This window comes from Mesorhizobium silamurunense (assembly GCF_014843905.1).
GTDB classification, from domain to species: domain Bacteria; phylum Pseudomonadota; class Alphaproteobacteria; order Rhizobiales; family Rhizobiaceae; genus Mesorhizobium; species Mesorhizobium silamurunense.
This window is the reverse complement of the sequence record NZ_LPVS01000098.1, coordinates 1-56,608: the sequence shown is the minus strand read 5'-3', so window position 1 is coordinate 56,608 and position 56,608 is coordinate 1. Positions and strand designations below refer to the sequence as shown.

52 protein-coding genes, 1 pseudogene and 2 riboswitches (1 of these 55 cut by a window edge) are annotated in these 56,608 nt (G+C 64.1%); of the genes and pseudogenes, 15 read left to right on the top strand and 38 right to left on the bottom strand.

Annotated features, from left to right (window positions below):
• The 19 genes from AU465_RS29245 to AU465_RS29155 all read right to left on the bottom strand — a co-directional run.
• On the bottom strand, positions 1 to 397 hold the start of the coding sequence (locus AU465_RS29245) for an ABC transporter substrate-binding protein (RefSeq protein WP_192255835.1). It extends 596 nt beyond the left edge of the window; the window shows 397 of its 993 coding nt (coding positions 1–397); the start codon lies at positions 395 to 397; its stop codon lies off the left edge, out of view.
• Positions 398 to 561: 164 nt separating this feature from the next.
• Positions 562 to 816, bottom strand: a complete 255-nt coding sequence (locus AU465_RS37240; protein ID WP_312891329.1) for a beta/gamma crystallin-related protein — start codon at positions 814 to 816, stop codon at positions 562 to 564.
• A 202-nt stretch (positions 817 to 1,018) separates the two neighbouring features.
• Positions 1,019 to 1,867 (bottom strand): DUF1194 domain-containing protein, encoded by an 849-nt coding sequence (locus AU465_RS29235; protein ID WP_192255831.1) that lies wholly within the window; start codon positions 1,865 to 1,867, stop codon positions 1,019 to 1,021.
• A gap of 87 nt (positions 1,868 to 1,954) precedes the next feature.
• On the bottom strand, positions 1,955 to 4,516 hold the full coding sequence (locus AU465_RS29230; protein WP_192255823.1) for a GcvT family protein: 2,562 nt from the start codon (positions 4,514 to 4,516) through the stop codon (positions 1,955 to 1,957).
• 156 nt (positions 4,517 to 4,672) lie between these two features.
• Positions 4,673 to 5,431, bottom strand: coding sequence for a hydroxymethylpyrimidine/phosphomethylpyrimidine kinase (locus AU465_RS29225; RefSeq protein WP_192255821.1), 759 nt, complete (start codon positions 5,429 to 5,431; stop codon positions 4,673 to 4,675).
• Positions 5,422 to 6,027 (bottom strand): thiamine phosphate synthase, encoded by a 606-nt coding sequence (locus tag AU465_RS29220; RefSeq protein ID WP_192255818.1) that lies wholly within the window; start codon positions 6,025 to 6,027, stop codon positions 5,422 to 5,424. The genes AU465_RS29225 and AU465_RS29220 overlap by 10 nt, the downstream gene beginning before the upstream one ends.
• Positions 6,024 to 6,797 (bottom strand): thiazole synthase, encoded by a 774-nt coding sequence (locus AU465_RS29215; RefSeq protein ID WP_192255816.1) that lies wholly within the window; start codon positions 6,795 to 6,797, stop codon positions 6,024 to 6,026. Before AU465_RS29215 ends, AU465_RS29220 begins: the two co-directional genes overlap by 4 nt.
• 1 nt (position 6,798) lies before the next feature.
• A complete protein-coding gene (gene thiS, locus AU465_RS29210; protein ID WP_127861929.1) occupies positions 6,799 to 6,996 on the bottom strand; it encodes a sulfur carrier protein ThiS in 198 nt (65 codons plus the stop codon).
• Positions 6,993 to 7,967, bottom strand: a complete 975-nt coding sequence (gene thiO / locus AU465_RS29205; protein WP_192255815.1) for a glycine oxidase ThiO — start codon at positions 7,965 to 7,967, stop codon at positions 6,993 to 6,995. Before thiO ends, thiS begins: the two co-directional genes overlap by 4 nt.
• Complete coding sequence (gene thiC / locus AU465_RS29200; protein WP_192255812.1) at positions 7,964 to 9,787, bottom strand: phosphomethylpyrimidine synthase ThiC; 1,824 nt, start codon at positions 9,785 to 9,787, stop codon at positions 7,964 to 7,966. Before thiC ends, thiO begins: the two co-directional genes overlap by 4 nt.
• Before the next feature lie 104 nt (positions 9,788 to 9,891).
• Positions 9,892 to 10,007: riboswitch (TPP riboswitch) on the bottom strand.
• A gap of 84 nt (positions 10,008 to 10,091) precedes the next feature.
• Complete coding sequence (locus AU465_RS29195) at positions 10,092 to 10,847, bottom strand: FkbM family methyltransferase (protein ID WP_192255810.1); 756 nt, start codon at positions 10,845 to 10,847, stop codon at positions 10,092 to 10,094.
• On the bottom strand, positions 10,844 to 12,079 hold the full coding sequence (locus AU465_RS29190) for a hypothetical protein (RefSeq protein ID WP_192255808.1): 1,236 nt from the start codon (positions 12,077 to 12,079) through the stop codon (positions 10,844 to 10,846). The genes AU465_RS29195 and AU465_RS29190 overlap by 4 nt, the downstream gene beginning before the upstream one ends.
• Before the next feature lie 8 nt (positions 12,080 to 12,087).
• On the bottom strand, positions 12,088 to 13,557 hold the full coding sequence (locus AU465_RS29185; protein WP_210325302.1) for an aspartate aminotransferase family protein: 1,470 nt from the start codon (positions 13,555 to 13,557) through the stop codon (positions 12,088 to 12,090).
• Between the two features lie 23 nt (positions 13,558 to 13,580).
• Positions 13,581 to 14,588 (bottom strand): NAD-dependent epimerase/dehydratase family protein, encoded by a 1,008-nt coding sequence (locus tag AU465_RS29180; protein ID WP_192255806.1) that lies wholly within the window; start codon positions 14,586 to 14,588, stop codon positions 13,581 to 13,583.
• Positions 14,585 to 15,034, bottom strand: coding sequence for an EamA family transporter (locus tag AU465_RS29175; RefSeq protein ID WP_192255804.1), 450 nt, complete (start codon positions 15,032 to 15,034; stop codon positions 14,585 to 14,587). The genes AU465_RS29180 and AU465_RS29175 overlap by 4 nt, the downstream gene beginning before the upstream one ends.
• Positions 15,035 to 15,157: 123 nt before the next feature.
• Positions 15,158 to 16,519 carry an FAD-binding oxidoreductase gene (locus AU465_RS29170; protein WP_210325301.1) on the bottom strand — a complete coding sequence of 454 codons (1,362 nt, stop codon included), beginning with the start codon at positions 16,517 to 16,519 and terminating at the stop codon, positions 15,158 to 15,160.
• A complete protein-coding gene (locus AU465_RS29165) occupies positions 16,513 to 17,952 on the bottom strand; it encodes a UbiA family prenyltransferase (protein WP_192255802.1) in 1,440 nt (479 codons plus the stop codon). Before AU465_RS29165 ends, AU465_RS29170 begins: the two co-directional genes overlap by 7 nt.
• A gap of 205 nt (positions 17,953 to 18,157) precedes the next feature.
• The gene (locus tag AU465_RS29160) at positions 18,158 to 18,421 is read right to left on the bottom strand and encodes a hypothetical protein (RefSeq protein ID WP_126088656.1); all 264 of its coding nucleotides are present in this window, start codon (positions 18,419 to 18,421) and stop codon (positions 18,158 to 18,160) included.
• A gap of 253 nt (positions 18,422 to 18,674) precedes the next feature.
• Positions 18,675 to 21,164, bottom strand: coding sequence for a mechanosensitive ion channel family protein (locus AU465_RS29155; RefSeq protein WP_192255800.1), 2,490 nt, complete (start codon positions 21,162 to 21,164; stop codon positions 18,675 to 18,677).
• 207 nt (positions 21,165 to 21,371) lie between these two features.
• Between AU465_RS29155 and AU465_RS29150 the strand changes: the two genes are divergently transcribed.
• The 5 genes from AU465_RS29150 (at position 21,372) to AU465_RS29130 (ending at position 28,124) form a co-directional block, all read left to right on the top strand.
• Positions 21,372 to 22,631: a sarcosine oxidase subunit beta gene (locus tag AU465_RS29150; RefSeq protein WP_192255798.1), complete on the top strand. Its 1,260-nt coding sequence runs from the start codon at positions 21,372 to 21,374 to the stop codon at positions 22,629 to 22,631.
• Between the two features lie 13 nt (positions 22,632 to 22,644).
• Positions 22,645 to 22,938: a sarcosine oxidase subunit delta gene (locus tag AU465_RS29145; RefSeq protein ID WP_192255796.1), complete on the top strand. Its 294-nt coding sequence runs from the start codon at positions 22,645 to 22,647 to the stop codon at positions 22,936 to 22,938.
• Positions 22,935 to 25,928 carry a sarcosine oxidase subunit alpha gene (locus AU465_RS29140; RefSeq protein WP_192255794.1) on the top strand — a complete coding sequence of 998 codons (2,994 nt, stop codon included), beginning with the start codon at positions 22,935 to 22,937 and terminating at the stop codon, positions 25,926 to 25,928. Before AU465_RS29145 ends, AU465_RS29140 begins: the two co-directional genes overlap by 4 nt.
• Complete coding sequence (gene soxG, locus AU465_RS29135) at positions 25,921 to 26,508, top strand: sarcosine oxidase subunit gamma family protein (RefSeq protein ID WP_192255792.1); 588 nt, start codon at positions 25,921 to 25,923, stop codon at positions 26,506 to 26,508. The genes AU465_RS29140 and soxG overlap by 8 nt, the downstream gene beginning before the upstream one ends.
• 173 nt (positions 26,509 to 26,681) lie before the next feature.
• Entirely contained in the window at positions 26,682 to 28,124 is a 1,443-nt protein-coding gene (locus AU465_RS29130) for an MFS transporter (protein ID WP_192255790.1), read from the top strand.
• 31 nt (positions 28,125 to 28,155) lie between these two features.
• On the opposite strand, the gene AU465_RS29125 is transcribed toward AU465_RS29130, so the two are convergent.
• Positions 28,156 to 28,860, bottom strand: coding sequence for a nitroreductase (locus AU465_RS29125; RefSeq protein WP_192255788.1), 705 nt, complete (start codon positions 28,858 to 28,860; stop codon positions 28,156 to 28,158).
• Between the two features lie 245 nt (positions 28,861 to 29,105).
• Between AU465_RS29125 and AU465_RS29120 the strand changes: the two genes are divergently transcribed.
• The 4 genes from AU465_RS29120 (at position 29,106) to AU465_RS29105 (ending at position 35,876) form a co-directional block, all read left to right on the top strand.
• Positions 29,106 to 29,693, top strand: a complete 588-nt coding sequence (locus AU465_RS29120) for a helix-turn-helix domain-containing protein (protein ID WP_192255786.1) — start codon at positions 29,106 to 29,108, stop codon at positions 29,691 to 29,693.
• 104 nt (positions 29,694 to 29,797) lie between these two features.
• Complete coding sequence (locus tag AU465_RS29115; protein WP_192255784.1) at positions 29,798 to 32,251, top strand: GcvT family protein; 2,454 nt, start codon at positions 29,798 to 29,800, stop codon at positions 32,249 to 32,251.
• The gene (locus AU465_RS29110) at positions 32,251 to 33,432 is read left to right on the top strand and encodes a pyridoxal phosphate-dependent aminotransferase (RefSeq protein ID WP_192255782.1); all 1,182 of its coding nucleotides are present in this window, start codon (positions 32,251 to 32,253) and stop codon (positions 33,430 to 33,432) included. The genes AU465_RS29115 and AU465_RS29110 overlap by 1 nt, the downstream gene beginning before the upstream one ends.
• On the top strand, positions 33,429 to 35,876 hold the full coding sequence (locus AU465_RS29105) for a GcvT family protein (protein ID WP_192255780.1): 2,448 nt from the start codon (positions 33,429 to 33,431) through the stop codon (positions 35,874 to 35,876). Before AU465_RS29110 ends, AU465_RS29105 begins: the two co-directional genes overlap by 4 nt.
• A 46-nt stretch (positions 35,877 to 35,922) precedes the next feature.
• On the opposite strand, the gene AU465_RS29100 is transcribed toward AU465_RS29105, so the two are convergent.
• From AU465_RS29100 to AU465_RS29070, 7 genes are all read right to left on the bottom strand, one after another.
• Entirely contained in the window at positions 35,923 to 36,510 is a 588-nt protein-coding gene (locus AU465_RS29100) for an NAD(P)H-dependent oxidoreductase (RefSeq protein WP_192255778.1), read from the bottom strand.
• Positions 36,510 to 37,091, bottom strand: coding sequence for an NAD(P)H-dependent oxidoreductase (locus AU465_RS29095; protein ID WP_192255776.1), 582 nt, complete (start codon positions 37,089 to 37,091; stop codon positions 36,510 to 36,512). Before AU465_RS29095 ends, AU465_RS29100 begins: the two co-directional genes overlap by 1 nt.
• Positions 37,092 to 37,379: 288 nt before the next feature.
• On the bottom strand, positions 37,380 to 38,780 hold the full coding sequence (locus AU465_RS29090) for an FAD-binding oxidoreductase (protein WP_376774915.1): 1,401 nt from the start codon (positions 38,778 to 38,780) through the stop codon (positions 37,380 to 37,382).
• Positions 38,777 to 40,069 carry a cytosine deaminase gene (locus tag AU465_RS29085; protein ID WP_192255774.1) on the bottom strand — a complete coding sequence of 431 codons (1,293 nt, stop codon included), beginning with the start codon at positions 40,067 to 40,069 and terminating at the stop codon, positions 38,777 to 38,779. Before AU465_RS29085 ends, AU465_RS29090 begins: the two co-directional genes overlap by 4 nt.
• A 33-nt stretch (positions 40,070 to 40,102) precedes the next feature.
• Positions 40,103 to 40,954 carry an ABC transporter permease gene (locus AU465_RS29080; RefSeq protein ID WP_192255772.1) on the bottom strand — a complete coding sequence of 284 codons (852 nt, stop codon included), beginning with the start codon at positions 40,952 to 40,954 and terminating at the stop codon, positions 40,103 to 40,105.
• Complete coding sequence (locus AU465_RS29075; protein ID WP_192255770.1) at positions 40,941 to 41,759, bottom strand: ABC transporter ATP-binding protein; 819 nt, start codon at positions 41,757 to 41,759, stop codon at positions 40,941 to 40,943. The genes AU465_RS29080 and AU465_RS29075 overlap by 14 nt, the downstream gene beginning before the upstream one ends.
• Before the next feature lie 16 nt (positions 41,760 to 41,775).
• A complete protein-coding gene (locus AU465_RS29070; RefSeq protein ID WP_192255874.1) occupies positions 41,776 to 42,780 on the bottom strand; it encodes an ABC transporter substrate-binding protein in 1,005 nt (334 codons plus the stop codon).
• Between the two features lie 253 nt (positions 42,781 to 43,033).
• Between AU465_RS29070 and AU465_RS29065 the strand changes: the two genes are divergently transcribed.
• Both AU465_RS29065 and AU465_RS29060 read left to right on the top strand, forming a co-directional pair.
• The gene (locus AU465_RS29065; RefSeq protein ID WP_192255768.1) at positions 43,034 to 43,417 is read left to right on the top strand and encodes a RidA family protein; all 384 of its coding nucleotides are present in this window, start codon (positions 43,034 to 43,036) and stop codon (positions 43,415 to 43,417) included.
• Between the two features lie 103 nt (positions 43,418 to 43,520).
• Entirely contained in the window at positions 43,521 to 44,282 is a 762-nt protein-coding gene (locus tag AU465_RS29060) for a creatininase family protein (RefSeq protein ID WP_192255873.1), read from the top strand.
• On the opposite strand, the gene AU465_RS29055 is transcribed toward AU465_RS29060, so the two are convergent.
• Both AU465_RS29055 and cobD read right to left on the bottom strand, forming a co-directional pair.
• Positions 44,279 to 44,788 (bottom strand): tyrosine phosphatase family protein, encoded by a 510-nt coding sequence (locus AU465_RS29055; RefSeq protein ID WP_192255766.1) that lies wholly within the window; start codon positions 44,786 to 44,788, stop codon positions 44,279 to 44,281. The genes AU465_RS29060 and AU465_RS29055 overlap by 4 nt on opposite strands.
• Complete coding sequence (cobD, locus tag AU465_RS29050; RefSeq protein ID WP_192255764.1) at positions 44,785 to 45,840, bottom strand: threonine-phosphate decarboxylase CobD; 1,056 nt, start codon at positions 45,838 to 45,840, stop codon at positions 44,785 to 44,787. Before cobD ends, AU465_RS29055 begins: the two co-directional genes overlap by 4 nt.
• Here cobD and cbiB point away from each other — a divergent pair.
• A complete protein-coding gene (gene cbiB, locus AU465_RS29045) occupies positions 45,839 to 46,828 on the top strand; it encodes an adenosylcobinamide-phosphate synthase CbiB (RefSeq protein ID WP_192255762.1) in 990 nt (329 codons plus the stop codon). The genes cobD and cbiB overlap by 2 nt on opposite strands.
• 15 nt (positions 46,829 to 46,843) lie before the next feature.
• Here the strand turns inward: cbiB and AU465_RS29040 are convergent, their stop codons facing one another.
• From AU465_RS29040 to AU465_RS29010, 7 genes and pseudogenes are all read right to left on the bottom strand, one after another.
• Entirely contained in the window at positions 46,844 to 47,158 is a 315-nt protein-coding gene (locus tag AU465_RS29040; RefSeq protein ID WP_192255760.1) for a hypothetical protein, read from the bottom strand.
• Positions 47,159 to 47,181: 23 nt separating this feature from the next.
• The gene (gene cobO / locus AU465_RS29035; RefSeq protein ID WP_192255758.1) at positions 47,182 to 47,811 is read right to left on the bottom strand and encodes a cob(I)yrinic acid a,c-diamide adenosyltransferase; all 630 of its coding nucleotides are present in this window, start codon (positions 47,809 to 47,811) and stop codon (positions 47,182 to 47,184) included.
• 1 nt (position 47,812) lies between these two features.
• Entirely contained in the window at positions 47,813 to 48,334 is a 522-nt protein-coding gene (gene cobU / locus AU465_RS29030; protein WP_192255756.1) for a bifunctional adenosylcobinamide kinase/adenosylcobinamide-phosphate guanylyltransferase, read from the bottom strand.
• Positions 48,327 to 49,124: a CbtA family protein gene (locus AU465_RS29025; protein ID WP_192255754.1), complete on the bottom strand. Its 798-nt coding sequence runs from the start codon at positions 49,122 to 49,124 to the stop codon at positions 48,327 to 48,329. The genes cobU and AU465_RS29025 overlap by 8 nt, the downstream gene beginning before the upstream one ends.
• A gap of 15 nt (positions 49,125 to 49,139) precedes the next feature.
• On the bottom strand, positions 49,140 to 49,319 hold the full coding sequence (locus tag AU465_RS29020; protein ID WP_192255752.1) for a CbtB domain-containing protein: 180 nt from the start codon (positions 49,317 to 49,319) through the stop codon (positions 49,140 to 49,142).
• Positions 49,320 to 49,356: 37 nt separating this feature from the next.
• A riboswitch (cobalamin riboswitch) is annotated at positions 49,357 to 49,554 on the bottom strand.
• Between the two features lie 71 nt (positions 49,555 to 49,625).
• Positions 49,626 to 50,312 (bottom strand): gamma-glutamylcyclotransferase, encoded by a 687-nt coding sequence (locus AU465_RS29015; protein WP_192255751.1) that lies wholly within the window; start codon positions 50,310 to 50,312, stop codon positions 49,626 to 49,628.
• A gap of 101 nt (positions 50,313 to 50,413) precedes the next feature.
• Positions 50,414 to 51,600 (bottom strand): annotated as a pseudogene (locus tag AU465_RS29010) (MFS transporter).
• 223 nt (positions 51,601 to 51,823) lie between these two features.
• Between AU465_RS29010 and AU465_RS29005 the strand changes: the two are divergent.
• The gene (locus AU465_RS29005) at positions 51,824 to 52,825 is read left to right on the top strand and encodes a heparan-alpha-glucosaminide N-acetyltransferase (RefSeq protein WP_192255871.1); all 1,002 of its coding nucleotides are present in this window, start codon (positions 51,824 to 51,826) and stop codon (positions 52,823 to 52,825) included.
• Positions 52,822 to 53,298, top strand: a complete 477-nt coding sequence (locus AU465_RS29000; RefSeq protein WP_192255750.1) for a methyltransferase family protein — start codon at positions 52,822 to 52,824, stop codon at positions 53,296 to 53,298. The genes AU465_RS29005 and AU465_RS29000 overlap by 4 nt, the downstream gene beginning before the upstream one ends.
• Before the next feature lie 129 nt (positions 53,299 to 53,427).
• On the opposite strand, the gene AU465_RS28995 is transcribed toward AU465_RS29000, so the two are convergent.
• Positions 53,428 to 53,814 (bottom strand): MerR family transcriptional regulator, encoded by a 387-nt coding sequence (locus tag AU465_RS28995; RefSeq protein ID WP_041003844.1) that lies wholly within the window; start codon positions 53,812 to 53,814, stop codon positions 53,428 to 53,430.
• Between the two features lie 145 nt (positions 53,815 to 53,959).
• Positions 53,960 to 55,378 (bottom strand): magnesium transporter, encoded by a 1,419-nt coding sequence (gene mgtE / locus AU465_RS28990; protein ID WP_192255749.1) that lies wholly within the window; start codon positions 55,376 to 55,378, stop codon positions 53,960 to 53,962.
• Positions 55,379 to 55,719: 341 nt separating this feature from the next.
• Between mgtE and AU465_RS28985 the strand changes: the two genes are divergently transcribed.
• Entirely contained in the window at positions 55,720 to 56,391 is a 672-nt protein-coding gene (locus AU465_RS28985) for a LuxR C-terminal-related transcriptional regulator (RefSeq protein WP_246506521.1), read from the top strand.
• Positions 56,392 to 56,608: the final 217 nt, after the last annotated feature.

The following is a 56,608-nucleotide window of genomic DNA, read 5'->3' as shown; positions in this document are numbered from 1 at the left end:
CCGGCGCGGAGGACGCGACGTTCTTGCCCTTGAGGTCGGCGACCGTCTTGATGTCGTTGCGCACGACGATGCCGTCGGCGCCGTAGGATTTATCGAGCTGGAAGATCTGCTTGGTGGCGACGCCGCTGGCGTTCCACACCATCCAGGTCTCGACCGTGGTCGCCGCGCATTGCAGGTCGCCGCTGGCGATCGCCAGCGGACGGCTCGCCTGCGGAACCTTCTTCAGTGTGACGTCCAGCCCATGTTTCTCGAAAAGCCCGGCCTGCTTGGCAAGCGTCAGCGGCGCGAAGCCGGTCCAGCCGCTGATGCCGATGGTGAGGGACGTTACGGCCATGGCTGGCGCCGACAATCCGACGGCGGCCGAAAGAGCTGCCGCAAAAATGCTGGTCCTGTTCATTGAGGTTCCCCTTTATGTGGTGAGAAGAAATTGTCTCACAGAGCCCCAAAGGCTTGTCAATGAAGCAGGACCGGTCATGGACGATGGTCCAATCCGCGCTCGGGAACCCGTTGAGAGCTTGCACACTCAACCGGTCGCGGCCATTCGCGGGACGGCGTCGGTGTTCAATACTGGTCGCAATAGCACTGGGCCGATGAGATGCGGTCGTTCCAGCCGGAACCTCCAAAATCGCGGACCCGGCGGTCGAGCTCGATCGAACGGCCGCGCATCCCTGCGTGCTCATAAGCGACCAGCGTACAGCCCCGGCGCACAAGCACCGAGGAGACGCGGTCGTTCCAGAACCCGCCCCGGAAATTCACGGCGTCGTCAGGACCCATTTCAAGCGAACGTCCGCGGAAGTTTGCATGCTCGAATAGCACGCAGGCTGCCTCGCCGTAGAACTGGGCGCTGGCGCTGCCGGCAAATATTGTCGACGCAAGTGCCGTCAGGATGACCAAACGATCATGTGATGTTCCTCATTTGATCGCGTTGCGCGATGGCGCCGGCCCCATCACATTTTGCCATCGTGCCGCACGAGGAAGCAAGTCCACGGCCGCCGCTCTGGTCGACTATCGCCGGTAGTTAGTGGCTGTCCAGCATCCAGCCGCGGTTGCGCCACATCTTCTCGCCGGCCAGGCAATCGGCGGCCGGCCTGTCGTCGGCGAGCACGACCGGCGGGTGGCCCGCCTCTTCCGCCGCCCGTTGCGGCGAGGCAGGACCGGCAAGCTCGAGCACCAGCTTGCGGCGGATCGCTTCCGGGAATTGCGTCCAGTCGTTGACCGGGATCATGAAGGCGCCCGGCCCGCCGATGACGCAGTCGCTGTAGTAGCGGTCGAGATTGTCGACGTCGAAGGCGCCGCTGAACCCGCCGCGCGTCATCAGCGGCAGCCCGTTGATGGTGATGCCCTGCCTCACCACCTCGTCGCGCGTGATATCGACCGGCGCGCCCTGATTGTTGGGTCCGTCGCCCGAAACGTCGATGACACGCTTGGTGCCCTGAAAGCCGCTTTCGGCGAAAAGGTCGCTGCCGAAGGCCAGTGCGCCGGAGATGGAGGTGCGTCGCGCGCTGTCCGGCGGACGCGCGTTCATCTGCGCGACGACCCGTTCGGCATCGGCGCGATTGGCGATCACCGTCCACGGCACGACGACCCGCTGCCATTTGGTGCCGGCCCACTCGACATAGGTAACCGCGATCTTGCCATACACGCCGTCGGCGATGGCCTTGAGCACATTGTCATGCGTCAGAGCCGCCGCATAGCCATGGCGCTGGATCTCGAGCTCGGCCGGCGACATGGAGAGCGAAACATCGACCGCCAGCACCAGCTCGACATCGACCGGCTCTATCGCCGTCGATCGCGCGGTCAGGCCGAGGAGCAGCGCCAGCGCAGCGGCGCCCGAAAGCCAATGCCCTGTTCGACGAGAAGCGGACATGACGCAACGGTAAGCGATAATCCGGCATGAACAAAGTAAAAAGGCCCGGCGTCGACCGGGCCTTTGCCAATCCAGACAAACGCGCGCTTAGCTGCGCGGCTTGAGGTTGTCCGGATCGTAGAGCGGCTTGTAGCCGACGCCGGCGACTTCAACCGGATAGGTCTCGCCGAAATACTCCACTTGCAGCTTGCGGCCTTCCTGGCAGTAGGCCCAGGGGAGATAGGCAAGCGCGATGTTCTTGCCGATGGTCGGGCCGTAGGCGACCGAAGTGGTGAAGGAGCGGCGGCCGAGCTCGTCGACCAGCGTCTCTCCAGTCGCGGGATCCTGCACCGGCATGATGCCGACCGGGTAGCGCGCGACCCCCTTGGAATCGGTGTTCCCGGTCATCACCAGCGTGCAGAGCATCGCAGACTGATGCTCGCGGGCGCGATATTCCAAATGCTTGGCCTTGCCGCAGAAGTCGTTCTCCTTGACCTTCGGACGGGCAAGATCGGCCTCGAGCAGATTGTACTCGGTCAAGAGATCGGCATTCTGCAGCCGCAGGCTCTTCTCCATCCGGCGCGTGTTGGCATAGGTCTCGACGCCGAACGGCATGACGCCGGTGGAGCGCAGTGCGTCCCAGACGGCAAGCCCGTCCTCGTAGCGCATATGCAGTTCCCAGCCCTGCTCGCCGACATAGGAGATGCGGAAGGCCGTGACGTCCTTGCCGCCGATCCGGATCGGCTTGATCGCGGCGAAGGGGAAATTCTCTTGCGTCAGCCCATCCGGATTCTCGACCACCTTCTGCAGTGTGGTGCGCGCATTCGGCCCCCAGATGCCGATAGTGGCGTATTTCTCGGTCACGTCGGTGATGGTGACATCGAAACCTTTGTCCTGCGCGGTGCGTTGCATGTAGCGGAAGTCGCGCGGCCCGGCGTCGGCGCCGTCGATCACCCGGCAGCGGTCGGCCATGCGGATCACCGTGAAGTCCGCCCGCACCATGCCCTCCTCGTCGAGGAAGTGGGTGTAGATGCCCTTGCCGATATTGTTGTCGCCGCCGATCTTGGCCGCGCAGAGCCACTCCAGCAACGCGACATGGTCCGGGCCTTCGACGTCGTACATCGAGAAATGCGAGAGGTTGACGATGCCGCAATCCTCGCTCATCGCCAGGTGCTCGGCATTGGAGACGCGCCAGAAATGGCGGTTGTCCCACTCGTTTTCGCGCACCGGCACGCGGTTGCCGTATTTTTCGAGCAGGTGCTCGTTGGCGGCGTAGCCGTGGGCGCGCTCCCAGCCGCCCAGCTCCATGAAGTAGCCGCCGAGTTCCTTCTCGCGCTCCCAGAACGGCGAGCGCCGGATGTTGCGGCCCTTGGAGAAGGGCTCGCGCGGATGCACCGCCGGATTGTAGACCTTCATCGCTGTCTCGGTGCAGCGATCCCAGATGAACTGTTCCTTCGTCTGGTGCGGGTAGAAGCGCGAATAGTCGATGGCGTGGTGGTCGATCGACGTGCGGCCGTCGGTCATCCAGTCGGCGATCAGCTTGCCCATGCCGGGGCCGTCCTTGACCCAGATGGCGACGGCGTACCACAGCCCCCTCACCTTCTGGCTCTCGCCCATGGATGGGCCGCCATCGGTGGTGACCTGCAGCAGGCCGTTGAACGAATGCCCCTCATTGTAGCCGAGCTCGCCGAGGATCGGCGTCAGCTCCATGGCGCGCTCCAGCGGCGCCATGATCTGTTCCATGTCGAGGTCGCGCTGCGAGGGCGAGAGCCGCGCCTGGTCCTTCTCGAGCAGGTCGCGCGGATGGCAAAGGCGCGGATTGGTTTCTTCGTAGTAGCCCCACTCGATCTGCCCGCCCTCGGCGGTCTTGGGGTCGCCGGTGTCGCGCATATAGGCGGAGTTGCCCTGGTCGCGCAGCAGCGGCCAGCCGATCTCCTTGCCGGTGCCGGCGAACTCGTTATAGGGGCCGAAGAAGGTCAGCGGATGGTCGATCGGCATGACCGGCAGGTCCTCGCCGACCAGTGCCGCGGTTAAACGGCCCCATATGCCGGTGCAGACGACCACATAGTCGGCCTCGACCGTGCCGCGCTCGGTTACCACGCCCTTGATGCGGCCATTCTCGACGATCAACTCCCTGGCCGACGTATTCGCGAAAGCCTGGAGCTTGCCGGAGGCAACACCCTGGTCGACCAGCTTGCCGGCCACTGTCTGCGAGCGCGGGATGACGAGGCCGGCGTCGGGGTCCCAAAGGCCGCCCTGCACCAGATGCTCCTCGATCAGCGGGAACTTCTCCTTGATCTCGGCCGGCTCGATCAGGCGGGCACGTGTGCCGAAGGCTTTTGCCGAAGCGATCTTGCGCTTGATCTCGTCCATTCGCCCATCGTCGCCGACACGCGCGACTTCGAGGCCGCCGATGCGGGCGTAATGGCCCATCTTCTCGTAGAAATCGATGGAATAGAGCGTGGTCCAGCACGAGAGGAAATCGTGGCTGGTCGTGTAGCAGAAATCGGAAGCATGCGCCGTCGAGCCGATATCGGTCGGGATGCCCGACTTGTCGATGCCGACGATGTCGTCCCAACCGCGCTCGATCAGATGATGGGCGACCGACGCGCCGACGATACCGCCAAGACCGACGATGACGACCTTCGCCTTTTTCGGAAACTCTGCCATGGCCCGCGACTCCAAATTGGTAAAGCGGGCGGACTATAGGGCGGAGCGGTAGGGAGATTGAAGCCTGTTTGCGACATTGCGAAAGAGCCGAGCGACCCTGACGAATGAACGCGCTTCCCAAGCGCCACCAATCAGGAATTCCTTTGTGCGCCGGAGTCAGGCTGAAGCCTCCATGAGCTTCTCGAAGACACGCTGCTTGGCTTCGTGCACACTGTCCTCAAGCGACTTCGCCTCGGCCAGATGCGCGGCGATGGCGCTGGCCAGCATACAGCCCGTCCCGCGCATCGACGCGGTAAGGCGAGGCATTTCGAAGCGAACTGGTTCCCGGTCGGAACTCAACAGGATGTCTGTTGATCTTGCCCCCGCCGCATGACCGCCCTTCAGCACCAGCGCCCGCGACCCGGCCGCAAGCAATCGCCTTCCCTGCCGCAGCATGTCTTCATCGTTCACGGCCAATTCCGAACCGGTCAGCACCGCCAGTTCAACAAGGTTCGGCGTGACCAGGCGGCAAAGCGGCATGAGATCACGCTTCATGACGTCGACGGCATTCGGTTCCACCAGCGGCCTGCCTGACGAGGAAGCCAGCACCGGATCGAGGATCGCCGGTATCTGCGGATTTTCGCTCAGCACGGCGGCAACGGCGGCGATGGTCGGCACCGTTGCGAGCATGCCGATCTTGATGGCAGCTACCTCGTTGGCCTGCAACGCTGCTCGCATCTGATCGGCGACCAGGCCAGGTTGCAGATGAAGGATGCCCTTTACGGCGCCATGCGTCTGCACCGTCACCGCGGTAACGGCAAGACAGGTCCGCAGGCCAATCGAAGAGACCGTCTCGATATCGCGTGCAATCCCGGCACCACCGCTGGAATCCGATCCGCCGACGACAAGCACATGCAGGTCCCGGTTCAGCGCCATTGATCCGTCTTTTCGATCCATTCTCTGGTGCGCGCTTCGGGATCGGAATTCAGCGTTATGTCCGTGACCACCGCCGCGCTGTCGGCGCCAGCTCCGAAAACGCCATCGAGCCGCTCGGGGTTGAGGCCGCCGATAGCGACCAGCGGGAGAGGCGCGACCCGTTCCTTCCACGCACGGATCCGTTCCAGCCCCTGCGGCGCCCATTTCATTTTCTTCAGGATGGTGGGGTAGACCGGGCCGAGCGCGACGTAGTGCGGCTTCGCCGCAACGGCCGTTTCCAGTTCGGCATCATCATGCGTGCTCAGTCCGAGCCTGACGCCGGCCGCCTGTATTGCCGGAAGGTCAGCAGTTTGCAGATCCTCCTGGCCGAGATGGACGAAATCGCAGCGCTCCTCGATCGCCAGCCGCCAATGATCGTTGATGATGAGTTGGCATTGGTGTCGGGCGCACAAGGCCCTTGCCTTGCGGATCTCCACGCGCAGCTCGCCCTCGTCCATGTCCTTGATGCGCAGTTGCACGAGCCTGACACCAAGCGGCACCAGCCGCTCGATCCAGGCAGCGCTGTCGACGATCAGGTAGAAGGGATCGAGCTTCATGAAAAAACCGCCCTGCCGATTGTCGGCGTCGACGGTACGGCGACATCGCGCGGCTCGAGCAATCCCGAGCCGAAGGCTTCGCGGCCGGCGTCGACCGCCTTGCTGAAAGCGCGCGCCATGCCGACCGGATCGGCCGCCTTGGCGACCGCCGTGTTCAGCAACACGGCGTCGAAGCCGAGTTCCATGACGGTTGCCGCATGCGATGGCCGCCCGAGCCCCGCATCGACGATCAGCGGCACGTCGGGGAAATGCCCGCGCATCGAGCGCAGCGCCATGATGTTGACCGGTCCGAGGGCCGAGCCGATCGGCGCGCACCACGGCATGAGGACCTTGCAGCCTGCGCCCAGCAGCCGCTCGGCGACGACGAGATCGTCGGTGGTATAGGGGAACACCGTGAAACCGTCTTCGCACAGGATGCGGGCGGCTTTGACCAGGCTGAACACGTCCGGCTGGAGCGTGTCATGGTTGCCGATCACCTCTAGCTTGATCCAGGACGTGCCAAAAACCTCGCGCGCCATCTTCGCGGTCGTGACGGCTTCCTTCACGGAGTGACAGCCGGCGGTGTTGGGCAGGATCCTCACGCCGAGCGAGTTGACCAGCGACCAGAATTTTTCGCCGCCCCTGCCGCCAGCCATTTCACGACGCAGCGAAACCGTCACCACCGAGGCGCCCGACGCCCTGACCGCATCGGCCAGGATGGCCGGCGAAGGATACTGGGCGGTGCCGAGCAGCAGGCGCGAAGGCAGTACCGCTTCGAGAAGGTCGAACATGCTAGCCTCCCTGCATGGGCGAAAGGATTTCGATCCGATCGCCGTCGCTCAATCGAAATTCCGCCCGGTTGGCTTTGTGTACGACGTCGCTGTTGACGGCCGTCGCCAGCCAATCGCCTTCATAGTCAAGCTCGGCAAGCAGCACCGCCAGCGTTGCGGCGGCACTGTCGAGCGCTTCTCCGTTGACGATCAGTTTCATGCGCAAGCTCCCACGCGTTTGTCGGGATTTAACAGGATGTCAGCCGCCTGCCGCGCCATGGCGGGGGCAAGCAGAAAGCCATGGCGATAGAGCCCATTGATCGCGACGCCGTTGCCGAGCCTTTCGACGCTTGGCAAATTGTCGGCAAAGGCCGGACGGACACCGGTGCTCATTTCCACGATCGCCGCCTCACCGAAGGCCGGATGGAGCGCGCAGGCGGCGCTGGCCAGTTCCATCATGGAACGGACGGTGACCGGGCCGGCATCCTGGCTCTCGATCATCGTTGCGCCGGCCATGAAATGATGGTCGGCGCGCGGCACGATGTAGAGCGGAAAGCGCGGATGCAGCAGCCGGACGGGACGAGACAGCGATATATCCGGCGTACGCAGGATCAGCATTTCGCCGCGAACGCCGCGCAGCGCCGCATCGTCCGCCGCGATCCCCCGGCAGTCGACCCTGTATTTGAAGCCTGGAAGGCCTTGGCCGTCGGTTGCGAAATGGAAGTCGACGCCCATCGCGACCAGCTTGTCATGAAGCGCCGCCATTGCCCGGCGCGGGTCGAGATGCGCTTCGTCGGGGAAGAACAGCCCGCGCTTGAAACGGCCGGCGAGGTCGGGCTCCACCCTTGCGATGTCCTCCTCGCCCAACCAGCGATGGCCCGAGGTGCGGCTGGCGAAGCGGTCGAGCTCGCCCGCATCACGCGGCGGCGCGACGACGAGCGTTCCCGCCCGCGTCGCTTGGCCGGGCAAAGCAGCGTCCCACCAGTCGGCGGCGCCGCGTCCGAGATCCAGCACCGCCTGCTCGGCGCTCTCGCGCTCGCACCATGGCGCCAGCATGCCGCCTGCGGCCCATGACGCATTGCCGCCCAGGTGAGACCGGACCTCGACGACAGTGACCAACGCGCCGCGGTCCGCAAGTTCGAACGCCGCGGTGAGGCCGGCCACGCCGGCCCCCTTGACCAGCACCCTCATGACGACTCGACCGTGCCGAATGCGGCATCGCTGACAGGCATATAGAGATCGCCGCCGGCGCGGTATTTCTCCGCCATCGCCGCCATCCCCTCCTTCTGCGCTTCGGCGCGGATGTCGTGGGATATGCGCATGGAGCAGAATTTCGGTCCGCACATAGAGCAGAAATGCGCCACCTTGTGCGCTTCCTTGGGCAAGGTTTCGTCGTGGAACGAGCGCGCCGTTTCGGGATCGAGCGACAGGTTGAACTGATCTTCCCAGCGGAACTCGAACCGCGCCCGGGAAAGCGCGTCGTCGCGGACCTTCGCTGCGGGATGCCCCTTGGCAAGGTCGGCGGCATGAGCGGCTATTCTGTAAGTTATCACGCCGGTCTTGACGTCGTTGCGGTCCGGCAGGCCGAGATGTTCCTTCGGCGTCACATAACAGAGCATGGCCGTGCCGAACCAGCCGATCATGGCGGCGCCGATGCCGGACGTGATGTGGTCGTAGCCCGGCGCTATGTCCGTCGTCAGCGGCCCGAGCGTGTAGAACGGCGCCTCGCCGCAGACAGCGAGCTGCTTGTCCATGTTCTGCTTGATCTTGTGCATCGGCACGTGTCCGGGACCTTCGATCATCACCTGGCAGTCCTTTGCCCAAGCGATCTTGGTCAGCTCGCCAAGCGTTTCCAACTCGGCGAATTGCGCTTTGTCGTTGGCATCCGCGATCGAGCCGGGCCGAAGGCCGTCGCCGAGCGAGAAGGAGACGTCATAGGCACGACAGATGTCGCAGATTTCCTCGAAATGCTCATAGAGGAAGCTTTCGCGGTGATGGTGCAGGCACCATTTGGCCATGATCGAGCCACCGCGCGAGACGATACCCGTGACCCGATCGACGGTCAGCGGGATGTAATGCAGCCGCACGCCGGCGTGGATGGTGAAATAGTCGACGCCCTGCTCGGCCTGTTCGATCAGCGTGTCGCGATAGACCTCCCAGCTCAGGTCTTCGGCGATGCCGCCCACCTTCTCCAGCGCCTGGTAGAGCGGCACCGTGCCGATCGGCACCGGCGAATTGCGCACGATCCATTCGCGGATGTTGTGGATGTTGCGGCCGGTAGACAGGTCCATCACCGTATCGGCGCCCCATCGGATCGCCCAGACCATTTTTTCGACCTCCTCGGCCATCGACGAGGTGACTGCGGAATTGCCGATATTGGCGTTGATTTTCACCAGGAAATTGCGGCCGATGATCATCGGCTCGCTCTCGGGATGGTTGATGTTGGCGGGGATGATGGCGCGGCCGCGCGCCACCTCGTCGCGCACGAATTCCGGTGTGACGAAATCCGGAATCGATGCACCGAACGCCTCGCCATCCTGTTGCAGCTTGCCCCACAGCGTCTCGCGGCCGAGGTTCTCGCGGATGGCCACGAATTCCATTTCGGGCGTGATGATCCCTGCACGCGCGTAGGCAAGCTGCGTCACCGCCTTGCCGGCTTTCGCCCGCAGAGGACGATTGCGGACAGGAAATTCCGGCGTCAGCCGTTCGCCAGTCGCAAATCCGTTGTCCTCCGGCCTGACGTGGCGGCCGTCATAAGCTTCGACATCGCCGCGCGCCGCGATCCAGTCCTGCCGAAGCCGGGCAAGTCCCATTTCGATGTTCGTTTCGATCGCGGGGTCGGTATATGGGCCTGACGGATCGTAGACCGTCACCGGCGGCTCACCGGCGGTCGGGTGCACGCTGATCTCGCGCATCGGCACCCTGATCTGCGGATGGAGGACGCCGGTCTTGTGGATTTTCCGTGAGGCGGGCAGCGGTCCCGTCGAAACGGCGGGGGTCAAGGCATTCATTTGAGGCTCCTTTGCTCATCTGCATTGGAGACCCAGTTCTGTGCCGGAAGGATGAAAAGCCGCCTTGGTCCACCTGTGCGAACAGGTCTTCGGGCATGGAGTCCCGCAAAGCGCTTGCACCGTCCCTACGCCAGTATGAACTGGATCAGGTTCAACGGGTCACTGCGCCGCGAAGCCAGCAGTATCTCAGCCCCTTGCCGGGACTCCCCTGGTGAATGGCTCAGTTGAACGAGCCGCCGCCGCTTTGTCAAGCGCATCCGGCCCGAACGGCAATTGGGTTCGATTGCCGCCACAGCGGTGGAAGCTAGGCGAAGGCCCAGATGTCCTCGGCCTGGAAGCCGACTTGATAGCCAGCGGTCTTGAGCTTGACGACGACCTGGCCGATCTCGGCCGCCGACAGCGCGCCGACCTCGATCTTGATCATGCCGGGACGGTAGCGCTGGAGGTCGAGCTGGTCGAACACCATCCAGTCGGCGCCCTCGCAATCGACCAGGAAAGCGTCGATATAGCTGACGCCGTTGCGGTCGAGCAGCGTCTGCAGGGTCTCCGACGGCACCTCGATGTCCTTCAGATGCGGCGCGAACTTGTTGAAATTGGCGTCCGCCTCGCCCCAGGCATTCTTGCCGGACATCAGATTGGTGTCGGTGACCGACGAGCAGCCGATGAACTCGATCGGCAGCGTGCCGGCCTCGAGCGCGGCGGCATCGAACGTATGGACGGTGATGGTACCCTTTGTCCTGGTCACCGCCACCGGCTCGATGACGAAGCGCCCGGTGTCCGGATAGTTGGCGCGCAGCCGCTTCTGGTTGTAGGGAATCGGCTCGACCAGCATCGCCCGAGCACCCCTGATGCGGTGCAGCCAGGGCGTCACGTCGTCGAACAGCGCGCCGTCGCAGGCGCCGACATTGACCATCTGGAATGGTCGTCCACCGCCGAAGCGCGCCTTGAGCGCCGCGTTGGCGAGGAACTTCGTGCCGCGCAGCGAGGGTCCACGATCGAGCAGGCCTGCTGGAAGGCCGAGCGACAACAGAACGCGCGCGATGGTGGAAACTGAGCTCATGACTTGTCTCCGGAAACGACGTGCTGCACCTCGCGGTGCCGATCCGGGCTCGCCGATGCCCACAGCGCCATCAGCCGCGCGGCGAGCAGCAGGAAGGGCGGCAGAAGATTGGGAAAATAGATGCGGGTGTCGTGGATCGGGAAGACCGTGAACTTCGCGAGCACGCCGAGCACCAATGCCGCAAGCAGGATGCCGGCGCGGCGGTCGAGCCGGAAGCCGGCGCGGTCGAGCCCGTACCAGCCGGCTAAAGCCAGCACCGAGACGCCGACCCAACTGTTGACGTCGATGGCGCGCACCACCGAGGCGGCAAAGGCCTTGAGATAGGCCGCCACCGAGAATGGCGGTTCGAAGCCGTCCATATTGTAGTGCTGCTCTATGCTGGAGAACCAAAGATGCGGCCACCAGCCGGGATGCTGCGCCCAATGCGAGATGGCGAAATAGGCGACGAAGGAGGCGGCAAAGCCGGCCAGCGCCCCCCACGCCTTCTGCCGGAACGCGACGAGCAGAACGGCGAAGATGGCGAGGAAGACGATGTTGTCCGGCCGCGCCATGAAGGCGAGGAAAAGCAGGGTCGCCGAGGCTGTCTCGCGTTTGCGGACATAGGCGAACAGCCCGCCGAGGAACAGCGCCGAGCAGAGGAGGTCCGGCGTCGAAACCCGCGCGGCATCGCCGAAATCGGCCATGATCAGGATGGCGCCGGCGACCAGCGCCAGCGCCAGCGCGCCTTCCGCCCGCAGCCAGAGCAATGTGATGGCGCCGAACAAGAGCACCGAGAACACCTGCACCAGCCGCATCGCCTCGACCGGCGAGACGATATGGCTGAGGCCAGACAGGATCTCGGCGTAGAGGAACTTGATCCGGTACATGCCGAGCAGCGAATGGAAGTCGGCGGCATTCTCCGCCATGTGGCTGCGGAAGCCGCCGCCATCGTCGGTCAGCATCTTGTAGTCGCCCGCCGACACACCTTCCTTGACGGTGCTGTAGGCATAGTCATGCAGCGCCCGCGGAGCGGGATAGGTGCCTTCCTCGGCGATCGCGAGGTAAGGCAGCATGTCCCAGTTGGCATCGGGCATGAACCAGGCCGTCACGGCGGTCAGCAGGATGTAAAGCGAGAAGGCCGCCGCGCCGATCGGCGCGGCCCATTTCGCATAAGCCCCCTCGCCCCAGGCAAGACCGGCGCCGGTCAGCCGGTCGAGCGCATTGGTCGGGACAATGGGCGGCCTAGTCAGCATCGTCTGTCTCAGCGGACCTGGCTTTTCACGAAATCCCTCACGATCGCCACGATGCCGCGCGACAGAAGGCTGTCGAAGGCATCGACGAAGCGGTCGACATGCTCGCGCTGGCAGATCAGCGGCGGCTCGAGCCGGATGACGTTGCGATTGTATTCGGTGAAGGCGACGAGCACGTCGTAGTCGCGCAACAGCAGCGCGCCGACGAAGCCCGACAGCGAGCCCTTCAGCTTGTCGTCGAGCACGCTCACCAGCGGACGCAGCACCATCGGCAAGGTTTGCGAGAAATCGTGGAACTCGAGCCCGATCATGAAGCCCTTGCCGCGCACGTCCTTGATGATCTTCGGATATTTCGCCTTCAGCGCCTGCAGCCGCTGCCGAAGGTAATCGCCGGTCGAAGCCGCATTGTCGATCAGGCCCTCGTCATAGAGGACGTTCAGCGCCTCGATCGCGGTGACACAGGCCTCGCCCATGCCGCCGAACGTCGCCATGGCATGGATCATCGCCGTCTTGGGCGTGCCATAGGCCTTCATGTAGACGTCGCGCTTGGCGATCATGGCGCCGACTGCCGCCTTGCCGCCGCCGAGCGATTTCGCCAGCGCCGTCACGTCCGGCACGACGCCGTAATGCTCGAAGGCATAAAAGCGGCCGGAACGGCCGTAGCCGCATTGCACTTCGTCGGCGACCCACAGCACGCCATACCGGTCGCAAAGCGCGCGCAGCTTCTGCCAGTATTCGGCCGGCGCCTGGATGATGCCACCGCCGCCCTGGATGGTTTCGAGCACGATGGCGCCGATCTCGGGATCGTTGCGGAAGGCGCGCTCGACCGCGTCGATGTCCGCGAAGGGAACGCGCACGGCATTGTCCGCCACCTTGAACTCGGCGCGATAGAGCTGACCGTCGGTGATCGCTAGCACGCCCTTGGTCTTGCCGTGGAAGGAGTTCTCGGCATAGACGACCTTCGGCCGCTTGGGGCCTGCGGCGCGTTCGGCGAGCTTCACCGCCGCTTCCATGGCTTCCGAACCAGACGAGCCGAGGAACACCATGTCGAGATCGCCGGGCGAGCACTTGGCGATGTTGTGCGCAAGGGCTGCCGCATATTGCGACATGAAGGCGATGGCGATCTCCTGGCGCTTCTCCTCCTGGAATTTCTTGCGCGCCTCGAGGATGCGCGGATGGTTGTGGCCGAAGGCCAGCGAACCGAAGCCGCCGAAGAAGTCCAGGATCTTGCGGCCGTTCTGGTCGATATAGAACATGCCCTCGGCGCGCTCGATTTTGACCTTGTGGAAGCCGAGCAGCTTCATGAAATGCAGCTGGCCCGGGTTGAGGTGCGTCTTGAACAGGTCGGTGACACGGGCGACATCCATCGCCTTGGCCTGTTCGACGCTGATCAGGTCGGGCTTGGCGATGGTGGCCGGCAACAGCGCCGGCGCATCGACCAGCGCGCGCACGCCCAGTTCCGGTTTGGCAATGACAGTCATCTCGAAATCCCCCCTTCGTCGCCTTATTCGGCAGGAACGTGTTTGGTGGCGACGGCGTGGCCGTCCTTCTTGGCGCGGTATTCGCTGTAGGCGGCGATCAGCATGTCCTCGTCGCGGTATTGCGGCACCCAGCCGAGCTGACGCTCGGCCTTGGACACGTCGAGCACGCATTCCTCATCGGCGATCAGATACTGCTCCGGATCCATGATCGGCATGTTGAAGAGGTCGAGCAGGTCGAGCGTGCGCTTGACCGCCCAGCCCGGCGACGGCAGCAGGATCGACTTAGAGCCGGCATGCTTGATCAGGTCCCCGAGCAGTTTTCTCACCGGCGGCGGATTGAGCGAACCGAGATTATAGGCTTCGTTCGGCACGCCGGCTTTCCAGGCCGCGCGGGCGGCTTCGGCGCAGTCGAACACCGAGATGAACTGGTATGGATTCCTGCCCGAGCCGATCATTGGCACCGGCAGGTTCCAGTCGATCAGCTTGAAGAGTTTTTCCAGGATGCCGAGGCGCCCGGGCCCGATGATCAGGCGCGGCCGGAACAGCGAGATCGACATGCCGCGCTTGCGCCATTCGGCGGCGAGCTCCTCGGTCCTGAGCTTCGACAGGCCATATTCGCCAAGCGGTGCCACCGGATGATTCTCGGTCATCGGCAGCACCACGGTATGGCCGTAGATCATATCGGTCGTGTAGTGGACCAGTTTCGAGGCGCCGGCCTTGTCCATGGCCTGGATGATGTGTTCGGTGCCGTGGAAATTCACCGGAAAGAAGAAGTCGTGCCGCTTGGCGCGCACCTGGATCGGCGACAGCATCTTGGCCGACAGGTTGTAGACCATGTCGTCGGCCCTGAGGCCCACTGCCGCGACCGAAGCCGGATCGGTCACGTCGCAAGTGATGAAGCGCACCGAACGATAGTGCGGCAGGTCGCTCTTGACGATGTCGGCGACGACGACGTTCTCGCCGTCCGCGGCAAGCTTGGGGGCAAGATGACGGCCGACGAAACCGTCGCCGCCGAAAATCACATGTCTCATCGAACGATCTCGTTTGCGCCGATCTTGTCGGAGGTGATGGAAGCAGTTTGGTCCTCATGCCCGCGGCCACCCAAATCGCGGCCACTTTGCGCTATCAGCACGGTGCCGACGCAGATGCAGGCGATGCCGGCGATGCGCCACCCATTGAGGTCCTCGCGGAAGACGAAATAGGCAAAGACGGCGACCGCAACATAGGCGAGGCTCAGGAACGGATAGGCGAAGCTGAGCTCGACCTTCGACAGCACGTAGAGATGCGAGGCCATCGAGATGACGAAGGTGCAAAGGCCGAGGAATATCCATGGGCTGAACACGATCTGCAGAAGCTTCAAGAGCGGATTGACGCCCTCGAACGAGATCGGTCCCATCGACATCATGCCCTGCTTCAACATGAGCTGCGCAGCGGCATTGGTCATGACCGTGAAGAGAATGAAGACGATGTATTTCATTATTGCCACCCCGCCCTTGAACGGTCCTACTACAAACCTGCAAATATTTAGTGAAATCACATGTCTATTTTGAGTAAACCCTGATCTTAACGCGCCATTTACCAAGATTTACTCAAATTCGACCTACTCCGCAGCCTCGGTCGCACCTCTTCCAGCATCCAGTTTTTTCGCTGTCCGCGCCCAGAAACTCGACAGGAAGGCCGGATCGCGAAGCGCCTCCAGCCGCTGCCATTCCGGGAAGGGCGTCGCGAAGGTTTCGGGCCCCATGCGTGCATCCTTGTAGGGGTTGACGGCCCCACCGGCCTCGACCGTGATGCGGTCGAGCTCGGCGAGAAGCCTCAGCGTCCTTTCGCTTTTGTTGGGAAAATCGAGCGTCAGCGTGTAGCCGGGCCGCGGGAACGATAGCAACGCCGGCGAACGGACGTCGCCAAACCGCTTCAGGACCGTGAGAAACGAGCCTTGGCCTGCCCGCCGCGCCGCTTCGAGCAGGGCCGGCACGGCGCGCCGCGCGACGGCCTCAGGCACCACGCTCTGGTGCTGGAAAAGCCCGCGCGGTCCATAGAGCCGGTTCCAGTCGCGAACGCCGTCGAGCGGAAAGAAGAAGGCCTGGTAGCCCGCCCGGCGCGCATCGGACGAGCGGCCCTTCTTCCACCGATAGGCAGCGTTGAAGACGGTCAGGAACGGGCGGTTGAGCACGTTGAAGGGAGGCCGCACGGGCACCGAGATCCGGCTGCCTGCCCGGGCGGCGGCATGCGAGCCGTGCTCGGCGTGGTTGCCGGTGAACAAGAGGCCGCGCCCGCGCCCGTGACCGCCGGCAAGCTGATCGATCCAGGCGACGGCATATTCATTGGCCTGGTCGGCTGCATCCGCAAGGTCGAAGAATTCGTCGAGATCACGAAACCGGGTCGCCTTCTCGACGATGTCGAGCGAGGGCACGCGCATCAGCCGGATCGACGCCGACAGGATCAATCCGGTAAGCCCCATGCCGCCGATCGTCGCCCTGAAGAGATGGGCATTGTCGGTGTCGGAGCAGCGATAGGTCCGGCCGTCGGACCGCAGCAGGGTCAAGGATTCGACATGACAGCCGAATGTGCCGCGCCGGTGGTGGTTCTTGCCGTGGACATCGTTGGCGATGGCGCCACCCAGGGTCACGAATTGAGTGCCGGGAACCACGGCCGGAAAGAAACCGTAGGGCGCGGCATAGGCGATGATGTCGCAAAGCAGCACCCCGGTATCGGCCTCGATCGCGCCTGTCTCGGCGTTGAAAGCGCGGATGCGATTGAGCGGCCGCATGTCGACGACCATGCCGGCGTCGTTCTGGCAGCTGTCGCCATAGGAGCGGCCATTGCCGTAGGCGATGAGCGAACCAGGCTTGGCCGCGCCACTCTTCAACAGCGCAATGGCATCGTCGGCAGGGATGGAATGGCGTGCCGGAGGCGTCGCCAGTCCGAAACTGCCGAAGCGTTCGCCGCCCGCCCTCACCAACCCCAGCCTCCCGCGACCAGAAGCACCGCGCCGATGGCCACCACGATCTGGCTGCGCCAGTCGCGGATGATGAAGACGACCGGATCGTCATGCATCTCGTCGCGGCGGGCGAGGATCCAGACGCGCATGGTGAGATAAAGCACGATCGGCGCTAGAGGCCACATCACCCAGGGATGCGGATAGAGCTCGCGCACCGCGACGCTGTCCATGTAGAGCGCCAGCACCAGCGCCGAGGAGAAGGCCGAGGCCATGCCGGCCTGGGCGACGATCTCCTGGTCCTCGGTGCGATAGCCGCGGCCGGCGATGCGCTCGCCGACCGGGATGGCGGTGGTGCGCAGTTCGACGAAACGCTTCACCAGCGCAAGCGACAGGAAGAAGAAGATCGAGAAGGCGAGCAGCCAAAAGGAGACATCGACGCCGGTGGCCGCCGCGCCCGCCAGCACGCGGATCGTGTAGAGGCCGGCCAGCGTCAGCACGTCGATCAACAGCATGCGCTTGAAGGACAGCGAATAGGCAGTGGTCACGACCATGTAGCCGCCGAGCACGCCGAGGAATTCGATCGGCAGCAGGCAGCCGATGGCGATGCCGATGGCAAGCAGCACGGCGATCGCGCCAAGGCCGAACGGGATCGACAGCACACCGCTGGCGAAGGGCCGGTTGCACTTGGTCGGATGCTTACGGTCCAGCGCAAGGTCGAAGAAGTCGTTGACGATGTAGATGGCGGAGGCGACGGCGCTGAAGGAAACGAAGGCCAGAACGCACTGCCAGATCATGCCGACATTGAAATACTCATGCGACAGCACCATTGGCACAGCGATCAGCGAATTCTTCAGCCACTGATGGATCCTCAGCATCCTGACGTAGGTCTTCAGCGTCCGCTTCGGCGCCGGCATCGTCTCGGCGCCATGCCCCGCCTGCCAGCGTCGGGCGCTGCGGTCCGGCGCGACGATGATGGCGTTGCGTGCGCCATCGAAGACTTTGAGATCGTGCCGGCTGTTGCCGGCATAGTCGAAGCCGCCATCGCCATAGGCGGCGACCAGCGAGGCGCGCTTCCTGGCCGAACTCAAATTATGCGGTCCGTCCGTCGCCAGCACGCGGTCGAAGATGCCGAGATGCGCCGCGATCGCCTCGGCGAATTTGCGCGGTGTGCCCGTAGCCAGCACGATCTTGCGGCCTTCCTCCTGCTCGGCGCGGAGCCGCCCGAGCAGTTCAACCCGGTAAGGCAGCGAGGCCGGATCGATGTCGACGCGCGCGGCGATTTCCTGCTTGAGCCGCGCGGGACCGCCGGTCAGCCAAAGCGGCAGGAGAAAGACATAAAGCGGGTTCTTCTTGAGCAGGATGAACAGGCCTTCCCACAGAAGGTCCGTTGCAATCAGCGTGCCGTCGAGGTCGACCGCAAGCGGAATTGCGTTCCTGTCCGACCGCGCGTCCATTGTTGCCCTGCCTGCTCACCCCCGCGCCGTGCTTCGGCGCCCTTGCGACGGATATAGCGGGAGATGGCGGAGCGAACGTTAAAACGCCCGGTTGCAACGCGCTGTACAGACGGTATTTCCGGCGGCATCGTTAAGCGGCGCCTATCGGAAACGATAAAAGGCCGGACATTCGCCCGGCCTTTGCCGATCGTGCTTATGGGCGCTCTTACTTGATACGGGCGATGCCGCCCGATATCTCGACCGTTTCCGAACCGGTCAGCGCTTCGAGGTCACCGTTGGGCAAGGTAACAAAGCAGCCATTCGGGCAGAATTCCACCGTCTCGCCGGCGGCCAGCGCCAACTCGGTCTTGCCGCCGCCTTCGGTCACGATCAACGTCCGCGTCTGAGCGTCCTTGTTGACCGCGCTGGCGGCAAAAGCCGAACCGCCCAGGGCCAGGAAAGCGATGGCGGCAACGACAGACTTCCACATTGCAATTCCGGTGTTTCCACACCGCCTCTGTTCATTTTCGCAAGGCATTCTCGCCCTTTGCGTGAGAGCTTATATGAGATGTAACCTGAACCGCAACTGAATGCCGCATTCATGCCACAATCGGCTTTGGCCGGAATTTCGCCGGCCGGCAAACCTAAGCATGTCTCCCGAAGGTGGGACCGGTTTCGGGACAAAGACATGCTTGAAAAAAACTTAAAGCAGATCGCGCGAATCTTCTTTCACGCGACCTGCTTTAGTCGGGGTCGGGCTTGCGGCCTTTCCTCTTCGTTTTGGCCAAACGGGCCTGCTCGGCCGCGGCCTGGGCTTCCAGCCGCTCGCGTTCGGCGAACTCGGCTTCGATCTTGTCGTCATCGATCGGCCACGACTCGTGCTTCGTTGTCTCGACCACGGCGCGCGGCGTCGACGGGATCTCGATATGCTCGTCCTCGAAGATATCGAAGATCGCGAAGCGGATGTCGTTCTGGACGATGCTGCCGTTCAACACGTCGGCCACGAAGACGCGGATTTCGAATTCGAGCGCGGCCGGCCCAAAATTGGCAAAGAGCACGAAGGGCTCGGGGTTCTTGAGCGCCATCGGATGGGCGCGGGCAATGTCGAGCAGGATGGCATGGACGCGCTTGACGTCGCTACCATAGGCGACGCCCACCTTGATGTCGACACGGCCAAGCTTGTTGCGGTGCGTCCAGTTGCCGACCGCATTGTTGATGAGGTTCGAGTTCGGCAGGATCACCGACTGCCGCTGAAACGTCTCGATCTCGGTGGCGCGCACGCTGATCTTTCTGACCGTGCCGCTGATGTCGCCGGCGACGATCCAGTCGCCGACCTTGAACGGTCGCTCGGCAAGCAGGATCAGGCCTGAGACGAAGTTCGAGACCACGTTCTGCAAGCCGAAGCCGATACCCAGCGAAAGCGCGCCGGCCACCAGCGCCAGATTGGAAAGATCGATGCCCGCCGCCGATATGCCGACGAGCGCCGCGAGCGCGACGCCGGCATAGCCCACCGCCAGCCGGATCGAGTTGCGCACGCCGGTGTCGACCTTGCCGCGCGCCATCACCGAGCCGTCGAGCCAGCCCTGGAACCAGCGCGTCAGGAAATAGCCGATAACGAAGACGACGATGCCGGTGAGGATGCCGAGGACGGAAATCGTCACCGAACCGATGGTGACGCCTGTCGCCAGCTTGAAGGCCCAGGCTTCGATATCGCCGGGCTGGAAGCCCCACATCAAGAGGATCAGTGGCAGGAACACCAGCACGATCATCAGGTTGATGGCGATGCTGACCACCAGGCCGAGCTGGTCGAGCGCGGTGTCCTCGTAGCTGGAATTGGCAGACAGCCAGCGCCCGACCGAGGTGTCGGCGAAGCCGCCCTCCTCGCCGATCGCCCGCGCCGACAGGAAGCCGATATAGGCGGTGACGAGCGTGGTGCCGGTGACCACGACCTGGATCGAGACGAAAAGCGCAAGACCGATATAGCCGAGCAGTGCTGCGGCGATGGTGAGCAGGCCGAGCCCGATGGCAATGAAGCGAAGCCAGGCCGGCCAGGGACGCCAGGACCCATCATGCGCCTTGAAAGGCCTCAGCACGCCCATAAGGATCAGGATGATGCCCACGATGACGGTGGCAACGAAGCTCCTGGCAATCGTCAGCGACAGCGGCGAACCCATCTTCTCGTTGACGACCGACAGGAAGTAGTTGAAGCCGAGGACCACGGCCATGGCGGTGGCCAGCCGCACCAGCCAACGCGCCGGTCCGGTTGCGACTGGAATAAGCCGCCAGTTCGGCAGCCGCGGCTCGAGTGCCGCATTGGTCAGCCGATTGACGCAGAACACCACCGCGACGACGGAGAGCAGCGCGTTGAGGAATTCGCCGATGTCGCCGCGCAGCACGCTGTAGTAGTTGAAGAAGAACACGGTCGAGGCGAGGAACGCGCCGAGCGCCACGGTCGGCAGCAGCGTCGACCAGAACGCCACCGACAGCCGGCTGAGGTAGGACGGCTCTTCGACGGAAGGATCGGCCTCGAAGATGCGGCCGAACAGGCGCCTGCCGCCGATCAGCAGCACGGCCGCCAGTGCCAGCGCCATCAGCGTCGCCGCAAGCATGGCTTGGAACTTGAACTTCAATGCGAAGGTGAGCCAGGAGGCCACCGCCTTGTAGAGGCCGGTGAACTGATCGTGCGCGTCGGAAAAGGCCTGCGGGCTCAGCGCATCGGTCAATTCGTAGCGTTTCGTCAGAACGCTCCGGAACAGCTCGCTGCGCAGGATAGCGATCTTGTCGACCAGCCCGCTGATGCGGATCGACAGGTTCTGCGCGCTGGCGACCACGGCATTGATCTCGGCCTTCTCGGCCGTGAGCGCCGCGCGCTCATTGGCGACGATCGCAGGCTCCGGCGGCTGCCCCTGCGCCGGCTGCGGCCCCAATACCTCGATGCGAGCGTTGATGTCGTTGAGGCGCGAACGGAACGCGAGCGCGCTGTTCAGCGCGGCGCGCGAAATATCCTCGAGCTGCAAGCGGGTATCGACAAGACCGGCATCGTCCTGGTCGGGAGCGCTTAACTTCTTCTCCAGGCCGTCGGTCTTCGCCGTCAGGTCCTGGATGGCCTTGGTCTGGTCGGCGATGAGCTGCGCGGAGCCCTGGCCGATCGCCTGCCCCATCGCGTCTGACGACGGCTGTGCCGCGACAGCGACAATGGCGACCAGGATCAGGCGTAGCAGTCGGAAAATCATGACGTGACGGGGCGACTCGCGGCCGAAAGATCTTCGAAAATTCCGCCCTTGATAAAGACCGGCATATCAGGCGGCAAGCCGTCTCCATCCGCAGACCGACGGCGCGGATCGAAGTCGGCCTGTCGAAAAGCTATGGCGCAATCTTGGCTTTGCGCTTCTCGCCTGCTCTATAGTCTGCCGCCTCGCACCAAAAGGACGACAGGAAGAATGGCGGAATACTCAGCCTTTTCGCTGCTCAAGAACGCGCTGAGGGGCAACCAGGACTGGACACCGGCCTGGCGCAAGCCGGACCCCAAGGCGTCCTATGACGTGATCGTCATCGGCGGTGGCGGCCATGGGCTCTCGACCGCCTATTACCTTGCCAAGGAACACGGCATCACCAACGTCGCGGTGCTGGAGAAAGGCTGGCTGGGCTCGGGCAATGTCGGCCGCAACACCACGGCCGTGCGCTCCAACTACCTTTTGCCGCAGAACACACGCTTCTACGAACATTCGATGAAGCTGTGGGAGAACCTGTCGCACGACCTCAACTACAACGTCATGTTCTCGCAGCGCGGCTGCCTCAACCTGGCGCACACGCCGGCCCAGCTCGACGACTATGCAAGGCGCGGCAATGCCATGCGCCATCTCGGCGTCGACGCCGAGCTGATGAGCGTCGGTGAGATCAAACGGCTTGTGCCGGCGCTGGACGTCTCGGGTTCGGCGCGTTTTCCCGTCCTCGGCGGACTGATGCAGCCGCGCGCGGGCACCGCTCGCCACGACGCGGTCGCTTGGGGCTATGCGCGCGGCGCCGACCGGCGCGGCGTCGACATCATCGAGAATTGCGAGGTCACCGGCTTCCTGCGCGACGGCGACCGCATCACCGGCGTGACGACGACGCGCGGCGACATCCGCGCCAAGAAAGTGGCGCTTGCCGTCGCCGGCAGCACCGGCCAGGTCATGCAGCTTGCCGGCATTTCGCATATGCCGATCGAAAGCTACGTGCTGCAGGCGTTCGTGTCCGAATCGCTCAAGCCGATCATCAACACCGTTCTCACCTTCGGCATGGGCCACTTCTACATTTCCCAGTCCGACAAGGGCGGTCTCGTCTATGGCGGCGACCTCGACGGCTACAACAGCTATGCGCAACGCGGCAGCCTGCCGGTCGTCGACGAGGTGATGAGCGAGATGCTGGCGCTGTTCCCGGGCCTGGCGCGGGTGCGCATGCTGCGCTCCTGGGGCGGCCTTTGCGATATGACGATGGACGGCTCGCCGATCATCACCACCGGACCGCTGCCCGGCATGTATCTCAACTGCGGCTGGTGCTATGGCGGCTTCAAGGCCACCCCCGCCTCTGGCTGGTGCTTCGCCTGGACGATCGCCAAGGACGAGCCGCACGAATTCAACGCGCCCTTCACGCTCGACCGTTTCTATCGCGGCCTCATCATCGACGACAAAGGCCAGGGCGCGACCCCGCGGCTGCATTAGGGTTGGAATCAAGATGCTGATAACTTGCCCCTATTGCGGCCCGCGCGACGTCATCGAATTCACCTACCAGGGCGACGGCAACCGCGCGCGGCCGCAGCCTTCCTCGCAGGATCTCGACGCCTGGAACGCCTATGTCTACGACCGGCTGAACCCGGCCGGCGACCACAATGAGATCTGGCAGCATTCCGGCGGTTGCCGCGCGCATCTGCGGGTGGTGCGCAACACCGTAACCCATGAGATCCTGAGCACGGCCTTCGCCCGCGGCGGACACAAATCCGCCGGCCACAAGGCGGGAGGCAACCAGTGAGCCCGCGCCGCGCCGACACCGGCGGCCGCATCGATCGGCTGCGCACCATTCGCTTCACCTTCGACGGCGCGCCCTATACCGGCCATGTCGGCGACACGCTGGCTTCGGCGCTGCTGGCCAACGGCGTGACGCTGTTCGGCCGCTCGTTCAAATACCACCGTCCGCGCGGCCTGCTCGCCGCCGGCGTCGAGGAGCCGAACGCCCTGGTGACGGTGCTGCGCGGCGACGTCCGCGAGCCCAACATCCCCGCCACCATGGTCGAGATTTATGACGGGCTCGTCGCTGTCAGCCAGAATCGCTCGCCCTCGCTCGCCTGGGATATCGGCGCGCTCAACCAGCTCGGCGGCAAGATCCTGTCGGCCGGCTTCTACTACAAGACCTTCATGGGGCCGGCGATCGGCCCCATGAAGGGCACCCGCTTCTGGATGTTCTGCGAGCATTTCATCCGCCGCGCCGCGGGCCTCGGCAAGGCTGGAACCGCGCCCGACCCGGCGCGCTATGAGCGCATGAACGCCTTCTGCGACGTGCTGGTCGTGGGTTCCGGCCCGGCCGGCCTGATGGCGGCGAAGGCCGCGGCCGATCAGGGCGCCCGCGTGATCCTGGCCGACCTCGAAGCCCGCTTCGGCGGCTCGGCCAACTGGTCGGGCGAGACGATTGACGGCGCACCGGGCGCCGACTGGGCGGGGCGCATCGTCGGCCAGCTCGAAGGCAATGACAATGTCCGCCTGCTGCCGCGCACGACGGTATGGGGCTACTACGACGGCAACACGCTTGCCGCGCTCGAACGGGTGACCGAACACAAGGAAGTGCCGGCCAAAGGCGAGCCGCGCCAGCGTTATTGGGCAATCCGCGCCAAGACGGTGGTTCTCGCCACCGGTTCCTTCGAGCGCCCGCTGGTGTTTCCCGGCAACGACCGTCCGGGCGTCATGCTGGCGCATGCGGCCGAGCGCTATGCCAATGAATATGGCGTGCTGCCCGGCGAACGGATCGCGTTGTTCACCAACAACGACAGCGCCTATCGCTCGGCCGTTGCGCTGAAGCGGGCCGGCGCCGCAGTCGTCGCCATCGTCGATGTCCGCAGCGACGTGTCGAACGAGATGAGCAGGCTGGCGAGCGAGGCCGAAGCAGAGCTGCTTGCCGGCCATGCCGTGGTCGCGACCGAAGGCGGCAAGGCGCTCACCGGTCTCAAGGTGCAGCGGTTCGACCTGATGAGCGGCGCGCTCAGTGGCGACGAGCGCAGCATCCATGCCGACTGCTTGGCTATGTCGGGCGGCTGGTCGCCAACCATCCATCTCGCCAGCCAGGCCGGCGCGAAAGCTGAGTGGGACCCGGCCCGGCAGGCCTTCCTGCCGCCGCAGCCGACGCAGCGCTGGATCGGCTGCGGCGCCTTCACCGGCAGCTTCTCGACCGCCGAAGCCATTGCCGAGGGCCGCGCCGCCGGCCTTCAGGCCGCCGGCGGAACGACGTCCTCCGCGCTGCTCCCGATCGTCGAGGCCACCCCCGGCGATCCCGATCCGGCGCCGGTCTTCGAGATCAAGGCCAAGGGTAAGAGCTTCGTCGATTTCCAGCACGACGTGACCGCCGAGGATGTGCGGCTCGCGCATCGCGAGGGCTTCGTCTCGGTCGAGCATCTGAAGCGCTACACCACGCTCGGCATGGCGACCGACCAGGGCAAGAACTCGAACGTGCCTGGCCTCGCTATCATGGCCGAGGCGCTCGGCAAACCGATCCCGGAAGTCGGCACGACTCGCTTCCGCCCGCCCTATACGGCGGTCTCGATCGGCTCGCTGGCAGCCGAGCGCTTCGGCGATTTGAAGCCCGAGCGGCTGACGCCGATGCATGACTGGCACATCGACAATGGCGCGACCATGTATTCGGCAGGTCTCTGGTACCGCCCCATGATCTACGGCCTTCCCGGCGAGACGGTCGAGCAGGCCTATGTGCGCGAGGCCAAGGCGACGCGCGAGAGTGCCGGCATCGTCGATGTCTCGACACTCGGCAAGATCGCCGTTCAGGGGCCGGATGCGGCGGAGTTCCTCGACCGCGTCTACACCAACATGTTTTCCACGCTCGCCGTCGGCAAGGCCCGCTACGGCCTGATGCTGCGCGAGGATGGGCTTGCCTTCGACGACGGCACCACCTGGCGGCTCGGCGAGCAGGACTTCCTGATGACCACCACCACCGCCAATGCCGGCAAGGTGATGCAGCATCTGGAGTATTTCCTCGACGTCATCTGGCCTGAGCTGAAGGTAACCGTCACCTCCGTCACCGACGAATGGGCGGGCGCCGCGATCGGCGGCCCGAAGGCGCGTGCGATCCTCGCCGCCTGCGTGACCGGCACGGCCGTCGACAACGCCACGCTTCCCTTCATGGGCATCGTCCATGGCGAGATCGCCGGCGTGCCGGTGATGATCTGCCGTCTGTCCTTCTCCGGCGAAATGGCGTTCGAGGTCTATTCCGGCGCCGGCTATGGAACGCGGGTGTGGGAGGCTCTCATCGAGGCCGGCAAGCCATTCGGCCTGGTCACCTACGGGCTCGAGGCGCTGGGGACCATGCGCATCGAGAAGGGCCACGTCACCGGCGCGGAGATCGACGGCCGCACCACGGCGCGCGACCTGCATCTCGACTGGATGCTGTCGAAGAAGAAGCCCTTCATCGGTTCCGCCATGATGGATCGCGAAGGCCTGATCGCTCCGGACCGGCTGGAACTGGTCGGCCTGATCGCCCTCGACAACCGTGCCTTGAACGGCGGCGGACATATCGTCGAGGAGCTGGACGAAGCCAATCCGCACGATTCGATCGGCCATATCACCGCTTGCTGCTATTCGCCGGCGCTCGGCAAATACATAGCACTTGCCCTGGTCAAGGGCGGCAAGGCGCGCCACGGCACGCGCGCCTTCGTCTCCGACCCGCTGCGCAACCGGTTCGGGCCGATCGAGATCGTCCCCAACCACTTCTACGATCCGGACGGGAGCCGCATGCATGGTTGAGCGTCAATCACCGCTTGAGCCGATTTACCACCCGGGCTCGCACGGCAATTTCGAGCATGGCGTGGACGTTATCCTGTCCGAAACGCGGCCGGGCTCGATCCTGCAGCTTGCCGCATGGCCGGGCGAGGAAAAGCGGCTGATGTCCGGCATATACAAGGTGACGGGCCTTGCCCTGCCGGATGGCGCCGGCGGCGGCGTCACCAACGGCGGGAAGTCGGCATTCGGCTTTGCGCCGGGCAAATTCACCGTGGTCGACGAAGCCAAGGGCTTGGCCTCCGCATTCACGGGCGTGATCACGCCATCAATCGGCACGCTCACCGACCTTTCGCACGGCCGCACTGCGATCCGCATCGCCGGGCCGAAGGCGGAGTGGGTGCTGGCGAAATTCTTCGCCATCGACTTCGCCTTGCCGGCCTTCCCGCTCGGTGCCGGCCGCTCGACCAACCATCACGATGTCTTTGCCCAGATCCAACGCAGTGGCGCCGACCAGTTCGACATCTATGTCTTCCGCTCCTTCGCGCGCTCGTTCTGGAAGGCCTTGTGCCACGCCAGCGAGGAAGTCGGTTACGAGGTGCACTAAGCACTTCAGGAAAAGTGCTGCCAGGCCAATGGATTTAGCGCAGCAGGTCTTGGCACTATCGACGGCCACAACTGCTGCTTGAGCCTTGTGCCAACGAAGACAATAGATAAGGAATCACGGGCTCTTGTCGGGGCAGGCGTCCGGTCAGGCAACCAGTTCGACCATACCCTTCCATGACTGCAGAGATTTCGGCGACAGCCACGACCCGCTTTGCCCCGGCGGGTGAGCCATCGATGCTGCTGCCGGCGACCGTCGCCTGCGGCGTCTTCATGACCAGCCTCGACCAGAATGTCGTGGTGACCGCGCTCCCCGGCATCGGCCAAAGCCTTGATCGCCCGCCGAGCCAGCTCGGTCTTTTGATCACCGTCTATGTCGCGAGCCTCATCGTCACGATGCCGCTCGGCGGCTGGTTGGCCGACCGCTTCGGCCTGCGCAACGTCTATTGCTTTGCGCTGCTGGTCTTCGCCAGCGCCTCGGCGCTCTGCGGCATGTCGGAAAACATCTGGATGCTGGTCGGCTCGCGCGCGCTGCAGGGTTTCGGCGGCGCGCTGATGGGCACCCTTGGCCAGGTCGTGATCCTGTCGAGCTTTCCGCGCGACCGCACGCTCAGGATCAACATGTACATCTCGCTCGCCGGCCAGTCCGGGCCGCTGGTCGGGCCGCTCGTCGGCGGCGCGCTGACCACCTATGTTTCCTGGCGCTGGATCTTCTACATCAACATCCCGATCGCGCTGACGGCCGCGCTGCTCGCGGCCTCGCTGTTTCCCTCGACCACGAAGCCGGTCCGCACGCCGTTCGACTTTCCGGGCTTCCTGCTCGTCGGCAGCGGCATGGCGCTGCTCGTCTTCGGCATGGATATGCTTGCCGCGAAGGACGCCGCCGCCGGCATTATCGGCGCCGAGCTCGGCCTGGCAATCACCATCCTCACCGTCGCCGCCTTCTATTGCTTGCGCGCCCGCAATCCGCTGCTCGATCTCAATTTGCTGCGCATTCGCACCTTCCGCATCAGCTTTCTCACCGGCGGCGGGCTCGACACGATCGGGCTGAGCTCCGTTGTCTTCCTGCTGCCGCTGATGTTCCAGCTCGGCTTCGGCATGAGCGCCGTGCAGGCCGGATCGCTGACCTTCGTCGCGGCGATCGGATCGCTGCTGATGCGCTTCTTCATGCCGCGCATCTTGAACCGCTTCGGCTTCAAGCGCGTTCTGATCACCAATACGCCGATAGCCGCCTTGCTGGTCGCTGGTTTTGCCTTGATGCAGGAAAGCATGCCTACCTGGATCGTGCTTGCCTACATCTTCGTCTTCGGCCTCTTCCGTTCGGTGCAGTGGGCCTCGACTGGCAATCTCGCTTACTCGGACATCGCGCCGGAGCAGCTCTCGCGCTTCAGCGCGCTCTACTACATCCTCTGGCAGCTGGCGGTGGCGATCAGCGTTGGTCTGGCGGCGGCGATGCTCTCGCTGCTAGCCGGCGGCGGCCAGGCCAGCGTCAACGGCTACCGCATCCTGTTCATTGTCGAAGGCTTGATCACGCTTTGCGCGCTGCTCGCCTATCTCAGGCTGACACCGCAGGACGGCGCGCATGTCAGCGGCCATGGCGCGCATATGAGCACGGATTAGCAAATCGGGCCGCGGTCCGTCCGCGCTGGCGCTACTCCGCGAACGTCACCCAGTCTTCGAGCGGGGCGCGGTCGGTGCGGAATTCATTCTCGGGCTTGGAGTTGTCCTCGTAGCCCAGCGCCATGCCGCAGACGACGACCTCCTCGTCGGGAATGTCTAGCACCGGGCGGATCTGCCGGTGGTAGGGCGCGAAGGCCGCCTGCGGACAGGTATGCAGCCCCCTGCCCCGCGCCGCGACCATGATGTTCTGCAGGAACATGCCGTAGTCGATCCACGATCCCTTGTTCAGCCGCCGGTCGACCGTGAAGATCATGCCGACCGGCGCGTCGAAGAAGATGAAGTTGCGGTCGTGCTGCGCGCGCATCTTGTCGACCTCGCGCCGGCCGATGCCGATGGCGCCGTAGAGACCGAACCCGTTGGCGCGGCGCCGGCTGAGATAAGGCTCGAAGAATTGGTCGGGGTAGTAGCGGTACTCGTCCCATTCAGCTTTCTCGGCGCGAATGCCGGAATTGAGGATGGCGTCGCTGATACGCTGCTTCACCTCGCCCTTGGTCACATAGACCCGCCAGGGCTGCATATTGGTGCCGGACGGAGCCCGCGCCGCCACCGTCAGGATGGCGCGGATCGTCTCATCGTCGACCATGTCGGGCAAAAATGCGCGCACGGACCGGCGCGAAATGATCGCCTCGTCGACGATCGCCGCATCGAGCGCGTTCCGGCTATTCTTCTCCAGCATGGGCCGTCCCTTCACGCATGGCCGGAACCCGCAACCGGTTTCCGCAACGACCATCCGCAGACACTGATAACTAACTGGTCCCCGACCTGACGTCCCCACTCGCCGTTCGTCGGCGAGCCTTTGCATCAACCGCCAAAATCGCGCAAGCAAATCTTGCGCTTCGTGAAAATCCACTTGATTTTTTCATAAGCTTGCTATCTCATGAAATTTGTTCAGATTTTTTCACGCCAGCCTCAGAGAAACGATTGACCTCGACCGCTGTCAGACCGGAGCAGGACAATGGCGAGCGGCTGCTGGCCGGCGACATCCGTGCGCTGCGCAAGGCGCGCGGGCTGACACTGGCCGAGATCGCCCTCAGGCTCGGCCGCTCAGTCGGCTGGGTCAGCCAGGTCGAGCGCGGCCTGTCGGTCCCTTCGCTCGGCGACCTCAGGGCCTTCGCCGAACTCTTCGGCGTGCCGCTCAGCCTGTTCTTCAGCCATGACGTGCCTGTCGAAAAGGAGCGCGGCGTGGTCGTGCGCGCGGGCAGCCGCCGCACGCTTGGCACAAGCGAATCGGGCCTCGTGGAGGAGCTTCTGTCGCCCGACCTCGGCGGTAGCTTCGAGATGCTGCGCTCGGTCTTCGCGCCGGGCGCGGAGCTGAAGACCGAGGCGCGCCGCCCGACCGAGGAAGCCGGCTACGTCGCGTCGGGCACTTTCGAGATCGAGATCGGCGGCGTCTGGCATCGCCTCGGCGAAGGCGACTCGTTCCGCTTCGAAGGCAAGCCGTTTCGCTGGCGCAATCCTGGCGCCGAGCCGGCAGTCGTCATCTGGGTGGTTTCGCCGCCGGTGTACTGAACCAATGCATGCCGCCCAAAAGTGTGCAGCGGTTTTGGGGACAACGGTGTGCATGAACAAAAAGAAAAAGCGCGTCATGACGCGCCTTGGATTTGGAGGAGAACATGGCCGGTTTGCCGACCACGGCACGCGTGGTGATCATCGGAGGCGGTGTCGTCGGCGCCTCGTCGCTCTACCACCTCTGCAAGGCAGGCTGGACCGACTGCGTGCTCTTGGAGAAGAACGAGCTGACCTCCGGCTCGACCTGGCACGCCGCCGGCAACGTGCCGACCTTCTCCTCGTCATGGTCGCTGATGAATATGCAGCGCTACTCGACCGAGCTCTATCGCGGTCTCGCCGAAGCAGTCGACTATCCGATGAACTATCACGTCACCGGCTCGCTCAGACTCGCTCACACCCAGGAACGCATGCAGGAGTTCCAGCGCGCCAAGGGCATGGGCCGCTACCAGGGCATGGATATCGACGTCGTCGGTCTCGACGAGATCAAGCGCCGCTATCCCTTCATCGAGACGCATGACCTCAAGGGTGCGCTCTACGATCCGAGCGACGGCGACATCGACCCGGCGCAGCTGACCCAGGCGCTCGCCAAGGGCGCGCGCGACATGGGCGCGAAAATCATCCGCTTCTGCCCAGTCACCGGTGTTCGCCGCGAGAACGGCGAATGGGTCGTCACGACGCCACAGGGCGAGATTCGCTGCGAGATCGTCATCAACGCCGCCGGCTACCGCGCCGCCGAGGTGGGCCGCATGTTCGGCCGTGAAGTGCCGATGATGGTGATGAGCCATCAATACATCTTGTTCGAGGAGATCCCCGAGCTCGCCGCCTGGACGAAGGAGCAGGGCAAGAAACTGCCACTGCTGCGCGACGTCGACACGTCCTATTACTTGCGCCAGGAAAAGACCGGCATGAATCTCGGCCCCTATGAGCGCAATTGCCGCGCGCATTGGGCGACCCACAACGATCCGATGCCGGAGGATTTTTCCTTCCAGCTCTTCGCCGACGACCTCGACCGGCTGGAGCATTACCTCGCCGACGCCGTCGCGCGCGTGCCGATCCTCGGCACCGCCGGCCTGTCCAAGGTTATCAACGGTCCGATCCCTTACGCGCCGGACGGCAATCCGCTGATCGGGCCGATGCCCGGCGTGCCGAATGCCTTCGAGGCCTGCGTCTTCACCTTCGGCATCGCCCAGGGTGGCGGCGCCGGCAAGGTGCTGGCCGAGTGGGTGACCGAGGGCCAGACGGAATGGGACATGTGGTCCTGCGATCCGCGCCGCTTCACGTCATTTGCATCAGCGCCGGACTATTGCGTCGCCAAGGGCATGGAGATCTACGGCAACGAATACGCCATCCAGTTCCCGCGCCATGCATGGCCGGCGGGACGCGACCGCAAGCATTCGCCGCTGCACGACCGCATCAAGGCGCTCGGCGGCCAGTTCGACGCCTACAATGGCTGGGAGCGAGCCACCTGGTATGCGAAGCCCGGCGACGACATTTCGGAAGAAGCGACGCTGACCTTCCGACGTGAAGGACCGTGGCAGCAGCGCGTGCGCGAGGAATGCCTGGCCGTGCGCGACGCCGCCGGCATCCTCGACCTGCCCGGCTTCTCGCGCTTCAACCTCGAGGGTCCGGGTGCCGCCGAATGGCTGGCGCTGCAGGTCACCGGCCTGGTGCCGAAGCCCGGCCGCATCGGCCTCGTCTACTTCGCCGACGACAAGGGCCGCATCGTCACCGAAATGTCGGTGGTGCGCCATGGCGAGGACCAGATGACGCTGATCACGGCGGCGGTGGCACAGTGGCACGATTTCGAATGGCTGAAGTCGCGCATGCCGGCAAATGCGGCCTTCACGCTGACCGATCGCACCGAGGAATATTCAACGCAGATCCTCGCCGGTCCGAACTCGCGAAAAATCCTTGCCGAGGTCTGCGACGCCGATCTCTCGCTGCCCTGGCTGACGCATCAGGAGACGACCATCGCCGGGCGCTGGGCGAGACTGGTACGCGTCTCCTTCGCCGGCGAGCTCGGCTGGGAGATCCACACCAAGGTTGCCGACACTTTGACTGTCTTCGACGCCGTCTGGGCTGCCGGCCAGAAGCACGGTCTGAAGCCTTTCGGCATGTATGCGCTGGATTCGCTGCGGCTGGAAAAAGGCTACCTCGCCTGGAAGGGCGATCTGTCGACCGACTATTCGATCCTGCAGGGCGGGCTGGAGCGCTTCGTCAAATGGGACAAGCCCGACTTTCGCGGCAAGGCGGCGCTTCTGAATGAAAAACAGCAGGGCGTGAAGAAGCGCTTCGTCACTCTGGTCGTCGAGAACCCCGGCGACTGCGATGCGCCCTATATGTCGACGCTCTGGCATGACGGCAGGATCGTCGGCGAGACCACGTCCGGCGGCTGGGGCCATCGCGTCGGCAAATCCATCGCGCTCGGCATGCTGCGCTCCGATCTCGCCGAACCGGGCACGTCGATCGAGGTCGAGATCTTCGGCGACCGCTTCAAGGCGGTGGTGCAGAAGGACGAGCCGCTGTGGGATCCGAAGAATGAGAGGTTGAGAGCCTGATGCCAAAACCATCAAAGCGCATTACCGGCATCGTGCCTTCGGGCAAGGATGGCTGGGAAGTCCATTTCGCCGCCTGGACCCGCAAGCAGGCCGGTGAGGACATCATCATGCTGTCGGTCGGCGACCACGACTTCGACACGCCTTCGGAAACGATCGAAGCCTGCGTCAACGCCGTTCGCGGCAGCAATCACCATTACACGCCCCTGCCCGGCCTGCCCCGCTTGCGCAAGGCGATGGCGGCGGCTTCCACCGCTTGCACCGGCATCCTGACCGAACCGGACGAGATCATCGCCACGCCGGGCGGCCAGGCGGCGCTCTATGCCGCCGTGCAGGGCGTGCTCGATCCCGGCGATCACGCCATCGTCGTCGCGCCTTACTACGCCACCTATCCCAACACCTTCAGCGCCGCGGGCGCCAGCTTCACCGTCGTCGAGACGCCGGCCGAGGACGGCTTCCAGCCGCGCGCCGATAGTATCCGCGCGGCGCTCAGGTCCAACACGCGCGCTATCCTGATCAACACGCCGAACAATCCGACGGGTGCCGTCTATTCCCGCGAACGGCTCGAGCAGCTGGCCGAAATCTGCAAGGAACATGACCTCTGGCTGCTGTCCGACGAGGTCTACTGGACGCTCGGCGGCGGCGAGCACATCTCGCCCCGCTCGCTGCCAGGCATGGCAGAGCGCACGCTGGTCATCAATTCGATGTCCAAAAGCCACGGCATGACCGGCTGGCGCATGGGCTGGCTGACCGGTCCGAAGGCGATGATCGCGCTGATGACCGACCTCAACCTGGTGACAACCTACGGCCTGCCGGCCTTCATCTCGATCGCCTGCGCCGAAGCGCTGGAGAACCACTACGGCGTGAAGGAAATAGCCGAGCGCTACGCCGCGCGCCGCACGGTCTTTCTCAATGCCACACGCGGCGTGAACGAACTCACCGTGCGCGGCTCCGAAGGCGGAATGTATGTCATGCTCGACATTTCCACCGTCGAGCCCGACGACGAGAAATTCGCCTGGGCGCTGCTCGACAAGGAAAAGGTCGGCGTGATGCCCGGCTCGAGCTTCGGCGAAGCCGCCGCCGGCCATATCCGCATCAGCCTCTGCCAGCCCGAAGCCGTGCTTCAGGAAGCAGCGCTTCGCGTGCGCCGTTTTGCCTCCAACTACCGCCGCGAGGCCGCATGACCAAAGCGATTCCAACCAAAGCCCGCGCCGTCGTCATCGGCGGCGGCGTCTCCGGCTGCTCGGTCGCCTATCATCTGGCCAAGCTCGGCTGGACCGACATCGTGCTCTTGGAGCGCAAGCAGCTCACTTGCGGCACGACCTGGCATGCGGCCGGCCTGATCGGCCAGCTGCGCGCCTCGCAGAACATGACGCGGCTGGCGAAATACTCGGCCGACCTCTACGTCAAGCTCGAGGCCGAGACCAGCGTCGGCACCGGCATGCGCCAGGTCGGCTCGATCACCGTCGCGCTGACCGAGGAGCGCAAGCACGAGATCTACCGGCAGGCATCGCTCGCCCGCGCCTTCGATGTCGACGTGCGCGAGATTTCGCCGAGCGAAGTCAAAGAGATGTATCCACATCTCAACGTCTCCGACGTCGTCGGCGCAGTGCACCTGCCGCTCGACGGCCAGTGCGACCCGGCCAACATCGCCATGGCGCTGGCCAAAGGCGCGCGCCAGCGGGGTGCGACCATCATAGAAAACGTGAAGGTCACCAAGGTCCACACCAGGAATGGCGGCGTCTCCGGCGTCTCCTGGGCGCAGGGTGAAGATCAAGGCACGATAGAGACCGATATCGTGGTCAACTGCGCCGGCATGTGGGCGCGCGAGCTCGGGCGCCAGAACGGCGTCACCATCCCGCTGCATGCCTGCGAGCATTTCTATCTCGTCACCGAACCGATCCCCGGCCTCTCCCGACTGCCGGTGCTGCGCGTGCCGGACGAATGCGCCTACTACAAGGAGGACGCCGGCAAGATGATGCTCGGCGCCTTCGAGCCGGTGGCGAAACCTTGGGGCATGGACGGCATCCGCGAGGATTTCTGCTTCGACCAGTTGCCCGAGGACATGGACCATTTCGAGCCGATCCTCGAAATGGGCGTCAACCGCATGCCTATGCTGGGCACGGCCGGCATCCACACCTTCTTCAACGGTCCCGAGAGTTTTACGCCGGACGACCGCTATTATCTCGGCGAGGCGCCGGAACTTTCCGGCTACTGGATGGCGACCGGCTACAATTCGATCGGCATCGTTTCCTCGGGCGGCGCTGGCATGGCGCTGGCGCAGTGGATCAACGACGGCGAGGCGCCCTTCGACCTCTGGGAGGTCGACATCCGTCGCGCCCAGCCCTTCCAGAAGAACCGCCGTTATCTCAAGGAGCGCGTGTCCGAAACGCTCGGCCTGCTCTACGCCGACCATTTCCCCTACCGCCAGATGGCGACCTCGCGCGGCGTGCGCCGCTCGCCCCTGCACGAGCACCTGAAAGCGCGCGGCGCCGTCTTCGGCGAGGTGGCGGGATGGGAGCGCGCCAACTGGTTTGCCCGCGAAGGACAGGAGCGCGAGTACCGCTATTCCTGGAAGCGGCAGAACTGGTTCGACAACCAGCGCGAGGAGCATCTGGCCGTGCGCAACGGCGTCGGCCTGTTCGACATGACCTCGTTCGGCAAGATCCGCGTCGAAGGCCGCGACGCTCAGCGTTTCCTGCAACGGCTCTGCGCCAACGACATGGACGTGGCGCCGGGAAAAATCGTCTACACGCAGATGCTCAACGCCAAGGGCGGCATCGAGAGCGACCTCACCGTGACGCGGCTTACGGAGACGGCCTATTTCCTCGTCGTGCCGGGGGCCACCTTGCAGCGCGACCTCGCCTGGCTGAGGCGGCATGTCGCCGACGAGTTCGTCGTCATCACCGATGTGACTGCGGCCGAGGCCGTCATCTGCCTGATGGGTCCGGACTCGCGAAAACTGATCCAGAAGGTCAGCCCAAACGACTTCTCCAACGAAGCCAATCCGTTCGGCACCTTCCAGGAGATCGAGATCGGCATGGGCCTCGCCCGCGCCCACCGTGTCACCTATGTCGGCGAGCTCGGCTGGGAGTTTTATGTCTCGACCGAGCAGGCCGCCCATGTCTTCGAGGCGATCACTGAAGCCGGCGCCGGTGTCGGCCTGAAGCTCTGCGGCCTGCATACGCTCGATTCCTGCCGCATCGAAAAGGCCTTCCGCCATTTCGGCCACGACATCACCGACGAGGACAATGTGCTGGAAGCCGGCCTCGGCTTTGCCGTGAAGACGGGCAAGGCCGACTTCATCGGCCGCGACGCCGTGTTGCGCAAGAAGGAAGCCGGGCTGAATCGCCGCCTGGTGCAGTTCCGCCTCAAGGATCCGCAACCCCTGCTGTTCCACAACGAAGCGATCCTGCGCGACGGCAAGATCGTCGGCCCGATCACCTCGGGCAACTACGGCCACCATCTCGGCGGCGCCATCGGCCTCGGCTATGTGCCCTGCAAGGGCGAGAGCGAGGCGGAGGTGCTGGCCTCGTTCTACGAGGTCGAGATCGCGGGTGAGCGTTTCGCGGCGGAAGCGTCGTTGAAGCCGATGTATGATCCGAAGGCGGAACGGGTGAGGATGTAGCGCCATCTTCCCTTCCCCCCTTGTGGGAGAAGGGGGATACCGCAGCTCAAAACCGCTCCAGCCTCGCCCTCACCTTCGCCAGAAACGCCGCCCGGCTTTTCGGCGTCGATGAATCCATCAGATAGTGCGCCAGGAAGAATGTCCGGCAGCGCGTGGCGCACAGCGCCCGCATGCCGCGCAGGATGGTCTTGCGGCCGGGCTGGCCGACCACGACGCTCCACCAGGTCGGCGCGCCGCAGGTGGTGATGACGCCGACCTTGGTGACATGCCTCATCAGCGATGTGATCCGCCCTTTGCCCGCCGGCAGCTTGAAAGCGATGTCGGTCGCCCACACGCGATCGAACCAGCCCTTCAGCATTGCCGGCAGCCCGTACCACCAGGTTGGATAGATGAAGAGGATCGCTTCGGCCCATTGCAGATGTTCGAAATGCGGCTTGAGCGCCGGATCCTCGGGCGCGCGCTCGTTGTAGGAGCGCCGCTCCTCGCAGTTCATCACCGGGTTGAAGGTCTCGCCATAGAGGTCGAGCAGCCGAACGTCCCAGCCTCTCCCCTTCAGAACCTCGACGGCCGTGTCGCGGATCGCCGCGCAATAGCTCTCTGGCACCGGATGGCAATAGACCACCAGCACGCGCATCAGAATTGATCCATGCTGGCGGCCACCTTCTTCGTGAAGGCGTTGCGCGTCTGGTCGGTCGAAAGATTCATCGAGTAATGCGCGAGATAGGAGACGGGCGCGCCGGGCTTGATCGTGGCCCGCAGCATGCGCTTCACAATCTTGCGCGGCGGATCGCCCATCAGCATGGCGCGAAAACGGCTGCCGCCATAGGTGGTGACGGCCGCGAGCTTGCGGATGTTGTGGAGCGTCGGCTTCACCTTGCCGTCGACCAGCTTGAACGATACGCCGGGCAGGAACACGCGATCGAAGAAGCCTTTGAGGATCGCCGGATAGCCGTAGTTCCAGACCGGAAACGACAGCACCAACGCTTCCGCTTTCTGAAGCCTTTCGACGTAGCCGGCAACCATATCATACGGCCCGCGCTGGTCGTGATAGCCGAGCCGTTCGGCCCGCGTCAGCCGTGGGTCGAAATCCTCGGCGTAGAGATCGCAATCGTCGACCGCATGGCCCGCCGCGGAAAGCCGCTCGACGATCGTCCTGTGCAGGCCGGCATTGAAGCTGGTCTCCACCGGATGAGCGTAAAGCACGAGGACGTTCACGGGAGGACATCCCGTAGATCAGCGAGAGACACCGGCGCTGTCCTGCGCCAAATCTCCCCCCTTGAGGGGGAGATGTCGCCGGAGGCGACAGAGGGGGTCGCCGCGCGTGAAACGTCCACGTCTTCGGTGACGAGAGACGGCGTCGGCGATCTACGTGAGGCGACGCCCTCTGGCCTGCCGGCCATCTCCCCCTCAAGGGGGGAGATCCGACGTCGCCGCGGCTTCCGCCAATCGCCAACATTGCCGGCAGGCCAGAGCGGGGTACAGCGCCGCACGTTCGCCATCGACTCAACTCGCCTTTTGCAGCCCCTTGAACAGAAAGGACTTGCCCGAGCGGTAATCGTAGCCGGGGTTCTCCCAGGCGATCATCTTGCCGGGGTTGAGCAACCCTTGCGGATCGGTCTCGCGCTTGAAGGCAAGCTGCACCTCGTCGGTCTGCTTCATGCCGCCCTCTTCCAGCGTGTAGCGGTGCGGGTTGAAGATCCAGCAGCCATTGTCCTCATGAATGCGGATGATCTCGTCGAGCCGCTCTTCCGTGGTGTAGCGCACCAGCGGCAGGCCGGCGGCACCGATCGCGCCATCGAAGCGGATGAACTCGAGATGCGCCGGCACCTCGTCGCCGAAGCGGTCGACCATCGCCTTGACGTGGGCGAGATGATCCGGCGACGGGTAGCGCGCCTGCAGATAGGTGATCGTCGGATCGACCCGGATGGCGCGCAGCGTCGTGTGGTTCCAGGTCAGCTCGTAGGCCGGCGGCAGTCCCTTGAGGTCGGCCTCTCTGTCGGCCTTAAAGACGATCTCACCCTTGCCGCTGCACACGAAGGCGACAAACGCATCCATCGCATGCGGCGCGATCATGCACACCACGACGCTCTGCTCGCGCCGGAAGAATTTCTGGTGCCGCTTGAAATAGTCGTAAGGGATGGGTGCGGCGATCGGCGTGATCAGCTTCGCCAGTATACCGTCCTGCACGGCGAGGTCGTTGCCGAAGCCGGCCGCTTCCATGAAATCGTCGAAGCCGACGATGACGTCGATCCAGTCATAGGAGGCGGTCAGCGGCATCTCAACCTCGGTGATGATGCCGTTGGTGCCGTACGCATGCATGACCTTGAGCACGTCCTCGCCGGTGAGTTCCATGACTCGCGGCTCCGCCTCCATGGTCACGGTCCTGAGCCGGATGACGTTGCCGAGGTCGCGCAACCCGCCCCAGCGGATCGAGCCGACGCCACCCGAGCCGCCGGCGACGAAGCCGCCGATAGAGGCCGTGTTGTAGGTGGACGGCGACATGCGCAGCTCCTGGCTGGAATGCGCGCGCGTTGCCCTGTCGATGTCGGCCAGCACCGCGCCCGGTCCGGTCACCACGCGCCCTGGCGCAATCGCCTTCACTTCGTTCATTTCGGCGAGATTGAGCACCACGCCGCCCGAGAGCGGCATCGCCTGCCCGTAATTGCCGGTGCCGCTGCCGCGCGGCGTCACCGGAATGCCGTGCCGGTGGCAGGCGGCGAGCACGCGGATCACCTCGCGCTCGTTCTTGGGCGTGACGATCAGGTCGCCGGTGACATGATCGAGCTGCTGCTTCAGCACCGGACTGTACCAGTAGAAGTCGCGGCTCTTCTGCTGGACGATGGCCGGATGGTCGTCGATCTTCAGTCCTTCGAGATCGCGCTTCAGCGCTGCGATATCCATCATATCAGTTCGTCGAGTTCGGCATAGTCGGGCAGCTTACGTTCGATCGCCCGGCCGTCGCGCACCACGATGCGATCCGATTCGGGCCGCGACAGCAATTCGGTCCAGCTCCGTCCTTTGAAGACGATGAAATCGGCGACGCCGCCTGCGGCAAGAGTGCCGACGCCGTCCAGCCGCATCACCTCGGCCGGCGTCGCCGCCACCGACTTCGGCCAGTCGCCGACCGGATGGTCGAAATGTAGGATGCGCGTCGCCATGCGGTAGACTTCGAGCATGTCGAGATCGCCATAGGCATAGAACGGGTCGCGCGTGTTGTCGGAAGCGACCGCCACCTTGATGCCGCGCGCCTTCATCTCGTGAACCAGCGTCACGCCGCGCCAGCGCGGCGTCGTGTTGTTGTTGCGCCTGTCCTGCAGATAGAGGTTGCACATCGGCAGCGACACCACGGCGAGCCCCGCCTTCGCCACCTTGTCCAGCGTGTCAAGCACCTCGAGGTCGGGCTGGCGCGAGAGCGAACAGCAATGGCCGACCAGGATGTTGCCGTCAAAGCCGTTCCACAGCGAAGCCTCGGCGATCTTCTTCAGCGAGATGGCTGCGACATCGTCGGTCTCGTCGGCATGGAAATCGAGGTCGAGCCCGTGCTTGATCGCTTGCGCGAAAACCTGGTCGAGCAGTTCCTCGAGGTCGGGCACCATATAGGTGACGACGCCCAGCACGCCCTTGGCCGCGGCCACGCGTTTCGCCAACCGCTCGAACCAGGCCTTGTCGCGCACGCCTTCGATGCCGAGCAGGCAGACCGCCTGCAGTTCGATGCGCCCGCGCCATCTTTCTCGCATCGTCTCGAACACCGGCCAGGAGATTTCCTCCTGCGGCGACACGCTGTCGAGATGCGTGCGCAGAGCCTTGGTGCCGTGGGCGTAGGCGCAGCGCAGCGAGAAATCCATCCGGCGCGCGACATCCTCCGCGCTCCAGCGCGCGGCGCGGTCGGCGCCGGTGGCGTTGAGAGCGCCCATGAAGGTACCGTCAGGATTGGGTTTTCGGGGCCAGATATGGCCCTTGTCGATATGGGTGTGGCAATCGACGAAGCACGGCAGCACGATGCGGTCGCCAAGGTCGATCGCATCGGCCGGCGCCGATCTGCCATGCGAAGTGATGCTAGAAATCTTGCCGTCGGTGACTTTTATGTCGGCCAGCGCGAAACCGTCGCTGTCGAATGCTGCGGCAAGGCCGGGCGTCAGCGACGCATGCAGCCGGACGTTGGCGAGTTGGTATGATGCTGAGTCCGGAATCAATTGCCGCTCTCCTGGGTGACGGGACCGACCACCCTACCGCTCCTGTTTCAGCGCGCTCTCGTGCCAGCGGCGCAGGATAAGATGCGACACCAGCGACAGCACAAGGAAGATCAGGATGCCGGTGAGCGAGATCAGGATGAGCGCCGCGAACAGCCTGGGAGCGTTGAGCCGGTAGCCGGCCTCGATGATGCGCGACGCAAGCCCGGAAGATTGCCCCTGCGCGCCGGCGACGAACTCGGCCACCACGGCACCGATCAGCGACAGGCCGCCGGCGATCTTCAGCCCGCCGAGGAAATAGGGCATCGCCGCCGGCAGGCGCAGGTAGCGCAATTGCTGCCAGCGGGTCGCGCCGTTGAGCTTGAACAGGTCGCGCAGGTTGCGGTCGACCGAGTTCAGCCCCAGCGTGGTGTTGGAGAGGATCGGAAAGAAGGCGACGATCCAGGCGCAGAGCAGGAGCTTGGTCGTCTGGTCGTTGATATAGATGTTGATGAGCGGAAAGATCGCGACGATCGGCGTCACCTGGAGCACGATGGCGAAGGGGAAGAACGACATCTCCACCCATTTCGACTGCGCGAACAGCACCGCCAGCCCGACGCCGCCGATAACGGCAAGCAGCAGGCTGAGGAAGGTGATCCTCAGCGTCACCAAAAGCGAGGAAAACAAAAGCCCCGCATCGTCATGCAGCGTCTGCAGCACCACGCCGGGGCGCGGCAGGATGTATTGCGGGATCGCGTTCCAGACGCAGATGCGGTCCCAGAGCCAGATCGCCAGCACCATGATCGCCAACGGCAGCACCCACCTGCCGATCCGCTCCAGCCGCTCCTGGCGGACACGGCGCGCCTCTTCCGGGTCGAGCTTCAGCGCAGTGTCTTCAATGGCTGTCATGATGGGATCCGGCGGTTGAGTTGATGGCATTCACCAGCACGTCAGAGGCTTGCCGGCAAAGGGCCGCATAATCGGGCGACGTCCGGAACGCCTCGTCACGCGGATAAGGCGCATCGACGGTAAGCTCGCCATGGACCCGGCCCGGCCGCGCCGCCATCACGACGACGCGGCTGGACAGGAACACGCTTTCGAAGACGCTGTGGGTGACGAAGACGACGGTGAAGCGTTCGTCCTGCCAGAGCTCCAGAAGGTCGTTGTTGAGCTTGAAGCGGGTGATCTCGTCGAGCGCCGCGAAGGGCTCGTCCATCAAAAGGATGCGCGGCTTCGTCACCATGGCGCGAGCGATCGAGACGCGCATCTTCATGCCGCCGGAAAGCTCGCGCGGCACTGCGTTCTCGAAGCCGGTAAGGTGGACGCGGGACAGCATCTCCATCACCGCCGGCTCGGCCTTGGCGCGCGACATGCCCTTCAGCCGCAGCGGCAGCCAGACATTGTCGAAGACGCTGGCCCACGGCAGCAGCGTCGGTTCCTGGAAGACGAAGCCGATATTCGAGCGGTCGATCGAGCCGCGCCAGTCGAGCTGGCCGGAGGTCGGCGTCGACAGGCCGGCGATCAGTCTGAGCGCCGTCGACTTGCCACAGCCCGAGGGACCGAGCAGGCTGAGGAAATCGCCTTCCCGGATCGCCAGGTCGACCTTGCTCAGCGCCGTCACGCCGTTGGAAAAGACCTTGCCGACATTGCGTAAGGAAAGCAGCATCGGGCGCTCGCCCGATGCCGTTGTCTGCGCCACTTTCTCCTGGATCATCTCAGGCAGGCCGCCCTTATTTCTTCAACTCCCGACCAACACCCTTGTTGACGAAGGCCAGCGTATAGGCCTTCTTGATGTCGATGCCCGGCTGCGCGACCTTGGCCTTGACCATCTTGTCGTAGAAGCTCTGGATGCGCGCTTCGGTCATGGCGCCGATGCCGAGCTTTTCCGAATCGCCGGAATCGACAATGCCGAACTTCTTCAGCTGTTCGATCGAGAAGGCGATCTGCTCATCCGTCATGTCCGGATTGTCCTTCTTGATCATCTCGTTGGCGGCTTTGTTGTCGCCGTAGAGATAATTGTACCAGCCCTTGGCCGAGCCATCGACGAAGCACTGCACTACCTCCGGCCGCTTGTCGATCGTGTCCTGCATCACCTCGATCGTCGTGGCATAGGTATCCCAGCCATTGTCGGCAAGCAGGAACTGGTTCGGCACGAAGCCGCCCTGCTTTTGCACGGCGAACGGCTCCGACGTCACATAGCCCTGCTGGATCGACTTCTTGTTGGCGATGAAGGGCGCCGGATTGAACGTATAGGGCACGCGCTTGGCGGCGTCGAAGCCGAGATCGGTCACCATCCACTGGAAGAAGGTCTGCGCGCCCTCGTCGCCGAGGATGTACTGGTCGGCGTTCTTCAGGTCCTCCCACTTGTCCAACCCCTGCCCCGGCTGGGACATGATCACCTGCGGGTCCTTCTGGAAGTCGGCGGCGACGACGCGCATCGGAATGCCCTGCTGCACCGCATCGAAGGCCGAGAGCAGGTTGCCGCCCATGTAGAAATCGATCTTGCCTGCCAGCAGCATCGGCCGGCCGCTGACCTGCGGGCCGCCCTGCATGATGGTCACGTCGAGGCCGCAGGCGGCGTAGGTGCCGTCGGCGATCGCCTGGTAGTAGCCGCCATGTTCCGGCTCGGCCAGCCAGTTGGTGCCGAAGGTGACTTTCTCGTTGGCCACGGCGCCCAGCGTGCTGGCCGCCAGCAGCGCGATCGCGCCGGCCAGGATCTTCTCTTTTCCGTACATAAACATCACCCTCTCTTGGCTCCGGCGCGCTGCGCGCTGGGCTCGACACCATTTGTTCAAGAAGCAAGACACATGCCACCGCCTGGGCCGCCTGCTTGCGCGGCAGTCATTGCCGAGACCGGACGGGTCATGCTGTACGAGGGGCATCGTGCCTATTTTTTGGACGGCTGTCCATAATCGCCCGGGTGGCATTCGCCGCATCTTGAAGGTTTTGTGAATCCAGCCTTAGTCTGCCTGCGGACAGGAGAATGCCATGCTCAAATACCTTGCCCCCCAATCGATCAAGCCGCCCTTTGCCCGCTATAGCCACGGCGTCGAAATTCCGGTGGGAAAGCGCATTGTCCTGTGCTCGGGTCAGCTGGGCATAGCTCCAGATGATGCCGTTCCCGAGGATGCCGGCGCGCAGACAGAGCTCTGCTTCAAGAACATTGCCGCGATTCTCAGCGAAGCCGGGCTGACGCTGAACGATGTCGTGCGCATCAACGCCTTCGTCACCGATCGCGCGCATTTGCAGGCCTATATGGATGTCCGCAATCGCCTCTTTTCCGATCCGGCGCCGGCTTCGACGCTGATGATCGTTTCCGGCTTCGCGCGCCCGGAATTCAAGGTCGAGGTGGAGGTTCTGGCAGCAGGCTAGCTGTTGCCCGGAATGGCCAGGCGCTTTAGACCTCCAGGCCGAACAGCAAGTCCATCGGGAGACGAAAGTGACGACAAGACGTGTGTGGTGGGGCGACTACCGGATGACCGAATACGCCTCGGTCGACCCGGAAGCGACAATTGCCATACTGCCGGTGGCGGCGATCGAGCAGCATGGCCCTCACCTTCCGGTCTCGACCGACACCTCGATCATGATGGGCATGCTGGAGACGGTGATCGCCCGCCTGCCCGACGACCTCGATATCCGCATCCTGCCGGTCCAGGCGATCGGCAAGTCGAACGAGCATCTGCATGCGCCGGGCACGCTCACGCTGCCGGCCACGACTCTTGTGGATGCCTGGACCGAGCTCGGCCTCTCGGTCGCGCGCGCCGGTGTCAAAAAGCTGATCGTCGTCAACTCGCATGGCGGCAATGAGGAGATCATGGGCATCGTCACGCGCGAACTGCGCGTGCGCGCAAAGATGCTGGCGGTGAAGACGAGCTGGCAGCGCTTCGGCCGCCCGGCCGGCATGTACACCGAGCTGGAGGACCGTCACGGCATACATGGCGGTGATGTCGAGACCTCGCTGATGCTGCATTTCCGGCCCGATCTCGTCGACATGGGCAAGGCCGACAGTTTCGTCTCGAATGTCGGCCGCGCCGAAAAGGAATTCGCCCTGCTGCGCCACACCGGAACGCATGCCTTCGCCTGGATCGCCAGCGACCTCAACGCCAACGGCGTGGTCGGCGACGCCAGCCTCGCCACGGCTGAGAAGGGCCGGCTGACCGCTGAGCATCAGGCGGATGGATTTGTCAGCCTTGTCAGGGATGTTCGTAAGGCGAAGCTTGCGGACTGGCTGCTTTAAGCCTGGATATCCAGCTCGAAGGGCGTCCCTTCAAACGCGTCGGCGCCGCGCCCGATCGCTTCGATCGCCGCGATCATGCGGCCGTCGCGCCCGAGCAAGGTGTCGGCCACCGCAATCAGCCGTGGATTGGGGGTCGCCGTCGGCGAGAGAAAGCGCAGCGTCTTGGCCAGCTCCGCTTCGTCGCGCTTGGGCGCCAGCGCCGCCGCGATGATGTAGGCCGAAGCGGTTGAGCGGCTGATGCCGGCATAGCAGTGCACGACCAGCGGCTTTGCCCGGTCCCAGCGATAGGCGAAGTCGAGCAGCGCACGCACATGCTCCTCGCCCGGCATGGTCATTCCTTCCTGCGCGACGGCGATGTCGTGCATGACCAGGTGCAGATGGTTTTCGGCCAGGATGGAGGCCGGGCGCGTCACTTCGGTGCCGGCGGCGAGCAGCGACAACAAGCGCTCCGCGCCGGTCCTCGACACCGTTTCCTCGACCTTCGACAGCGAACAGACATGGATCATCTTCCGGACTCCTTGCCCATATCCTTGCGCCGCTCGGCCCAGGCGGCAAGCGCGCTTTCGAGACGCTGCCATTCGGCCTCGCTGCCCGGGAGGCCGGCTCGCAAGACTTGTGGCCGGTCGGCAAAATGACGAAGCAGGATGCCGCGCTCGCCAAGCGCGGAAAACAAGGATTGAGCATCAGGCAAGGACAAATAGCGGAACAAACTGGTGCCGCCAGCGACCGGAACCTCGAATCGAGCAAGCAGCGCGTCCAGGCGCATGGCATCGCCTGCCAGGCGCTGTCGCACCTCGCCTAGCCACTTGGTGTCCGCCAACGCGCGGATGCCGTATTCGAGCGCAGGTCCGGCAACAGCCCACGGCCCAAGCTGCGCGTCCAGCCGCTCGACCGTCAGCGTGTCGGCAAGCGCGAAGCCGAGCCTGACGCCGGCAAGGCCGAAGAACTTGCCGAAGGAGCGCAGCACCACGATGCTGCCCTCCCCGACATCGCCGGCCAGGCTGTGCTCAATCGGGCCAACATCCATGAAGGCTTCGTCGACGACCAGCAGGCCGCCCTTCGCGCGAAGCCGCGCGGCGAGATCGAGCAATCGATCCCTCTCGATCACTTGCCCATCCGGATTGTTCGGGTTGACCAGCACGGCAAGGTCCGCGCCCGCCAAGGCGTCGAAATCGCGCACATCCGCAACCGCATGGCCCGCGATCGCGGCGGCCCGGGCGTGCTCGGCATAGGTCGGACCGAGCACCAGCGCCTTGCCGGGCCTCACCAGCGAAGCGACGCGCGGCAAGAGGATCTGCGTGCCGGGCGCTGCCACGACATGCGCCGCCGACGGCGCGCCATAGGCTCTGGCCGCAATTTCGGCCAATTCGCGCAGCCGTCCTGTCTCCGGCAATCGGGTCAGGGCGGTGGCGGGCAGATCGAAAAGCGGATAGGAGTGCGGATTGATACCTGTCGAGAGATCAACGAAAGGCTGTGGCGCATGAGGAAAGAGAGCGCTTGCCCGCCCAAGGCTGCCGCCGTGATCAACCGCTGCAATCGCTCCGCCTAGAAGCTTCATGTCGATTCTGATCGCTTTCCTGTCACTCGCCGTTGAACGCGTCCTTGGCTATCCGGACTGGCTGTTTAACGCCATCGGCCATCCGGTAACCTGGATCGGCAGGCTGATATCCTTTCTCGATCGCAGGCTCAACCGCGCCACCGATTCCGACGAATTGCGTCGCCGTCGCGGCGTCCAGGCCCTTCTGGTCATCTTGCTGGTGCCGGCCGCCATCGGCCTGACGCTGCATTTCCTGCTCTGGCTGATCTTCCCCTCGGGCCTGGTTATCGCGGCTATCCTCGGCTCTTCGCTGTTGTCGCAGAAGAGCCTCGCCGAACATGTCGAGGATGTCGCCGATGCGCTGGAGACCGGCGGCCTGACGCTCGGCCGCATCGCCGTTTCGCGCATCGTCGGCCGCGATCCGGAAAAGCTCGACAAGGCGGGCATCGCCCGCGCCGCGATCGAAAGCCTGGCCGAGAATTTCTCCGACGGTATCGTCGCGCCCGCCATCTGGACCGGCATAGGCGGGCTGGCCGGCGGCGTGGCGTACAAGGCGGCCAACACCGCTGATTCGATGATCGGTCATCGTACGCCGAAACATGAGGCCTTCGGCCGCGCCGCCGCACGATTCGACGATCTGATCAACCTGCCGGCCTCGCGGCTCACCGGCCTGCTGATCGTGCTCGCGGCCTTCCTGGTCAAGGGCGCCGATCCTCGCAATGCCTGGCAGGTGATGCGGCGCGACGCGAAGAAACACCGTTCGCCCAATGCCGGCTGGCCGGAAGCCGCCATGGCCGGTGCCCTGGGTTTGGTGCTGGCCGGGCCGCGCAGCTACGGCGGCGAGGTCGTTGAGGACGCCTTCATGGGCGAAGGTGGCCGCAGTGAGGCCGAGAGCACCGACATAAGGCAGGCGTTGAAGCTCTACCGGGTCGCCGACTGGCTGCTGATCGGCCTGGTCGGGATCCTGTCGGCGATCGTGATTTATCTGACCATTTTGATCGGCGGCTAACGCGCTGACGCGATTTTACCACGAGACGCGGACTTCCTTCGCGGCGGGATCCGCAGCGGCGCCAAATCTTTTGATCGCGTAGCCGCCAGCGGCAACGGGTGAAGATTTCAGCACCGGCTCAATCACATGGAAAAGCTTCTCGGCGTCCGGCCCGTACAAATAGAGGGTGCAATTGCCCCCGCCGAATTCATCGCCATCAAATTCGCCGACACCCGCATCTGAAACGACTTGGTTCAATCGATCTTCTAGAACTTGAACCGATTGCCGCTCTTGCGGTGCTCCAACCTGACCCCCACTCAGAAGAAGATAGACAATCACCGCTTGTTCCAACGGGCGTCTCCCAACGTACGCAGCTAAAATTCGATGCCCTGCTGTGCCTTAACCCCGGCCGAGAAATGGTGCTTGGTCAGCCCCATTTCGGTGACGAGGTCGGCTGCCTCGATTAGCAGCGGCTTAGCGTTGCGACCGGTGACGATGACATGCAGATCGTCTCTGCGACCCTTCAGTGCGGCGACCACTTTTTCCAGATCGAGATAGTCGTAGCGCAGGGCGATGTTGAGCTCGTCGAGTACCACGAGGCTGATCGACGGATCGGCCATCAGTTCAAGCGCTTTCCCCCAGGCCGCTTCGGCGGCGGCGATGTCGCGCTTCAGATCCTGGGTTTCCCAGGTGAATCCCTCGCCCATCGCATGCCAGACGACGCGGTCGCCGAAATCGGCGAAGGCGTCCTTCTCGCCGGTGTGCCATTTGCCCTTGATGAACTGGACGACGCCGACGCGCTTGCCGTAGCCGAGCATCCTCAGCGCCAAGCCGAAGGCCGCCGTGGTCTTGCCCTTGCCCGGTCCGGTGTTGACGATCAGCAGTCCTTTCTCGATCGTCTTGCCGGCCACCTCGGCGTCCTGCACCGCCTTGCGCTTGGCCATCTTGGCGCGATGGCGCTCGGCGTCCCTTTCATCAATGGTCTTGTCATCGATTTCGGCCATGTCACTTCACCTTGAGCGGCAGCCCCGCCACCATCATCAGCACGCTGTCGGCGACGGCTGCGACCTGCTGGTTAAGCCGGCCGGCAGCGTCGCGGAACCGGCGCGCCAGCGCGTTGTCCGGCACGATGCCGAGCCCGACTTCATTCGACACCACGAACCAAGGCCCGCGCGGCCGCGACAGCACGTCCGAGAGCCGCCGGCACTCGGCCTCGACGTCGTTTCCAGCCAGCATATGATTGGTCAGCCACAATGTCAGGCAATCGATCACCACCGGCTGGTGGTCGGGCAAGGCCTCGATCGCGCCGACCAGGTCGAGCGGCGCATCGACGGTGACCCAGCCCTCGCCTCGCCGCGAGCGATGCAGCGCGATGCGCTCGCGCATCTCGTCGTCATAGGCTTGCGCGGTGGCGATGTAGATCCAGGGCGACGGGCCTGCCGTCGCCAGGGTCTCGGCATGCGCGCTCTTGCCCGAGCGCGCACCGCCGACGATGAAGGTCAGACGACCCTCGGCGCGATCAGGCAAAGCTGTCGCGCAGGCTGGTCGCCGTGCCGGCGAAGCGGCCGCGCACCACGCCGACGACAGCCCCAAGCACCAGCCAGAACACCAGATCGGTGAGCGTCACCGCCACCACGAACTGGTGATGCAGCCCTTCGGGAATCGCCGTTTCGAAGCTGTCCGGCTGCGGCGCGCCGACAATATGCGGCGCCACGATCAACGCCACGGCGAGGATCGCCAGCGGCAGCGATTTGCGGAAGGCGATCAGTCCGAGACCGATCGCGGTCGCGGCCACTGTCGAAATCCACCAGATCTGGCGCGGCAGGAGCTCGGCCGCCGGCATTGCCGGCAGTTCAGGCGGCAGGCCGAGGCCGGGCGCCAACGTGAACACCGCAAAGCCGGCAAGGCCCCAGAACACGCCCTGGCGCCAGTTGCCGATGCCGCCGGCAAATTCGGAGACCGCGACTAGGATCAGCGCGAAGCCGATGCCGGTGACGATGTTGGCGACGACGTTGAAGGCGAAGCGCTCGTAGCCGTCGGCCGGCGCCCAGCCTTCGTCCTCGGACGGGGCAGCCGCTTCGGCAGGCGCCGGAGCCGCGCTGCTCATCGCGTTGTCCGCGGGAGCGGCCGAACTCATCGCATTGTTGTTTGTGCTGACGGCGGCATGATCTTGGTGATGACCGCCGCCGGCTTTTTCATAGACTTCCGCCTTGAGGATCAGCGGCACGGTCGCATAGGCCTGCATGCAGGCGAGCACGATGCCCGCCACAAGCCCCGCGATCGCCGCGACGAACACGACGTTGCGAAACAGATTCATGATGTCAGGCCTTGCTTAGTGGCAGGGAAAAGCCATCGAGTGGCGATAGTCGTGCGCAGCGTTGTGGACCGCATCGATGTGCGAGAAGCCGACAAAGCCGACGACGAAAACGCCGAGCAGCGCGGCCAAGGCCAACTGCAGGACGCGCGACTGCGAGGAGACGGAGGCGCCGAGGGAGACGGAAGCGGTATTCATATCCTGTCCTTTCGCCCTCCACCCGAGGGCATAGAAGTCAACTTTCCCGTCGCCGGCAGGTCTCCTGGCTCGCGGATCCGCGCCCTTCCCCACCTTCCCGAGGAGAACCCTCAGTGGTTTATGGAGAGGACTACCGCACACAGTTGCGGGGGCAGCCACGGCTTTGGGCGAAAAAATCGTCCTCACCGCATTCCCTCTTGGCTCCAAAAACGGAACCGACGACGCGATCGACTATAGGCAGAATCGTCGCGCCCGGCAAACCAAATTCCGTCACGCCGGAGCGCGATTGCGGCATGGATTCGCGCGCTAGGAGGCGGCGATCCTTTCGGCGACAAGCTGCTGCAGCCGCCACAAATGGCGGTCGTGAATGCCGCGCGCTTCGAGATTCTTGACGGTGTTGTAGAGATAGTCGGCACCTGAACCCCAATGGCCGCAGGACGTCGCAAGCCTTTCCACCACCTCGCTTTCACCAAGCGGCCCGGCATAGGTCGTGCCCTTGCGATTGATGACGAAGGCGAGTGCTTTCAACGGCCCCTTGTCGGTTGCAAGCTGCAGCAGGCGGGGATGGTAGCTGGTCGGCTTCAGCGTCATTTCGCGACGGAAAAGCTTGTCCAGCGCCTGCCGGCGGTCGCCACCGTTCAGGCGGAAAGCGACGCCCTTGCATTGGCCGCCACGATCCAGCGCCATCATCAGGCCCGGACTCTGTTTGGTACCGCGCCAGCGGGTCATCTTCATGCAGAAAGAGCGATGCCAGCCGCGCGCCACGGCGACCCGCTCCTCGACATGTTCAATTTCGGGTTTCCAGATCAGCGAGCCATACCCGAACAGCCAGAGCGGCTCGACTGCGGGAAGCTCAGCCTCGAATGCATCGAACATGGTTTCATAGTCGCTGTCGGAGAGATGCTGCGCTTCAGGATCGGGTCCGGAGTCCTCGACAACCCGATAACAGCGGGCGACCAGTTCCTCGGTAAGCGACATCGTTCTTGCTGCCATGCGGTGCACCTTCGGCGGCCGGCGAATCCACCGGCGATGACGAACCGAGCTTAAGTTTCTCGCGCAAGCGCCACAATGCGGAAGACCAGCCAGCCCGTTGATCAAAACGGCTTCGGCAGATAGCGCCAGGTGAAGAAGCCGCAGAAGGCGGCCAGTATGCCGAGCGTGACGAAGACCGAGCCGAGGCCGAAGAAGGAGAGCACAACCGAATAGACCAGCGGCGGCGTCAGCTCGGAAAAGTCGAGATAGGTGCGGTAGACCGCCGCCATCTGTGCCCGTTCATAGGAGCGCACAGAGCGCATGAAGGCGGTCGAGCCTAGCGCGTCGAGCGCAATCGTAAAGAGCGCGCCGCAGAGCAGGAAGGCGGCCGTGAGCAGCGGCGCGGCCACGCCGACGCCGCCCGCCGCAAAAAGCATCGCCGCCATGGCGAAATAGGCGAAGGTCATGGTCCGGCGGCCGCCGAAGCGCTTTCCGGCCTTGCCCCAGAAGATCGCCATGTGCCTGCCGAAACCAGAAGCCCGCCGGCTACCTTGCCCTCGCCGGTGATCACCATGAAGAGCGGGCCGTAGACGAAGAATGTCGTCCAGAAGCAGGAGCGGCCGAAGGCGATCAGCCAGGCGAGACGCAGCCGCGGCTGCGCGATGAAGCGGCCAATATTGGCGAGCGGATTGGCCGGACGGCTCTTGCCAGGGCGGATCGACGGGTTGTCGCCCAGCCGATAGGTCCAGAACAGCGCGAGTAGCGCCAGCGCGAAGGCCACGACCGCGCCATGCGCGGCATAGATGCCGAAGCGGGTGTAGAGGAAGATGCCGAGCGTCGGCCCGCCGGTCCAGGCGAACATCGACCACGCCATGCGCAGCGACTCCGCCTGCATGAAGTCGGCCTTGCGGATGTGGTCCATGATGTAGAGGTTGAGCGTGATCGACAGAGCGCTCGCCCCCATGACGCGGCAGAGCATGCCGGCGAGTTGTCCCGTCAGCGTGTGGGTGACGAAGAATACCGAGCCGAGCGCCAGCATCAGGCAGCCGACCGTATAGACCCATCGCCGGGCGAAGCGGCGGATCAGCATCGGCATGAACAGCGTCACCGAAAGCCCGAGTAGCGACACGATGGTATAGAGGATCGAGACGATCTGCTCGTTGTGCAGGATCTCGTAGGCCTGGATCGGGATGACGCTGGAGATTGTGGCGCGAGCGAAGGATTCGACCGCATAGAGCGAGGCGAAGGTGCGCGCATCGGCGGGCCTCAGAGCCGGAAGCCAGATCGGATGGCGCACATGGGTGGACATCGGCCCTCCGAAAGTGAATCGCTCGCCAATCTGGCCGGACCAGTGGCGGACCGGTAGCAGGAAACCGACTCCGAAAAGCCGAAAAGCGAAGCCGGTCAAAGGCTTTCCACCGCTGGCCTAAAGCGGCTTGCCGTGCCGCCGGAATGGCAGCCGCCGATCCACCCTCTGTTGTTCGCCCGAACCGTGATAGTCGTTTGGCAGGACTGAATCGGATTGCGAGATGATGAGCCTTCAAACGACGAGCGAAGCCGTTCAGGACGCGCCGAAACACAGCCGCATCGTCGCCATCGATATCCTGCGCGGCATCGCGCTGATCGCCATGGCGAGCTACCACTTCACCTGGGATCTCGAGAATTTCGGCTACACCACACCGGGGCTGACCGCTTTCGGCTGGTGGAAGCTCTACGCGCGCTGCATCGCCTCGACCTTCCTGTTTCTGGTCGGCGTCAGCCTGTTCCTCGCGCATGGCCGCCAGATCCGCTGGCCGAACTTCTGGAAGCGTTTTGCCATGGTTGCGGTTGCGGCGATCGCCATCTCGGCCGTCACCTACATCGCCACGCCGGACGGCTTCATCTTCTTCGGCATCCTGCATGAGATCGCGCTGGCGAGCCTGCTCGGCCTCGCCTTCCTCAGGCTGCCTGCATTGCTGACGGCCATCGTCGCGGTGGCCGTGATCGCGGCGCCTTACTATCTGCGGTCGGAGTTCTTCGACCATCCCGCGCTTTGGTGGGTCGGGCTGTCGGCGACCAACCCGCGCTCCAACGATTATGTGCCGCTGTTTCCATGGTTCGGCGCGATGCTTGCCGGCATCGCGGTCGTCAAGCTCGCTTCAGCCTCCGGGCTTCTCGCCCGGCTGGGGATCTGGAAGCCCGGCCGTTGGTCCAACCCGCTCACCTTCATCGGCCGGCACAGCCTCGCCTTCTACCTCATCCATCAGCCGGTGCTGTTCGGCTCGGTCTGGCTGCTTTCGCAGGTCATGCCCGCCGCGCCGCAGGACAAGGACGCCGGCTTCCTCAAAGCCTGCCAGGCCTCCTGCGAACAGCAGCAGGACACGAAGTTCTGTTCCAGCTATTGTGGCTGCATGCTGGACACGCTGAAGGGTGAAGGGTCTCTCGACAAGCTCTACAGCAACGAGCAGTCCAGCATCTGGAAATCGCATCTTGCCGATCTCGCCAGCACCTGCACCGCGGCAACCGAAAGCAAGATGGAGGGAGGGCAACAATGACCGGCACCCAGTCGAAGCATGGGATCATCCCCTGGCCGCCTGTGATCTATGTCGTGGCGATCGCGCTCAGCGTCGTGCTCGGCATGTTCTACCCGCTGCCCTGGATCGGCGACATCTTCGGCGCCATCCTGGTCGGCGCCGGCTGGGTGGCGCTTTTCGGCGTCGCGGCACTCTGGGTCACGGCGATCCGCGCCATGGTGCGCGCCAAAACGACGCTCAATCCCAATGCCGAGCCTGACCATCTGGTGACATCCGGCCCCTTCGGCATCACCCGCAACCCGATGTATCTCGCCAACACGCTGCTGTTGATCGGCGTTTCCTTCATCACCGGCATCGCCTGGTTCCTGCTCTTCGCCTTCCTCGCCGCCTTCGCGACGCAGAAGATGGCGATCGAGAAGGAAGAGAAGATGCTGGCGGCAAAGTTCGGCAAGAAGTATCGCGATTACGCCAAACGGGTCCGGCGCTGGATTTGACTTAATGCATGTCGCCCAGAAGTGTGCAGCGGTTCTGGGACAACGACATGCATTAAAACAAAGACTTAAAGCGCGGCGCCTGAATCCGTTTCAGCGCGACGCGCTTTTAGAGCCGCGCTTTGCGGCCGCTCACGTATTCACGCCGAGTTCCGCCAGCCGCTCCACGCAGGACTCTTCGGCCTGGTCGAGCTCGGCAAGCGTTTCTTCCAGATCGCGCCGCTTCTGGCGCAGATCCTCGCGCTTTTCCTCGATGCGCTTGATCATCAGCTTGAGCTGGCCGACCTCACCGGGCGGCTCCTTGTACATCTGAATGATTTCGCGGATTTCGGCGATCGAGAAGCCAAGGCGCTTGCCGCGCATGATCTGACGAATGAGATGCCGGTCGGACGGACGAAACAGACGCGTGCGGCCGCGCCGGACCGGCTGCACCAGTCCCTCGTCCTCATAGAACCGCAACGTCCGCGTCGACACGTCGAACTCGCGCGTCAGCTCGGTGATCGTGTAATATTCCCGCATTTTCGCTCCCACGCCCAAACATCCAGGCATCGCCACGCAGGAGCGTCGCCCTTCCTCCGATCAACCCCGTCATGTACCGGAATCGGCACCTGACCCCAAGGCAACGTCGCACGGCACTTACGTAAAAGTCAATTGTAGCACTCTCTCAGGGAACGCCAAACCACCAGGTGGCCAAGCCGAGAAAAGCAAAGAAGCCGACGCAGTCGGTGACGGTGGTGACGAAGACGGCGGAAGCCACCGCCGGATCGATCTTGAAGCGGTCGAGCAGCAGCGGAATGAGAATCCCGGCGAGCGCAGCCGCGAACATGTTGATGATCATCGCCGCGGCAATGATCCCGCCCAGATTGCGGTCATGGAACCAGATCCCGGCGACCATGCCGATCAGCACCGCGAACACGATGCCGTTGATGAAGCCGACGCCGACCTCGCGGCGGATGATGCGGGCGGCGTTGTAGATATCGAGGTCCTTCGTCGCCAGCGCCCGCACGGTGACGGTCATGGTCTGCGAGCCGGCATTGCCGCCCATGCCGGCGACGATCGGCATCAGCACCGCAAGCGCCACGATATGCTCGATCGTCCGGTCGAACAGGCCGATCACCGAGGCCGCGAGGAACGCCGTGACCAGATTGACGAGCAGCCACGGCACACGCGAACGCGAGGTCGCAAGTACGGTGTCGGATAGCTCTTCGTCGCCGACGCCGCCCATGCGCAGAAGGTCTTCCTCGGCCTCCTGCTGGATAACGTCGACGACGTCGTCGATGGTAAGCACGCCGACCAGACGCTCGTTCTCGTCGACCACGGCGGCCGAGAGAAGATCGTACTGCTCGAATTCCCGCGCGGCCTCTTCCTGGTCCATGGTGGCCGGAATGGCGTGCTTCGTCTCATGCATCACGTCCTCGACCTTCACCGCGCGCTTGGTGCGCAGGATCTGGTCGAGATCGATGGCGCCGAGCAGCTTGAAGCTCGGGTCGATGACGAAGATCTGGCTGAAGCGATCGGGAAGGTTCTTGTCCTCGCGCATGTAGTCGATGGTCTGGCCGATCGTCCAGAACGGCGGCACGGCGACGAACTCGGTCTGCATGCGCCGGCCGGCCGTCTCTTCCGGATAATCGAGCGCTCGCCGCAGCCTGATGCGCTCGGTGAAGGGCAGCTGCGAGAGGATCTCGTCCTGGTCCTCCTGGTCGAGGTCTTCCAGGATGTAGACCGCATCGTCGGAATCGAGCTCCTGCACCGCTTGCGCGATCTGCTCGTTGGGCAAATTGTCGACGATGTCGAGACGGATCGCCTCGTCGACCTCGGTCAGCGCCGAAAAGTCGAAATCGGAGCCAAGCAATTCGACCAGCGCGCGGCGCTGCTCAGGGTGGAGCGCTTCCAACAGGTCGCCGAGTTCCGACTGATGGAGGTCGTCGACTTCGCGTTTCAAGGTGAGCGTGTCGCGATCGGCGATGGCAGCGCCGATCTGCGCAAGGAAGGAAGCACGGACGGCGCCGTCCTCGCCATAGATGTCGGCGCCGCCTTCCTCGACGGTCCAGGCGCCGGTCGTCTCTCTGTCCTGGCCTTCCACCAGCGCCTCCCGCCAACAGGAATCCGGAAAGGGTTTGAATCAGGTCTAGAGCATGATCCCGAAAAGTGGAAACCGCATTTCGGGAAATCCTATGCTTGTGCGGCAGATAGGGCCGCGACCGATTCGTCTCGGCAAAACATTGCCCTAGCGCACGGAATCTGCAGCGAAATATGCCCGTGACGCCTCCAATGGAAGCGGATCGCGCGGCATTTGCGGGTTCAGCCGGCGCGACAGAGCATGTCGCTGCGGAAAGAGCGCCACTTCACGGTTGGGGCAGAATTGTCATAATGCAGGTCCAGATGGATCGGCAAGCGCGAGATCGACAGGACAATCAGCAGGCCTTGAACCTCAAGTCCCGGAAAACGAACGAAGCAGTCGGCGAGCAGCGCGTTCGCGTTGTCGTCGCCGAGCGTAATCCGCTCGTTGTGTCGGCGCTCCGTGAGATGCTGGAATGCGACGGGCGTTTCGAACTCCTGAGTTCCGTGCAGAGCGGCAAGCAATTCCTGGAACTGGCGGCGAGCACCAGGTTCGACGTCGCCGTCATCGGCTGGAAGCTCGCCGACATGGACGGCGCCGACATCCTGGCGGAAGTCCAGAGCCGCAAGCTCGACCTGCGCATCACGGTCTTTTCCAACGACCACGATATCGGCATCTTGAAGCAGTGCGTGCGGCTCGGAGCCCAGGGGTACTGCTTCCAATTCGATGATCCGCCGATCATTTTCGAGACGATCCTTGCGGTCGCGCATGGGCGCATCTGCATCCCCTATATCGACATCAACAAGGTCAACGACACGCCGCTGTCGCAGCTCACCGTGCGTGAGCGCGAGCTGCTTGCGGTGCTGTCCGATGGCTGGACCAATCTCCAGATCGCGACCCGGACCGGGATCTCGGAGAATACGGTGAAGTACCACCTCAAGAATCTCTACGACAAACTCGACGTGCGCAACCGCGCCATGGCCGTCGCGCTCTATGCGAACGAGAAGCGCCGCAGCTCCAAATCGCCTTTCGGGTAGGCAAGGCGGGTAGGTCCGCCCTACCCGCGCGCGGCGACAACTTACCCGGCAAGGTGTTGTTGCGAGGCGCTATCGAAACGAAACTTCCTCCACCATCCCTAACGATCGGAGGAGTTCGCGCATGGCTGGGTTCACCCATCTTTTCATCCCAGGACCGACCAACATCCCGGAGGAGGTCCGGCAGGCCATGAACCTGCCGATGGAGGATATGCGCGCC

What these genes read in the sequence shown, in the direction of transcription:
- AU465_RS29145 (WP_192255796.1), top strand. Translation starts at nt 22,645, where the DNA reads ATGCTGATAACTTGCCCCTATTGCGGCCCGCGCGACGTCATCGAATTC.
- AU465_RS29055 (WP_192255766.1), bottom strand. Translation starts at nt 44,788, where the DNA reads ATGATCCATGTCTGTTCGCTGTCGAAGGTCGAGGAAACGGTGTCGAGG.
- AU465_RS29100 (WP_192255778.1), bottom strand. Translation starts at nt 36,510, where the DNA reads ATGCGCGTGCTGGTGGTCTATTGCCATCCGGTGCCAGAGAGCTATTGC.
- AU465_RS29080 (WP_192255772.1), bottom strand. Translation starts at nt 40,954, where the DNA reads ATGACAGCCATTGAAGACACTGCGCTGAAGCTCGACCCGGAAGAGGCG.
- AU465_RS29215 (WP_192255816.1), bottom strand. Translation starts at nt 6,797, where the DNA reads ATGTTCGACCTTCTCGAAGCGGTACTGCCTTCGCGCCTGCTGCTCGGC.
- AU465_RS29190 (WP_192255808.1), bottom strand. Translation starts at nt 12,079, where the DNA reads ATGCTGACTAGGCCGCCCATTGTCCCGACCAATGCGCTCGACCGGCTG.
- AU465_RS29125 (WP_192255788.1), bottom strand. Translation starts at nt 28,860, where the DNA reads ATGCTGGAGAAGAATAGCCGGAACGCGCTCGATGCGGCGATCGTCGAC.
- AU465_RS29220 (WP_192255818.1), bottom strand. Translation starts at nt 6,027, where the DNA reads ATGAAGCTCGATCCCTTCTACCTGATCGTCGACAGCGCTGCCTGGATC.
- AU465_RS29060 (WP_192255873.1), top strand. Translation starts at nt 43,521, where the DNA reads ATGACCGAATACGCCTCGGTCGACCCGGAAGCGACAATTGCCATACTG.
- AU465_RS29075 (WP_192255770.1), bottom strand. Translation starts at nt 41,759, where the DNA reads ATGATCCAGGAGAAAGTGGCGCAGACAACGGCATCGGGCGAGCGCCCG.
- AU465_RS29230 (WP_192255823.1), bottom strand. Translation starts at nt 4,516, where the DNA reads ATGGCAGAGTTTCCGAAAAAGGCGAAGGTCGTCATCGTCGGTCTTGGC.
- AU465_RS29000 (WP_192255750.1), top strand. Translation starts at nt 52,822, where the DNA reads ATGACCGGCACCCAGTCGAAGCATGGGATCATCCCCTGGCCGCCTGTG.
- AU465_RS29150 (WP_192255798.1), top strand. Translation starts at nt 21,372, where the DNA reads ATGGCGGAATACTCAGCCTTTTCGCTGCTCAAGAACGCGCTGAGGGGC.
- AU465_RS29105 (WP_192255780.1), top strand. Translation starts at nt 33,429, where the DNA reads ATGACCAAAGCGATTCCAACCAAAGCCCGCGCCGTCGTCATCGGCGGC.
- AU465_RS29110 (WP_192255782.1), top strand. Translation starts at nt 32,251, where the DNA reads ATGCCAAAACCATCAAAGCGCATTACCGGCATCGTGCCTTCGGGCAAG.
- AU465_RS29225 (WP_192255821.1), bottom strand. Translation starts at nt 5,431, where the DNA reads ATGGCGCTGAACCGGGACCTGCATGTGCTTGTCGTCGGCGGATCGGAT.
- AU465_RS29020 (WP_192255752.1), bottom strand. Translation starts at nt 49,319, where the DNA reads ATGAATACCGCTTCCGTCTCCCTCGGCGCCTCCGTCTCCTCGCAGTCG.
- AU465_RS29175 (WP_192255804.1), bottom strand. Translation starts at nt 15,034, where the DNA reads ATGAAATACATCGTCTTCATTCTCTTCACGGTCATGACCAATGCCGCT.
- AU465_RS29130 (WP_192255790.1), top strand. Translation starts at nt 26,682, where the DNA reads ATGACTGCAGAGATTTCGGCGACAGCCACGACCCGCTTTGCCCCGGCG.
- AU465_RS29005 (WP_192255871.1), top strand. Translation starts at nt 51,824, where the DNA reads ATGAGCCTTCAAACGACGAGCGAAGCCGTTCAGGACGCGCCGAAACAC.
- AU465_RS29180 (WP_192255806.1), bottom strand. Translation starts at nt 14,588, where the DNA reads ATGAGACATGTGATTTTCGGCGGCGACGGTTTCGTCGGCCGTCATCTT.
- AU465_RS29070 (WP_192255874.1), bottom strand. Translation starts at nt 42,780, where the DNA reads ATGTACGGAAAAGAGAAGATCCTGGCCGGCGCGATCGCGCTGCTGGCG.
- thiO (WP_192255815.1), bottom strand. Translation starts at nt 7,967, where the DNA reads ATGAGGGTGCTGGTCAAGGGGGCCGGCGTGGCCGGCCTCACCGCGGCG.
- AU465_RS29195 (WP_192255810.1), bottom strand. Translation starts at nt 10,847, where the DNA reads ATGAGCTCAGTTTCCACCATCGCGCGCGTTCTGTTGTCGCTCGGCCTT.
- AU465_RS29235 (WP_192255831.1), bottom strand. Translation starts at nt 1,867, where the DNA reads ATGTCCGCTTCTCGTCGAACAGGGCATTGGCTTTCGGGCGCCGCTGCG.
- AU465_RS29115 (WP_192255784.1), top strand. Translation starts at nt 29,798, where the DNA reads ATGGCCGGTTTGCCGACCACGGCACGCGTGGTGATCATCGGAGGCGGT.
- AU465_RS29090 (WP_376774915.1), bottom strand. Translation starts at nt 38,780, where the DNA reads ATGATGGATATCGCAGCGCTGAAGCGCGATCTCGAAGGACTGAAGATC.
- thiC (WP_192255812.1), bottom strand. Translation starts at nt 9,787, where the DNA reads ATGAATGCCTTGACCCCCGCCGTTTCGACGGGACCGCTGCCCGCCTCA.
- AU465_RS29155 (WP_192255800.1), bottom strand. Translation starts at nt 21,164, where the DNA reads ATGATTTTCCGACTGCTACGCCTGATCCTGGTCGCCATTGTCGCTGTC.
- AU465_RS29160 (WP_126088656.1), bottom strand. Translation starts at nt 18,421, where the DNA reads ATGTGGAAGTCTGTCGTTGCCGCCATCGCTTTCCTGGCCCTGGGCGGT.
- cbiB (WP_192255762.1), top strand. Translation starts at nt 45,839, where the DNA reads ATGTCGATTCTGATCGCTTTCCTGTCACTCGCCGTTGAACGCGTCCTT.
- AU465_RS29015 (WP_192255751.1), bottom strand. Translation starts at nt 50,312, where the DNA reads ATGGCAGCAAGAACGATGTCGCTTACCGAGGAACTGGTCGCCCGCTGT.
- cobD (WP_192255764.1), bottom strand. Translation starts at nt 45,840, where the DNA reads ATGAAGCTTCTAGGCGGAGCGATTGCAGCGGTTGATCACGGCGGCAGC.
- thiS (WP_127861929.1), bottom strand. Translation starts at nt 6,996, where the DNA reads ATGAAACTGATCGTCAACGGAGAAGCGCTCGACAGTGCCGCCGCAACG.
- AU465_RS29185 (WP_210325302.1), bottom strand. Translation starts at nt 13,557, where the DNA reads ATGACTGTCATTGCCAAACCGGAACTGGGCGTGCGCGCGCTGGTCGAT.
- AU465_RS29165 (WP_192255802.1), bottom strand. Translation starts at nt 17,952, where the DNA reads ATGGACGCGCGGTCGGACAGGAACGCAATTCCGCTTGCGGTCGACCTC.
- soxG (WP_192255792.1), top strand. Translation starts at nt 25,921, where the DNA reads ATGGTTGAGCGTCAATCACCGCTTGAGCCGATTTACCACCCGGGCTCG.
- AU465_RS29065 (WP_192255768.1), top strand. Translation starts at nt 43,034, where the DNA reads ATGCTCAAATACCTTGCCCCCCAATCGATCAAGCCGCCCTTTGCCCGC.
- AU465_RS28995 (WP_041003844.1), bottom strand. Translation starts at nt 53,814, where the DNA reads ATGCGGGAATATTACACGATCACCGAGCTGACGCGCGAGTTCGACGTG.
- cobO (WP_192255758.1), bottom strand. Translation starts at nt 47,811, where the DNA reads ATGGCCGAAATCGATGACAAGACCATTGATGAAAGGGACGCCGAGCGC.
- AU465_RS29025 (WP_192255754.1), bottom strand. Translation starts at nt 49,124, where the DNA reads ATGAATCTGTTTCGCAACGTCGTGTTCGTCGCGGCGATCGCGGGGCTT.